General features: G+C 68.0%; 51 protein-coding genes, 2 tRNA genes, 1 pseudogene and 1 riboswitch. Of the genes and pseudogenes, 21 read left to right on the plus strand and 33 right to left on the minus strand.

Annotated features, from left to right (window positions below):
* Positions 1-2,895 precede the first annotated feature (2,895 nt).
* Positions 2,896-4,695, plus strand: coding sequence for an ABC transporter ATP-binding protein (locus tag MWU75_RS00005; protein ID WP_247087215.1), 1,800 nt, complete (start codon positions 2,896-2,898; stop codon positions 4,693-4,695).
* Between the two features lie 2,079 nt (positions 4,696-6,774).
* On the opposite strand, the gene MWU75_RS00010 is transcribed toward MWU75_RS00005, so the two are convergent.
* From MWU75_RS00010 to MWU75_RS00070, 13 genes are all read right to left on the minus strand, one after another.
* Positions 6,775-7,764: a glycosyltransferase gene (locus tag MWU75_RS00010; protein ID WP_247087217.1), complete on the minus strand. Its 990-nt coding sequence runs from the start codon at positions 7,762-7,764 to the stop codon at positions 6,775-6,777.
* 23 nt (positions 7,765-7,787) lie between these two features.
* The gene (locus tag MWU75_RS00015) at positions 7,788-8,783 is read right to left on the minus strand and encodes a glycosyltransferase family 2 protein (RefSeq protein ID WP_247087219.1); all 996 of its coding nucleotides are present in this window, start codon (positions 8,781-8,783) and stop codon (positions 7,788-7,790) included.
* Positions 8,780-9,841: a glycosyltransferase gene (locus MWU75_RS00020; RefSeq protein WP_247087221.1), complete on the minus strand. Its 1,062-nt coding sequence runs from the start codon at positions 9,839-9,841 to the stop codon at positions 8,780-8,782. The genes MWU75_RS00015 and MWU75_RS00020 overlap by 4 nt, the downstream gene beginning before the upstream one ends.
* Positions 9,838-10,671: a glycosyltransferase gene (locus MWU75_RS00025; protein WP_247087223.1), complete on the minus strand. Its 834-nt coding sequence runs from the start codon at positions 10,669-10,671 to the stop codon at positions 9,838-9,840. Before MWU75_RS00025 ends, MWU75_RS00020 begins: the two co-directional genes overlap by 4 nt.
* Positions 10,672-10,985: 314 nt before the next feature.
* Complete coding sequence (locus MWU75_RS00030; protein WP_247087225.1) at positions 10,986-11,987, minus strand: glycosyltransferase family 4 protein; 1,002 nt, start codon at positions 11,985-11,987, stop codon at positions 10,986-10,988.
* The gene (locus MWU75_RS20130) at positions 11,984-13,117 is read right to left on the minus strand and encodes a glycosyltransferase family 4 protein (RefSeq protein WP_348647713.1); all 1,134 of its coding nucleotides are present in this window, start codon (positions 13,115-13,117) and stop codon (positions 11,984-11,986) included. Before MWU75_RS20130 ends, MWU75_RS00030 begins: the two co-directional genes overlap by 4 nt.
* On the minus strand, positions 13,114-14,442 hold the full coding sequence (locus tag MWU75_RS00040) for an O-antigen ligase family protein (protein ID WP_247087229.1): 1,329 nt from the start codon (positions 14,440-14,442) through the stop codon (positions 13,114-13,116). Before MWU75_RS00040 ends, MWU75_RS20130 begins: the two co-directional genes overlap by 4 nt.
* A complete protein-coding gene (locus MWU75_RS00045) occupies positions 14,439-16,427 on the minus strand; it encodes a glycosyltransferase (protein ID WP_247087230.1) in 1,989 nt (662 codons plus the stop codon). The genes MWU75_RS00040 and MWU75_RS00045 overlap by 4 nt, the downstream gene beginning before the upstream one ends.
* Before the next feature lie 60 nt (positions 16,428-16,487).
* Entirely contained in the window at positions 16,488-17,120 is a 633-nt protein-coding gene (locus MWU75_RS00050; RefSeq protein WP_247087232.1) for a TIGR03085 family metal-binding protein, read from the minus strand.
* Between the two features lie 5 nt (positions 17,121-17,125).
* Positions 17,126-17,695 (minus strand): peptide deformylase, encoded by a 570-nt coding sequence (gene def / locus MWU75_RS00055; RefSeq protein WP_247087234.1) that lies wholly within the window; start codon positions 17,693-17,695, stop codon positions 17,126-17,128.
* Between the two features lie 67 nt (positions 17,696-17,762).
* On the minus strand, positions 17,763-18,437 hold the full coding sequence (locus MWU75_RS00060) for a PH domain-containing protein (RefSeq protein WP_247087236.1): 675 nt from the start codon (positions 18,435-18,437) through the stop codon (positions 17,763-17,765).
* A gap of 55 nt (positions 18,438-18,492) precedes the next feature.
* Positions 18,493-18,660 (minus strand): hypothetical protein, encoded by a 168-nt coding sequence (locus tag MWU75_RS00065; RefSeq protein ID WP_247087237.1) that lies wholly within the window; start codon positions 18,658-18,660, stop codon positions 18,493-18,495.
* Between the two features lie 124 nt (positions 18,661-18,784).
* Positions 18,785-20,062 (minus strand): glycosyltransferase family 4 protein, encoded by a 1,278-nt coding sequence (locus MWU75_RS00070; protein ID WP_348647714.1) that lies wholly within the window; start codon positions 20,060-20,062, stop codon positions 18,785-18,787.
* Positions 20,063-20,125: 63 nt separating this feature from the next.
* On the opposite strand from MWU75_RS00070, the gene MWU75_RS00075 reads away from it, so the two are divergent.
* Positions 20,126-21,049: a glycosyltransferase family 1 protein gene (locus MWU75_RS00075; RefSeq protein ID WP_247087241.1), complete on the plus strand. Its 924-nt coding sequence runs from the start codon at positions 20,126-20,128 to the stop codon at positions 21,047-21,049.
* 82 nt (positions 21,050-21,131) lie between these two features.
* Here MWU75_RS00075 and MWU75_RS00080 read toward each other — a convergent pair whose 3' ends face one another.
* The 3 genes from MWU75_RS00080 to MWU75_RS00090 all read right to left on the minus strand — a co-directional run bounded on the left by MWU75_RS00080 (position 21,132) and on the right by MWU75_RS00090 (position 22,904).
* A complete protein-coding gene (locus MWU75_RS00080; RefSeq protein ID WP_247087243.1) occupies positions 21,132-21,458 on the minus strand; it encodes a hypothetical protein in 327 nt (108 codons plus the stop codon).
* A gap of 91 nt (positions 21,459-21,549) precedes the next feature.
* Positions 21,550-21,909, minus strand: coding sequence for a hypothetical protein (locus MWU75_RS00085; RefSeq protein ID WP_247087245.1), 360 nt, complete (start codon positions 21,907-21,909; stop codon positions 21,550-21,552).
* Complete coding sequence (locus tag MWU75_RS00090; protein ID WP_247087247.1) at positions 21,906-22,904, minus strand: hypothetical protein; 999 nt, start codon at positions 22,902-22,904, stop codon at positions 21,906-21,908. The genes MWU75_RS00085 and MWU75_RS00090 overlap by 4 nt, the downstream gene beginning before the upstream one ends.
* Positions 22,905-23,242: 338 nt before the next feature.
* On the opposite strand from MWU75_RS00090, the gene MWU75_RS00095 reads away from it, so the two are divergent.
* From MWU75_RS00095 to MWU75_RS00110, 4 genes are all read left to right on the plus strand, one after another.
* A complete protein-coding gene (locus tag MWU75_RS00095; protein ID WP_247087250.1) occupies positions 23,243-23,914 on the plus strand; it encodes a response regulator transcription factor in 672 nt (223 codons plus the stop codon).
* A gap of 75 nt (positions 23,915-23,989) precedes the next feature.
* A riboswitch (cobalamin riboswitch) is annotated at positions 23,990-24,062 on the plus strand.
* A gap of 136 nt (positions 24,063-24,198) precedes the next feature.
* Positions 24,199-25,374, plus strand: coding sequence for an energy-coupling factor transporter transmembrane component T (locus tag MWU75_RS00100; RefSeq protein WP_247087252.1), 1,176 nt, complete (start codon positions 24,199-24,201; stop codon positions 25,372-25,374).
* Positions 25,371-27,014 (plus strand): ABC transporter ATP-binding protein, encoded by a 1,644-nt coding sequence (locus MWU75_RS00105; RefSeq protein WP_247087254.1) that lies wholly within the window; start codon positions 25,371-25,373, stop codon positions 27,012-27,014. The genes MWU75_RS00100 and MWU75_RS00105 overlap by 4 nt, the downstream gene beginning before the upstream one ends.
* On the plus strand, positions 27,011-28,045 hold the full coding sequence (locus MWU75_RS00110; RefSeq protein WP_247087256.1) for an ECF transporter S component: 1,035 nt from the start codon (positions 27,011-27,013) through the stop codon (positions 28,043-28,045). The genes MWU75_RS00105 and MWU75_RS00110 overlap by 4 nt, the downstream gene beginning before the upstream one ends.
* Before the next feature lie 81 nt (positions 28,046-28,126).
* On the opposite strand, the gene MWU75_RS00115 is transcribed toward MWU75_RS00110, so the two are convergent.
* The 4 genes and pseudogenes from MWU75_RS00115 to MWU75_RS00130 all read right to left on the minus strand — a co-directional run bounded on the left by MWU75_RS00115 (position 28,127) and on the right by MWU75_RS00130 (position 32,202).
* Entirely contained in the window at positions 28,127-28,960 is an 834-nt protein-coding gene (locus MWU75_RS00115; RefSeq protein WP_247087258.1) for an ABC transporter substrate-binding protein, read from the minus strand.
* A gap of 329 nt (positions 28,961-29,289) precedes the next feature.
* Positions 29,290-30,158 (minus strand): annotated as a pseudogene (locus tag MWU75_RS00120) (ABC transporter ATP-binding protein).
* The gene (locus MWU75_RS00125) at positions 30,155-31,255 is read right to left on the minus strand and encodes an iron chelate uptake ABC transporter family permease subunit (protein ID WP_247087260.1); all 1,101 of its coding nucleotides are present in this window, start codon (positions 31,253-31,255) and stop codon (positions 30,155-30,157) included. Before MWU75_RS00125 ends, MWU75_RS00120 begins: the two are co-directional and overlap by 4 nt.
* The gene (locus tag MWU75_RS00130) at positions 31,252-32,202 is read right to left on the minus strand and encodes an iron chelate uptake ABC transporter family permease subunit (protein ID WP_348647725.1); all 951 of its coding nucleotides are present in this window, start codon (positions 32,200-32,202) and stop codon (positions 31,252-31,254) included. The genes MWU75_RS00125 and MWU75_RS00130 overlap by 4 nt, the downstream gene beginning before the upstream one ends.
* Before the next feature lie 482 nt (positions 32,203-32,684).
* Here MWU75_RS00130 and MWU75_RS00135 point away from each other — a divergent pair, with 482 nt between their 5' ends.
* The 3 genes from MWU75_RS00135 to MWU75_RS00145 all read left to right on the plus strand — a co-directional run bounded on the left by MWU75_RS00135 (position 32,685) and on the right by MWU75_RS00145 (position 39,805).
* Positions 32,685-33,575: a formylglycine-generating enzyme family protein gene (locus MWU75_RS00135; RefSeq protein WP_247088102.1), complete on the plus strand. Its 891-nt coding sequence runs from the start codon at positions 32,685-32,687 to the stop codon at positions 33,573-33,575.
* Between the two features lie 120 nt (positions 33,576-33,695).
* A complete protein-coding gene (locus tag MWU75_RS00140) occupies positions 33,696-36,017 on the plus strand; it encodes an arylsulfatase (RefSeq protein ID WP_247087262.1) in 2,322 nt (773 codons plus the stop codon).
* A gap of 194 nt (positions 36,018-36,211) precedes the next feature.
* The gene (locus tag MWU75_RS00145) at positions 36,212-39,805 is read left to right on the plus strand and encodes a tetratricopeptide repeat protein (protein ID WP_247087264.1); all 3,594 of its coding nucleotides are present in this window, start codon (positions 36,212-36,214) and stop codon (positions 39,803-39,805) included.
* 57 nt (positions 39,806-39,862) lie between these two features.
* Here MWU75_RS00145 and MWU75_RS00150 read toward each other — a convergent pair whose 3' ends face one another.
* Positions 39,863-40,738, minus strand: a complete 876-nt coding sequence (locus MWU75_RS00150) for an alpha/beta hydrolase (protein WP_247087266.1) — start codon at positions 40,736-40,738, stop codon at positions 39,863-39,865.
* A gap of 84 nt (positions 40,739-40,822) precedes the next feature.
* On the opposite strand from MWU75_RS00150, the gene MWU75_RS00155 reads away from it, so the two are divergent.
* From MWU75_RS00155 to lhgO, 3 genes are read left to right on the plus strand one after another with little or no spacing between them, the layout of a single operon-like run.
* A complete protein-coding gene (locus MWU75_RS00155; protein ID WP_247087268.1) occupies positions 40,823-41,317 on the plus strand; it encodes a SigE family RNA polymerase sigma factor in 495 nt (164 codons plus the stop codon).
* On the plus strand, positions 41,310-42,356 hold the full coding sequence (locus MWU75_RS00160; protein WP_247087270.1) for a hypothetical protein: 1,047 nt from the start codon (positions 41,310-41,312) through the stop codon (positions 42,354-42,356). Before MWU75_RS00155 ends, MWU75_RS00160 begins: the two co-directional genes overlap by 8 nt.
* A gap of 48 nt (positions 42,357-42,404) precedes the next feature.
* The gene (lhgO, locus tag MWU75_RS00165; protein WP_247087272.1) at positions 42,405-43,601 is read left to right on the plus strand and encodes an L-2-hydroxyglutarate oxidase; all 1,197 of its coding nucleotides are present in this window, start codon (positions 42,405-42,407) and stop codon (positions 43,599-43,601) included.
* A gap of 348 nt (positions 43,602-43,949) precedes the next feature.
* Here the strand turns inward: lhgO and MWU75_RS00170 are convergent, their stop codons facing one another.
* Positions 43,950-45,110, minus strand: coding sequence for a pyridoxal phosphate-dependent aminotransferase (locus MWU75_RS00170; protein ID WP_247087274.1), 1,161 nt, complete (start codon positions 45,108-45,110; stop codon positions 43,950-43,952).
* Between the two features lie 67 nt (positions 45,111-45,177).
* A complete protein-coding gene (upp, locus tag MWU75_RS00175) occupies positions 45,178-45,816 on the minus strand; it encodes a uracil phosphoribosyltransferase (RefSeq protein ID WP_247087276.1) in 639 nt (212 codons plus the stop codon).
* A 155-nt stretch (positions 45,817-45,971) separates the two neighbouring features.
* Here upp and MWU75_RS00180 point away from each other — a divergent pair, with 155 nt between their 5' ends.
* The 4 genes from MWU75_RS00180 to MWU75_RS00195 all read left to right on the plus strand — a co-directional run bounded on the left by MWU75_RS00180 (position 45,972) and on the right by MWU75_RS00195 (position 47,614).
* Positions 45,972-46,829 carry an alpha/beta hydrolase gene (locus MWU75_RS00180; RefSeq protein ID WP_247087278.1) on the plus strand — a complete coding sequence of 286 codons (858 nt, stop codon included), beginning with the start codon at positions 45,972-45,974 and terminating at the stop codon, positions 46,827-46,829.
* Between the two features lie 41 nt (positions 46,830-46,870).
* Positions 46,871-47,308 carry a nucleoside deaminase gene (locus tag MWU75_RS00185; protein ID WP_247088103.1) on the plus strand — a complete coding sequence of 146 codons (438 nt, stop codon included), beginning with the start codon at positions 46,871-46,873 and terminating at the stop codon, positions 47,306-47,308.
* A 10-nt stretch (positions 47,309-47,318) separates the two neighbouring features.
* A tRNA-Ser gene (locus MWU75_RS00190) sits at positions 47,319-47,408 on the plus strand.
* Between the two features lie 116 nt (positions 47,409-47,524).
* A tRNA-Ser gene (locus tag MWU75_RS00195) sits at positions 47,525-47,614 on the plus strand.
* A gap of 40 nt (positions 47,615-47,654) precedes the next feature.
* Here MWU75_RS00195 and MWU75_RS00200 read toward each other — a convergent pair.
* Complete coding sequence (locus tag MWU75_RS00200; protein ID WP_247087280.1) at positions 47,655-48,044, minus strand: hypothetical protein; 390 nt, start codon at positions 48,042-48,044, stop codon at positions 47,655-47,657.
* 139 nt (positions 48,045-48,183) lie between these two features.
* Between MWU75_RS00200 and MWU75_RS00205 the strand changes: the two genes are divergently transcribed.
* Positions 48,184-48,822: a class I SAM-dependent methyltransferase gene (locus MWU75_RS00205; protein WP_247087282.1), complete on the plus strand. Its 639-nt coding sequence runs from the start codon at positions 48,184-48,186 to the stop codon at positions 48,820-48,822.
* Here MWU75_RS00205 and MWU75_RS00210 read toward each other — a convergent pair.
* Together MWU75_RS00210 and MWU75_RS00215 are read right to left on the minus strand one after the other, a co-directional pair.
* Positions 48,819-49,022 carry a CDGSH iron-sulfur domain-containing protein gene (locus MWU75_RS00210; RefSeq protein WP_247087284.1) on the minus strand — a complete coding sequence of 68 codons (204 nt, stop codon included), beginning with the start codon at positions 49,020-49,022 and terminating at the stop codon, positions 48,819-48,821. The genes MWU75_RS00205 and MWU75_RS00210 overlap by 4 nt on opposite strands.
* Positions 49,019-49,999 (minus strand): iron-containing redox enzyme family protein, encoded by a 981-nt coding sequence (locus MWU75_RS00215; protein WP_247087286.1) that lies wholly within the window; start codon positions 49,997-49,999, stop codon positions 49,019-49,021. Before MWU75_RS00215 ends, MWU75_RS00210 begins: the two co-directional genes overlap by 4 nt.
* Before the next feature lie 102 nt (positions 50,000-50,101).
* On the opposite strand from MWU75_RS00215, the gene MWU75_RS00220 reads away from it, so the two are divergent.
* Positions 50,102-50,746 carry an alpha/beta hydrolase gene (locus MWU75_RS00220; protein WP_247087288.1) on the plus strand — a complete coding sequence of 215 codons (645 nt, stop codon included), beginning with the start codon at positions 50,102-50,104 and terminating at the stop codon, positions 50,744-50,746.
* Here the strand turns inward: MWU75_RS00220 and MWU75_RS00225 are convergent.
* Complete coding sequence (locus MWU75_RS00225; RefSeq protein WP_247087290.1) at positions 50,730-51,257, minus strand: YdeI/OmpD-associated family protein; 528 nt, start codon at positions 51,255-51,257, stop codon at positions 50,730-50,732. The two genes, MWU75_RS00220 and MWU75_RS00225, sit on opposite strands and share 17 nt — an antisense overlap.
* Positions 51,258-51,346: 89 nt before the next feature.
* On the opposite strand from MWU75_RS00225, the gene MWU75_RS00230 reads away from it, so the two are divergent.
* A complete protein-coding gene (locus tag MWU75_RS00230) occupies positions 51,347-51,796 on the plus strand; it encodes a VOC family protein (protein ID WP_247087292.1) in 450 nt (149 codons plus the stop codon).
* A complete protein-coding gene (locus MWU75_RS00235; protein ID WP_247088104.1) occupies positions 51,684-52,097 on the plus strand; it encodes a VOC family protein in 414 nt (137 codons plus the stop codon). Before MWU75_RS00230 ends, MWU75_RS00235 begins: the two co-directional genes overlap by 113 nt.
* Here MWU75_RS00235 and MWU75_RS00240 read toward each other — a convergent pair.
* Together MWU75_RS00240 and MWU75_RS00245 are read right to left on the minus strand one after the other, a co-directional pair.
* Positions 52,092-52,562, minus strand: a complete 471-nt coding sequence (locus MWU75_RS00240) for a hemerythrin domain-containing protein (RefSeq protein WP_247087294.1) — start codon at positions 52,560-52,562, stop codon at positions 52,092-52,094. The two genes, MWU75_RS00235 and MWU75_RS00240, sit on opposite strands and share 6 nt — an antisense overlap.
* A 142-nt stretch (positions 52,563-52,704) precedes the next feature.
* A complete protein-coding gene (locus tag MWU75_RS00245) occupies positions 52,705-53,493 on the minus strand; it encodes a class I SAM-dependent methyltransferase (protein WP_247087296.1) in 789 nt (262 codons plus the stop codon).
* 368 nt (positions 53,494-53,861) lie between these two features.
* Here MWU75_RS00245 and MWU75_RS00250 point away from each other — a divergent pair, with 368 nt between their 5' ends.
* On the plus strand, positions 53,862-54,890 hold the full coding sequence (locus tag MWU75_RS00250; protein WP_247087298.1) for a reductase: 1,029 nt from the start codon (positions 53,862-53,864) through the stop codon (positions 54,888-54,890).
* Positions 54,891-54,928: 38 nt separating this feature from the next.
* Here MWU75_RS00250 and MWU75_RS00255 read toward each other — a convergent pair whose 3' ends face one another.
* Genes MWU75_RS00255 through MWU75_RS00270 form a run of 4 tightly spaced genes read right to left on the minus strand, consistent with a single transcriptional unit; the run spans position 54,929 to position 56,838 of the window.
* Positions 54,929-55,678: a methyltransferase domain-containing protein gene (locus tag MWU75_RS00255; protein WP_247087300.1), complete on the minus strand. Its 750-nt coding sequence runs from the start codon at positions 55,676-55,678 to the stop codon at positions 54,929-54,931.
* Positions 55,675-56,097 carry a type II toxin-antitoxin system VapC family toxin gene (locus MWU75_RS00260; protein ID WP_247087302.1) on the minus strand — a complete coding sequence of 141 codons (423 nt, stop codon included), beginning with the start codon at positions 56,095-56,097 and terminating at the stop codon, positions 55,675-55,677. The genes MWU75_RS00255 and MWU75_RS00260 overlap by 4 nt, the downstream gene beginning before the upstream one ends.
* Positions 56,094-56,336, minus strand: coding sequence for an AbrB family transcriptional regulator (locus MWU75_RS00265; protein ID WP_247087304.1), 243 nt, complete (start codon positions 56,334-56,336; stop codon positions 56,094-56,096). The genes MWU75_RS00260 and MWU75_RS00265 overlap by 4 nt, the downstream gene beginning before the upstream one ends.
* Positions 56,317-56,838, minus strand: a complete 522-nt coding sequence (locus tag MWU75_RS00270) for a DinB family protein (protein WP_247087306.1) — start codon at positions 56,836-56,838, stop codon at positions 56,317-56,319. Before MWU75_RS00270 ends, MWU75_RS00265 begins: the two co-directional genes overlap by 20 nt.
* Between the last annotated feature and the right edge of the window lie 16 nt (positions 56,839-56,854).

Here is a 56,854-nt window from a genome sequence, read left to right on the forward strand (position 1 = left end):
GTACGAACGTACCCACCGGCCAAGCCTACCCAGGGTTGTTAGTGACCACCCTGAGCCCCGAAGCTGCAGGTCAACGAGTCACGACACGAAGAATCTTGACCGACCTAGCCAACTCAGGTCCGGCGTCAGGTCGAAGCGGTCCCGTCGCAACCCGAGCGCCTGGTGGTAGTCGGCGAACTTCATGTCTGCGACATGGCGGTCGGTGTCGACCGGGACGGCCCACACCGCGGGGATGCCCTAAGAGTCGGCGGTAATAAGTCCATGCAGCGACGAACTCACAACCAAGTCAGCCGGCGCGATCTGACGGACCGCGCCTGTCACGCCCTGGTCGAAGCGGACCCGGCTCACGCCCGACCGTGCGACCAGGTCGTCGTAGCAGGACGCCCACACGGCGTGGTGGCCATGAGCTACCGCAGCCATGGCCGGTGCGGCGAGGCCGGCGGACAAACTTGGAGACCAGCAGGCCCGGATCTCCCAGCGGCGTGTCATCGGTGAGTCCGAGTAGGTCACGGGTGAGCGGGCCTCTTACTGCGAAGAAGTGTGCCTCAGGCATCGACCGGGGTGTTTCGTGCATCAGACCGGCGCCCCACACCGCTGCAGAGACGCTCTCGGGGGCCATCTCAAGGATGCTGCCCACCCCGATGAGGTCGGCCTCGCTCGCGGGGCGTAGGAGCGGGACCATGCCGTGACGGGCCAGGAGCCAAGGGGTCAGCGCGTCGCCGAAGTTCTTGTGACCGTCCCACCAGAACGCGCGCACGAGCCGCGGGCGTCGGCCGTCGCTGAAGGTTCTAACAGTTCCCGCTACCAATCGCCCGATCTGACGCGAGCGACGCACAGTGACGTGGTTGTGAGCAGGCATCGCAACGGAGCCTATCCGCCTCGCGGCGCCGTCAACCTGGCGGTGGGCCGCGGGGAACTCGCAGTAGCCGGTCCCCGACCCACTGGGGTCCGTCGCGGAGTACCAAACGCGGATGCGGCCAGCTTCTACGCGCAAGTACGGCCGGTACATCTTGTACGACTGCCACGTGTCAGGAATGGTGTGCATGACGGGCCGGTCTGCCACGGCCCAGTCAACACCGTTGATGGGGGCCGCGAGGGCGAAGGTGTCGTCGCCGCCGCCCCAACCCAGTTTCGCCGACGCCAACCAGCATGTGCCAGGTGTCGTCGTGGCAAGTGACCCCGATATGCCAGGGGTCTGCCCCGTTCCATCCCGTGATACGAGGTGAGCGGGACAGGCGTGAACGTCGCGGAGCTGAGGCCCAGGATCGTGGTGCGATACAGGATGACGTGACGCCACCGGGACCGTCCCGCGTCCCATATCTCGCCGTCGCCACGGTGGTTCTCCGAGACCCGTCTTGGGCGCGAGCCGGGCACCCGGTCGAACGGGCCACGCTCGACCCGCAGGACCGGGGGGTCGGTCTGCTGGCCGCTGAGGTCACCAGGGTGTCGCCTTGGATGAGCACCAGCCCATCGAAGCCGCCGTCGCGTAGCCACGGCACGTCGGCGGTAGGCTCCGACCCATGGGATGTGGTTCGACGACCTTCGTGATCGCGGTGCCGGATCAACGAGGCGTCGCCGATTGGGCCAAGGCCGTGCAATTGCTGCGCGAGACCACTGATTCGTGCGTCCGGCAGATCGGGCCACGTCCGATCGTGCTTGTAGCGGCAAGCCGGGGAGCAGCGCTGCCGCCGCTGCCGGGGGTTGAATTAGTAGAGATTGACCGCGAGTACCGCCCGCTGCCACCTATGTGGGATACGCCAAGGCAGGCGGCGATTCGTGCGGACAAGGGGGCCAGAATCGCGGCCGCACTCACCCAGGCTCAACCCTGTGGTCACGTGATGGTCGTTGACTGGGACGACCTTGTCTCTCCTCGAATAGCCAAGCACGTGGCGGAGAATCCGCACGCTAACGGATGGTTCGTAGAGTCTGGCCTCATATTCGATACGGGTCCGCTTGTCCTCACTGTTCCAGAGGGCATGAACAGGTTGTGTGGCACCACGCTAATAATCCGCTCTGACCTCATGAGCATCCCCACCACGCTCGACGCGGCTGACGATCAATGGGTGGCATCGATGTACGGCTCTCACATCCGGGCCCGTCAGATTCTGAGCGACAGCGGGAATCCACTGGAGCCGTTACCCTTTCACGGCGCGGCATATCGAGTGGGCACGGGGGTGAACGGATCATATAGGTCGAGTGTCATTCGGACTGCCCTGGAGATACTTCCCAGACGACGGATATTTCCGAGGCTGCGACCTCGTTTGCGGTTGGGTGAGTTCTCGGCATGACCCTCATGCTTTGTTGCACCTGAGGTGGCGAGGAGTCGGACGACGAGTGCGTCGAGGGTCTCTGGGACACGCCGTGGTCCGCAAGATGACACGCGGCCTTGGTCGAGTAGCGCACCAGCCCGCTGCTGATCTGTACCGTGGAGGGTCGCAGTTGTGTGCGGCGCGCGAGCACGAGACTAGACTGTCGCAGTGCTGCGGGGACGAAGATCTGCAGCGTGGTGGCCGCATGGTGTGGGTCAGCATCGTGCTCCAGCACCTGACCATGGCCTCGGTCTCCGAAAGGACTCGCGGTGAATCTGCCCCCTCGTAGCCTGCGTGGATCGGCCACGTTGACCGGGTGCACAACCACTGCACATCCCGGTCCCAGTGCTGCGGGCCTTTGCGTTGGGTGCTGGCTTGGGGATGGTGGCGCCTCTCTCCCTCCGTGGAAGCTGCGCGATTCCCATGTCGCACAAGAGGGGTCCGACGAGGTTGGCTACCTGGCGGTACGGTCTCGCGGGCGTGGCAAGAGGCTTGCGTACCCTGACAGGATGCTAGCCACAGGACCGTACAAGTGAGTTCTGTGACGCACATCGCACCCACCCACAAGTGAGGCACTTCAACTCCCATGAATCTCGTCGAGACGGTCCGGGCAACGCGACGGATCCTGGATCGGCCGACCCAGCGCGCCCTGGTGTTGGCAACGATTGCGACAGTGATCATCGCACTATTCGACACGGTTGCGATTGCTCTTGTTCTCCCACTGGTTACCATTGCTTCTGGCGCGGAGGACACCTCTGGAGTGGGCTCGTGGGTCGCCAGCATGCTGGGTGACCCAGACCCTCGCACCTTAGTCATCATCATGACTTCGGCTGTGGTGACGCTGTTCATTCTCAAGGACTTTGGCGCCATTGCCTACACCTGGTGGCTCACTAGCTTCAAAGTTCTCAAGCGCGTCGAGCTCTCAACACGCCTACTCCAGCACTTTCTGCGTACGCCCTACACGCAAGTCTCCCGACGTAGTTCCGCGGAACTTCTTCGGACCATGAATGACGCCGTCGTCCAGTTCTATAATACCACCGTCTTCGGGCTAATGACCCTTGTGTCTAACGTAGCAAGCCTCATTGCGATTGCGATCGCTTTGTTAGTGTCGGCGCCACTACCTAGTTTAGCGCTGGGTGCCTATTTCGCGGTTGCGACTTTCTTCTATCTGCATGTGATGAAGCCGCGCTCAATTCAAGCCGGCAAGGTGGCGGTTGAAGCCTCTTCAGCCGCCTACCGCACCGCGTTCGCCGCCTTGGGTGCCATTAAGGAGGCAAAACTTCGAGGGAGTCAGCCCTTCTTTGTCGAACGTTACCGCGAGGCCTCCCTCCGTGGTGCCTACGCCAGTCGCACTGCCGGCTTCATCTCTGCGATCCCCCGCTATCTGCTTGAGATCCTCTTCATCCTGGCTGTCGGTCTGCTCCTTCTGTCGAGCACTCTGCTCGCTGATGGGGCGGGCGAGGGGCTAGGCGTGCTGGCCCTCTTCGTGGCTGCAGGGTTGCGGGCGCTGCCCGCCGTGACGAGCCTGGTTGGCCAGGTCAGTAACGTGCGATTCGGCGCGGGTTTCGTCGACATCGTCTTGACGGAGGTTCAGGCGGAGCAACACCATGTGTTCATAGATGGAGACAACGAGTCGGCTCCAGTCAGCTTCGACAATGCGGTCGTCCTCGAGGGCGTCTCGTTCACCTACCCAGATGCGTCTGTGCCTGCCGTGTCTAGCTTGAATCTTGTCATCCCGCATGGCAGCAGCATCGCAATCGTGGGTAGCAGCGGAGCGGGTAAAACGACACTTGTTGACCTCATCTTGGGGCTGCACCGCCCGTCTGAGGGCCGGATCTCCATTGACGGTCAGGACATCGAGGACAATCTCACGGCCTGGCAGCGTGTGGTCGGCTACGTTCCCCAGGAGGTGTTCCTGCAGGAGGCCACCTTGGCGGAGAATGTGGCCTTTGACCAGACAGCCGATCAGATCGACCCGAGCAAGCTCTATAAAGCGATCGAGCGGGCCCAACTGGAGGACGTTGTCGCGTCTTTTGAAGAGGGACTGTGGGAACCCATTGGTGAGCGGGGCTCTCGACTGTCGGGCGGGCAGCGGCAGCGGATTGGGATTGCCCGCGCGATCTATCAGGAGCCTCACCTACTGGTCCTGGACGAGGCGACGTCCGCTCTTGACAACGAGACCGAGCACCGCGTGAGCGAGGCTATCCGTGAGCTCCATGGCGAACTCACCATGGTGATCGTTGCGCACAGGTTGTCAACGGTCCGTCACGTCGACACGGTTGTTCTAATGCACGAAGGCCAGATCGAGGCGATCGGGACCTTTGAAGAGGTGAGACGCTTGAGCCCACGCTTCGCGCGGATGGTGCAATTTGGCTCGCTCAGCTGAGCTCTATCGGGCAAGTGAGCGCGATTTGCGGCAGCACTCAACTCGACAAGCAAGGGCGGCAACGGATAGGAGAATGTGATGCACTACACGCATCCAATACGTCGGCGGGGACGCGCCATATCGCAGGTTGCGTCGGCCGCGATCGGAACGGACGTGCGCTGGGGGAGTCCGATCGTAGCGACATTCTGGTGGGTTGGACACGCGAACTTTGGCGACGACCTCACGCGGTGGCTGCTTCCCCGCTATGGTGTCCTGCCGCTGCACAGGCCGAGCGCACAGGCGGAGCTCCTGGCCGTTGGAAGTATCTTGGGACTCTGTGACTCGTCATACGAAGGCGCGGTCTGGGGGAGTGGCTTGCTGGTGGACCAGCAACACTCACTTCCGCGCGCGCGCATACTAGCCCTTCGAGGCGCGCTGACACAGGAGCGGGTTGGCGCCCCCGATGATGTCGTGTTGGGCGATCCCGGCCTTCTGGTGGCGCGCCATACACGGCGGCGTAAGAGGCGGTGGGACGTAGGCTTCGTGCCCCACGCGGGACATCGGCTGAACGAGGCCTTTATATCGGTCGCGAAGCGAGGTCGCTCCTTGACGAGGATTATAGATGTTCGTCGGCCAGCCCCAAGGGTGGTGGCCGACATCAGCGCGTGTGGCACGATTGTGACCACCTCGCTTCACGGACTCATTACCGCTGACTCCTTCGGAATTCCTGCTGTTTGGACTAGGCTGTCTCCGGACCTTCACGGCGGTGATTTCAAATTTCGGGACTATGAGTCCGCGGTCACCCCGGGATCGAGTCGATTCGTGGCATTTGACCCGAAAATGACTCCCGAGGACCTAGAGAATCTAGCTGGTACAGTCACTCGCGAGACGGTGCTATCCATTTGCGGAAAACTTGAAAAGTCAATTGGAGAGTGGTCCGATACGCTAGGGGACCTTCCGCAGTTTCCCGGAGGGGTAGTGTCAGCCCTTACTGCCACGCGGCCCGGGCCCAATGTGAGCGGGCCATCATGAACTCTGATATGCCAAGGACGCCTCGTTTCGAGCATGAGCTGCGTGATTTCAACGCTACGGTTTCCGAGCCCCAGAGTGGCGTGGTCGACGTGGTCTTGCCGACAAATCGCGGGGGACCTTACCTCGCTGCTGGCGTGGATTCATTGCGTTCTCAATCCTATTGCGACTGGCATCTGATTCTTGTAGACGATGGTTCCCCAGCCCCATCCGTGCTGCGTGGATTGACCTCCGGCATAGAGAACTGCACTCTGTTGCGCCAGGAAAATAGAGGGGTCTCCTCCGCAAGAAATACTGCCATTCGGGCTGGAAAGGGTGAGTTCGTGGCATTCTTGGACGACGACGACATCTGGCCCTCTAACAGGCTGAGCCTCCTCGTAGACGCTCTCCAAGCGTCCCCAAATGCTTCGGGAGTTTTCGGGAACGGTCGTTACGTTGACTCGAATGGAGTCCCGTTCGGAAGATGGGAAACAGAGGCTGCATCGCAGCAGAAGTTCCTGCGGCGAGAAACTCCGATCCCACGAATCGCTGCCCTTATGGTGCGCAGAACGGCGCTCGTACACGTGGGGCCTTTCAATGAGTGCATGAAGTTATCTGAAGATGACGAGATGATATTGAGATTGTTACGCCACGCGCCGATGATCCACGTGGATGCAGATGTTGTCGACTACCGCCGGCACTCTAGGAATGCCAGCTCGGCCACCTGGTGGGAACGTTACCAAGGTGGCCGGATGTCCGTAATGCTAAATCTTGAGTCAGCACGCCAGCTAGGGCCCAAGGAGCATGAGATATGGCTGCGCGAGTACCTCTCGCGGTTAGATCGCGCCACGGCGGGGGAGTCGCTGGGAAGAATTGTTTCGGATGCGCGCGAAAGGAGGTACCGAAGCGCGCTGTCGGACTTCGTGAGTTCCCTGAAGATAAGTCCGCGTGGCTTTTTAGTAGGCGGCGGGCAGCGAGTCGCCGAAGCCGTGTCCAGGCGATTGGCGCGATCTGACTAAGGCCGATCTCGCCAATCCATGGCGCGTGGTACAGGACGGGCATCGTACTCGATTATTTGGAGCTGAGATGGTCTCAGAGCCATTCGCGAAGACGCCATCGAATTGGTGGAGGGAGTATCAGCGAATACCTTATATACCTTGAAGGTATAATAGTTCGGGTTGCCCGGAACAGCGCGAGTGCGTCGGGCCATCGATGGGCCTTGATCTCTCCCCAGAGCCAGACGTTGGCCTCGCGTGCGTAATAGGTCGAATAGTTCTTGAGAGAATATCCTCGTGGGTGGCCAGCGTGCGACCATGCAAGTTCCCAGGCGCGGACTCGGTGCTGCCACCCAGACGGTCCGAGCTGCTTCGTCGATTGATTGCCGTGAACTCTGTAGAACATCCACCTGCCGGGAACTAGATGCCATTCCGTTTCGGTTGCGAGAAACACGAAGAGAAGCCAATCCTCCGCGGTCCGGAGGTCATCGGGAACCTTCGGGATATGGTCCAGAAGGCGACTGCGGAAGACGGTTGTTGAAGTAACGCCCAGGTTTCTCTTGAGCAATTGTTCAAGACTTTCACCATGGATGTCTAGGTAGTCGAAGTTGTTGAGGGGCCGAGCCATGGTGGCCTGCGCCTCGAGATCCTTCCTCTCCCCACTGGAGAATATCTCTGTTAAGAAGCCGTTCAATTCTGTGGGACCGTTAGGTATTGCGAACTGCCAAGATGCACTTCGCATGGCCTCGCAGTCCGGATTTGTTTCGAGGTATCGCGCGAAGGAGTCTTGTTTCTCGCTATGCCAGACGTCATCGTCATCTAGTAATGCGACCCAATCCGTTCTTACGGCGCGGAGTCCTTTGTTTCTACTTGCGGCTGCGCCGAGCGAGTGGGAATTCTCAATGATGTCCACGGACGGGTAATGCTGCCGTATGAACCGTGCTGTGCCATCCGTATCACCGTCAATAACGACGATAACCTGAGATGGCTGGATGGTTTGCGCATATACACTTTCTAGTGCTACATTTAGATATGTTTTGCGACTTCGCGTGGGGATTATGACGGCGTAGTTGAAATTTTTGGCCATGGATCTATACCTCCTGCAGTCTCTTACTCCTTGGTGGAGGCGGGTGCGTTGCCCGAATTATGAGAAGGACGATCTAGGTCATGAAGTAGCCTGAGTGCGACGGCGTGGCCGACTACTGCACCTGCGAGTGAGACTGCAGCTCGGGACAGGCCGTTGGCGGCACCTCGGTACCTATTGCGACTTCCACCGGGTTTAGAGGCTAGGGACAGGGCCGCATACCCAATATGGCCCGCAACTTTGCGGGCAGCGGCTCGCGGGTTGGCCCGTGCGCGAGGGTCGTGCAGTCCAAGCGTCGTCAGCAACAGAACGGCGTGGTTGCGTGCTGCGTAGTACTCGTAGCGGCGATCGAATCGGTGGCCCTTTGCGTATGTGCCACCTACGTGCCTGACCACGGCGTCTGGCGTATAGGTGAGGCGGTACCCAGCGACCCGAGCCCTCAGTGCGATGTCGGATTCCTCCCTAAGACAGGTTCCTGGGTAAAAGTCCCGGATTCCTCCTAGCTCTTCAATGACATTGCGGCGCATAGACATGTTGGCGCCCAGCAGGTGGTCCACCTCGACGTCTCCGTCCGTCATAGCAGCGAAGTAGCCAGTCAGGGCTCCGTCAGCAAGCAATTTGCCCACTCGATCTCGGCCCTCGAACTCCTCGCCTGGTTGACCGTTTATCGTTCGGCCGCCCACCCCCGCCACCGTAGGGTCCGTGTAGCGGCTTATGAGCTGCTCCAGCCAATCAGGCCTAGGATAGGCGTCATCGTCAAGGAAGGCCACCACATCACCCGAGGTGCGCTCGATGCCAATGGCCCGAGATGTTGCCGTGGTCCCCCTGCCGTGCGGGCTACGGACGTAGGTAACGGTCGGGAATGTCTCGACCAAAAGCGCGGTCTCGGTACCTGGCGACGCATCCACCACCACTACCTCGGCGGACTGCACAGATTGAGTCAAGACGTGCTCAAGGCACGTGCCGAGGTAGTCCGTTCGATTGTAGGTGGGGATGACGACACTCACTGTGGGGGAAGTCATGAACTGGTCCTTCTGACTCCTTGACGATGGCGTTCTCCCACCGCTCTGAGCGCGGAGTCTGTCGCTCGGAGGGCACGCTGGTCGGTGAACTCGGCAGAGCGGGATGTTGCCCAGGAACTGAGCGTGGGTATCTTTGCAAGTGCGGCCGCCAGCGCTGACGCCAAGGCCGCCGGATCTCCTGGCGGGTACAGAAGCTCGGTCGGGGCTCCCCGCAAGATCTCGACCGGGCCGCCATGGCCGGTCGCGACAACTGGCATCCCCGCCGCCAACCCTTGGACGATAACCTGACCGAACGGTTCCGGCGCTGTCGAACAGTGAACTAACACGTCATGCTCCGTCAGCAGGCCCGGCACGTCTTTGATGTGACCAACCATCGTGGCAGCTGGCTCAGCCTCGACAAGGGCGTAGAGGCTCTGGGCGTATCGGTCCTCGCCAAAGTGTGTGCCACCAGCGATGGTTAGGGTTGCCTCTATTCTGTGGCGGCGTACGTGAGTGAGTGCTCGAACAGCGATGTCTGGGGCCTTCCACGGTGAGAGTCGTCCCAGGAACAGGAGTCGTGCCGGAGTGTGCGGGGCTTTTCTTGGAGTGCGACCCAGCATGTCCTCGGTCACGCCGCACATGGAGTGAACCACTTGAATCCGGTCCGGGGCGACGCTTAGAGCCTCTCGCACCGTGCCGGCGGTCCACGCAGAGTTGGCTATATAGTGACTCACCCGACGCGCCGTGACGTGTTTGGTGAGGTGAAGCGCCAGGGGCGACATTGCACTGGTGGTCAGTCCGTCGCGGACCCAGTAGACGAGCCTCGACTTAGGGGGCGCAACGAGGGCAGTCAGGAATGCTGCGCGCATCGAGTTGGAGACGATAACCTCGCCCCCACGCAGCGCAGAGCGGAGTGCGAGGAGGTCCTGGGCGACAGATACCTCAATATCTAGCCCGTCCCAAACGCCCCCGTGCTCCATTGTCACAAGGCGGACTGACTGCGTTGTCGCGTCCAGGTAGCGGCGGAGTGCCAGTTCCGCGCCTCCAGGCTTATTCGTGTGCGACACGAACGTAATCATGTTGGTTGCGATCCGTCACTTTCCCAAAGGCTGGCGATGACGCGGGACATTTGGCCCACCCGTTGCGACCAGGATGGGATGTCGTCGGGAAGATCCCCGGACCAGGGAACCGGGGAGTTAATGGATGCCGCGACTTTCGCGGGAAAGTCCTCGGGATCCGCCGTCGTGACTAGGGGGTCAATCACTCTGATGAAGCCAGGTACAGGCGTTGCGACTACCGGCCGGCGAGCTGCCCGGTACTCATAGGCCTTGATGGGGTCAAGCGATGCCGTGAACTCGGTGAGTACATGCGGCACGATGAGGACATCAGCATGCTGCAGGTACGCTGGGACCGTCTCACTTGGGCGGGGACCCATCGTGACCACGCCAGTGGCATGTAGCGCTTCTACGTCCGAGGGGGGCAGTGGTGTCGGTCCGACCAGCGCCAGCCTTCCGCCAGTTCGCTCTTTGAGCGTGATCGCACTGCTTCGCAGCAAGTCCAGATCGACCCGGTCTCGGTGCGTCGTGCCCACGTAGAGCGCCAGGGGGCCACTCGGCAGGTCTGAAGGCCTTGGTCGCAATGTGCGGTACAGCTCAAGATCAACCCCGTTCGGGATGAGCTGGACCTCGCGCTGCGCAGACTTGGTGCGCGCCATTGTGGGCGAGCAGACGACGACTTCGCCACAGCGCGCCAAGAGGTGTGCCTCTTGACGGCGTAGCCTAGCCAATTCACTGCTTGGGCGGTTTGCGAGAATCCAATCATCGGTGATGTCGTACAGCGCACGCCAGCCCGTCAGAGCGAGATGTTCGGCGCCTCCCGGGTCGTTTACCCACAGGATGGGGTTGGCCATCCCCAGGCGCTGGGCCGCAGTCACAACCCATTGTGCGCGCCGGCGGTCACCTCGTGGGTCTAAGCGTCGAGGTAGGGACTTGCGAGGCCGCAGTGCCCATAACTCACCGTCTGCATCGGGAAGTTTAATGCGTCGAAGGCCTGTCCCAGATAGACGAGGACGACGCTGTCTGCGCACCTCATGGAGCGCATCTACCGGCGGCTCCACGAAGAGCACGCGCCGGACACTACCGTTGCGGAGCAACCCGGAGACGAGGTGTTGATTGCGTCTCCAGACCTCGTCCCACACCTCTAGCGAGATCACGACTAGGTCGGTCATGCCAACACCTGCTGATACACGACCCTAGTTGCCTCGGCCTGCGCATGTGGAGTGAAACTCGTCTGCTGCACCTTGGCCAACTCGTCGCCATACCTGCCGCGGAGTTGGACGTCTCCACAGAGCCTGGCCAGCATTTTCGCTGCCTGCTCCGGTGCACCGGGGTCGAAGAGATGTGCGCTGGGGGCCATGCCAACTGTCTCAGGATGTGCTCCGGCGCGACTAGCTACGACGGGAAGCCCTTGTGCCATGGCCTCTAGGACACTCAGGCCGAGGCCCTCGATCTCGCACGGCGCGAGGAAGACAGATGCCGATTGCATGAGTGCCGGAACGTCGTCGCGGAAGCCGAGAAAGGAAACTCGGTCCTGGACGCCTAACTGCTCCGCCAGGCCTCGCAGCGACGACAGTTCGGGCCCGCGACCCACTACTTCAAGGGTCCACTCCGCCGGAGCGGCCAGTGCAAAGGCTCGTAGGGCGATATCGGTGTTCTTTTCTGGCTGTAGACGCTGGACGACGAGAACAACTGGTCGACGCACTGCTCTTGAACCATCGCTGGCCGGCACTCCGGGGTAGACGACAGTCGCCCTCCTCTCAATTCTCTGCGCGACATACTGGCTGACGGCGATCTGGGCACCTGTTCTCCGTCGAATGAGTATGCCTGCCAGTCGGCCGACTGGCGTTGCTCCACGCGGTCTCGCGAAATGACGCGTGACGACGAGTGGTGCTGTCGTGGAGAGGCACACCGCCAACTCGCCTGCAGTCATGTGGGCGTGGACGATGTCTGGGCGAGTAGCACGACGGATACTCGCCGCGACACCCCGAAGCGAATCCCCACTCAGAACTCCTATGCCATCATCGCCAAGCGCCCGCCTCATTGGGCCCACAGCACCACCTATCACGGTGACTTCGTCTCCGGCGCGTGCCTGTGCCGCGGCCAGAGTTGTGATGTGCCGTTCGACGCCAGAGAAGCCGTCTGACCGGACCACGTGGAGCACCTTCACCGAGAATGCACCTGCCGACTCTCCAGAGACAGGAACAGGTCAAGGTAGGTCTCAGCGACAAGGCCCCAGTTGAAGGCCTCGACGCGTGCTCTGGCAAGAGCCTGCACTTGCGCGCGGGGCAGACTGACGCGAGCGAGCGCGATAAGGCCATCCCGAACGCCACCTGCGGTACGTTCGACGATTCGCGAAACCTCGTCGTTCGCGAGGCTCTGGGGGATCGAGCCAACGGGGGTGGCTACCACCTGAAGTCCACTCGCGAGTGCTTCGAGAACCACCAAGGGGTTTGCCTCGTAGGCGCTCGGAAGCGCCAGAATATCGCCGGCTGCGAGCGCAGATCGAGGGTCGGGGACCCTCCCCGCCCAATGCACCCGTCCACTGAGATCGGAACTGAGGCCTGCGCGGTAAGCGTGAATCTGTCGCGGTGTCCCGCCGACGACTAGGATGTGGTGGTCGGGCAAGTCCTTGACTGCCTGCAGCAAGACGGGAAGTCCTTTGCGGTCGAACTCGTGGCCAATGAAGACCACCACGCGACTACCCCGAGGGATACCCATGGCTTCTCGAGCTCGGTGGTGTTCCTCGTCGCTGACTGGTGCGAAGCGATCCAGGTGGACGCCGTTTGGGATCACGACTGCCTGATGGGCAGGGACCCCATATGTGTCTATGAGCGTTAAGCGATCAGCCTCACACAGGCTAACCACTGCACGGTGCGAACCCGACCGATAGCGGTAGGTATCCCGGGCTGCGGTAAAGAGGTGGAGGGGGTTTCGGGCCATCCGCCAAGCGAAGTGTCCTCGAGCCCGCATGGCGCTTGCGAGCAGACCGTGGTTGACGTAGATGTCCCCCGCTAGTGCATCGTTGTGACAGATCGTCACGGCCTCCAACGGCAATGTGCGGATGGTTCGCCGAGCTCGGGCCGTGCCGATTGTCGAGAACCAGGCGACCCGTGCGGCATGTCGAAACCGCCCGCGGAAACCTGGTGCTTGCTCAGCAAGGAACGCGCATCCCGCGTGCTCGGGGCCGAATCGTCGGACGTCGTGACCACGAGCCAGCCATTGCTCCTCGAGTGCGTGCGCCACTCCACCAACGCCAGTTCCTGGTGTGAACTCAGGGGAGATCTGTAAGATGATCATGCAACTGACCCGATGCTCATCGTGGTCCCCGCGGACTTGTTGGTGGCGATTGGCGAGTTGGTTTCACGATGAGCCAGCGCTCCGATCGCTATACCAGAAACAACCAGCGGAACAGAGACCGTGATAGCGATCCAGAACAGGTCGAACTGGGACTGCACCAAGCGGGCGAGCACCAAGGCAAATGCCACCGTGCCATAGTCAGGATCAAGACGCCACAAGACGACAAGCATCCCTCCGAAGAGCATCACAAATGCCGCAATTCCGACAATCCCGGTGCTAGCGAGTACCTCGAGGAACGCATTTGGCGGCTGGAATCGCTCCTCAGTGCGACCAGTCGTCCAGTATCGCAGTCCGTGGCCCAAAAGTGGGGAGCGCTCCCACAGTGCAATCGTGTCCCCGAACCAGTTCAACCGCTGGAACACCGAGTTGTGGACATTTCCCGAAGCAATCTGATCCCGGATCAGGGTGGCGACGAAATATCCCGTCGGAATGATTGCCAAAATAGCAAGGATGGATCGACGCTTCTCACCTGGCTTGCGGAAGGAGACCACCAGGAGTGCCACCCCCAGGGCGAGGAGTGCCTGGCGTGACTGCGACATGGCGATCCCAACTGCGAACAGCCAAAACGCACTCATCGCCCAACGTCCGGACCAACCCATCCACGTTGGGTGCGCATACGCAAGTATCGCCGCGAAGCACAAGAGAGTCCCGATGAAGTTCTTGTGCATCGACCATGGGTACTTGGGGTAAACCTCCGAGAAGTCGCCAGAAGCCCACTGTAGTGCACCTTCAGCTACGGTTGGGATTGCGAGAGCGACGCACGCCAGAAGGAAGAGCGTAAGGCCAATCTTTCCAAATCCAGCGCGGCCCACCGCCCAGCCGACAATTAGCGCACCGCTGACCAATAGCCAGGCGTGGAACCACTCGACCACGTTCGCAAGGTAGGGGTTGGCGACTACCGTGAGAAGAGTGGCAGCCTGGTAGACGACATTGAGCCACAGCAGGTACCGCAATTCGCGGCTGAAAGGCTTGGGGGACAGGATCAAAGCTGGCCAGAAGACGAGGCCGAGCACGAAGTCGGACACGGTGAGGTCTACCCCGCCACCACCGACCCTAAGCACAACGACAAGCAGCGGCATTGCCGCTACCGGTAGGAGAGCAGGTTGTGCCACTGCGGCCCCGAAGACGAGCACGGCGAAAGCGCCGGCTAGCGCCATGGTCGGACGTTCGGGCACGATGTAGCCGATCCCCATTGCGAAGGTGGCCGCCCCAGCGAAAATGAGTACCAGGAGCACGCGGCGCAGGACTTCGTTCGTGGTGATCATGACGCGCGCCTAGGGAGGAGTCGCGGATCGCCCGCCGAATGCAACAAGTCTTCGACATTGCGCGGCCCCAGCCTCAGAAGCCGCACACGGGCACAGGCATCGGCCTTGCGACGGTCTCGCAGCAATGCGCTACGAATCAGCGATCCGACGAACTGTGCTCCGCGTGCCACCTGCCACCCAGCAGCGCCATGATGCTTACGGAAGTACCGTTCCTGACCAGCATGAAAGTGTGCGCTCCGGCGCTCCGAGTCAATGCTGGTGCCCGCGCCGACGTGAATGGCGGGGACAGCGGCAACGGATGCGTGCCGCCAGCCCATGAGTGATGCCCGTCGCGCCCAGTCTGTCTCCTCCGCGTAGAGGAAGAAGTCCTCGTCGAAGCCGCCGACCTGGGCCAGTGCCTCGGCCCGCAGCATGAGGATCGACCCGATCACGTAGTCCTCGGACTTGTTGAGCCGGCCCAGGCCGATGGCCTCGATCCAGGAACCCAGTGGGGTTGGCCAAGGCCAGGAGACCCGGGCGGTCTTGCCGTCCTCATCGACCTGTGCAGGACCGACGCTCGCCAGGGCTGGAGCAGCCCGCAGAATGGTGTGCAAAGCGCGCGCGCCCTCCACGCTGATCCGTGCGTCGGGATTGAGCAGCAGCACGTCCGAGCCCGGCTGGAGGCGTCGCTCCAGCGCATAGTTGACCCCCGTGCCGAAACCGCCGTTGTGCCCCGGGTCCAGGTAGCGCACGCCGGCGGCCTCGCAAGTTTCCCGAACGTCGGCGCGCGAAGAGTTGTCCACGACTGTCACGGTGAGCCCTGCAACTGATCCAAGCGCCTCGGCGAGGAGGTCGGGGGCACCGTAGGCCACAACGACCACTTCGGGGTCCGTCTGCGTTGCCGATTCCACTGGCTCGTGAGTCACGATGCGGTAGAGCTGGTTGAACTGGTCCGCTACGGCTGGCCAGGCACACTCGCGTGCTCGATCGATCCCTCGTGTCCTTAGCGTGCTGTGCAACTCCTGGTCGGAACCGACCTGCACGAGTGCCGCGGCCATCGCGGCAGGATTCGCCTCGGGGACGAGCACACCCGCCTTGTCTACCAGGTGGGGCAGGGCTCCACTCTCGGAGGCGACCACGGGGACGCCACTCGCCATGGCCTCGACCACCACACGGCCGAACTGCTCCGCCCACCCTGGGGTAGTCAGGGACGGCACCGCGAGCACATCAAACCTGGCATAGACCGCTGGGAGGTCCTCCTGCGAGACACTGCCCAGCCAGGTCACCCGTCCAGCGAGGTCCGGTTCGGCGGCCCGCTGCCGCATCTCGACTTCCTGGGGGCCGCTCCCGGCTACGGTCAGCACCAAGTGCGGCTGACTGGCCACCGCCTCCAGGAGCACACCGACGCCCTTGTGGGAGGCCAGCCGTCCGACATACCCCACCTGCACCGGACTCTCAGGGGCCGGCCGCCGGGTGCTCACGGTGAACTGGTCGAGATCCACGCCCAGCGGGATCACGCGGGGTTGACCAGGGAACCCCTTGCGCTGCGCGATGCGCCCCGCCTCCGTGTTGCACACTTGCAACCCCGCGGCGTGCCGAAGGGTCCACCGCTCGAACCACCGGAAGGGGATCGGGTAGCGCTTCTGGAGGTTCTGGGCGGAGTAGATGACGTAGGGTGCGCGGTTCTGTCGGAGCTTGCGGATCGCAAGGATCTCGGCGGTGGCTAGGGCGAAGGGTTCTTCATGGATGTCGATGACATCCCACTCCTCGCCCATTGCGCGCCAGATCGGGCGGGGGTCGTAGAGAAACAGCGCGGGGTGGCGACCGAGGGTCCGGACACCTTCGACTTGTTCGCCCGGTCCGGGGTCCAGTTGAACGTCACTGCCGCCCTCGTTCCAGCGCTGGGCGGAGAGAAGGTGCACTTCGTGACCCAGTCTCCGGAGCTCACGCTCCCGCTGGCGCCAAGCGTCCACGACGGCGCTGTGGAACACACGGAGGACCTTCACGCCAACAGGATACGGTCTCTTGACCATTCGACTCCGCTCGCAAGGCGCTTTCGCCGCTGGTCAGAGGATCGTGCGCGTCAGTTCCACGGCAGACTCGGCGCCACCGAGCCCAACGTGCGCCACTCGGAGGCGTCCGGAGACCGCCAGGGTCAACTCACCTGGCGAGCCCATCAGGACGACTGCGCCCGCAACCGTCGGACGCTTCACGGCCTTGCGGCCATGGCCCCGTGCGACCAGCACCACGCCGCAGTCGAGCCTGGCCAGCATCAGCCGCGCATTCGTAGTCAACTGCCTCCACAACGTCGACTCAAGTTCCTGAGAGATGTCCCGCTGTGGCCCGACCCGTCCGTCGCCTCGCAGAACGTCCTCGTGATGGATGAAGAACTCGGTGAGATTGACGAGGTGGTCGAGGGCAGGGATGCGAGCAGGGGACCAGGCCGGCGGCCCGTTCCGCACGAGGTGCACCAGTTCGTCCCACGGCCGGGTCGCATACTCGGCCATCCCGGCGTCAAGCTTGCCCTTCAGCGGGGGGATGATGCCGGCCATCGCGAGATCCGGGCGGGTATCTCGGATCACCAGATGTGCGGCGAGCTCCGCGGACAACCAAGGGTCGCACAGGGTCGGGGCGGAGGGACCGACCCGCTCCAGGGTGTCGCAGAGCGCCTGGCGCTCCAAGCCGGCGAGGTGGGTCATCGCGCTCAGACGTCCTCGGCCTTGATGGCGCTCGGGTCCCACTTGGTGACGCCGCGATCCGCCCACCCGCGGTCCTTCGCGGCCTCGCGCGCCTCACGCTTGACCGGGCCGATGAGCCGGTCGACGTAGAGCATCCCGTCAAGGTGGTCCGTCTCGTGCTGCAGACATCGGGCCAGGAGTCCCTTACCCTCAACGACGACCGCGTTCCCGTCCAGGTCGATGCCAGTGACGCGGGCTCGCGGATGGCGGGCGAGCGGGAAGTACTCTCCCGGCACGGACAGGCAACCCTCGCCATCCTCCTCCTCGTCCAGGGGGGCGGGCGAACCCAGCCGCTCGAGCACCGGGTTGATCACGACACCCTTCACGTTCTCCTCACCGGGCACCGGACAGTCATAGACGAAGATCCGCAGGCGCACCCCGACCTGGTTGGCTGCCAGGCCCACCCCGTCCGCAGCCTCCATCGTGTCGAACATGTCGGCCACGAGCTCTCGGACCTCGTCGGTCACCTCGCGGACCTTCTTAGTCGGCTGGTGCAGGGCGCGGTGGCCGATGACGGTGATGTCTCGGACGGTCACGGGGTGGGCTCCTCGGGCGCAGGACGGCTGGTGTCGCTAGATCCTAAGCCGTCCAGCCGGGCGGGCCTCAGTCGTAGTAGGGGCGCGGAATGGGACCGGTGTCGTCCGGGTCGTGCCACAGGCCCACCGGGGCGTAGGTCGACTCGTCCTCGTGCGAGACCTCCCAGGCGGGCTCGTCCTGGTCCGCGTCGCTCTCGTCGTGGTCGTGCCGCTCCTCCTGGACGGGGAGATGCAGGTAGTCGTCCGGGTCGTGCCCCTCGGGGCCGAAGATCGTGTCGCAGATGAGGCGGTAGGTCTCGTCAGGCTCCGGGACCCAGTTGATCTCGCGCATGGCCTGGTCCTGGCCGGCCGACTCCATGATGAACTGGCCGTAGCCGAGCAACCGCCCCAGCGGGGAACGGGCGTAGTTCATGTCTGTCACCTTGCGCAGCGGCATCATCGCCACCTTGTGGGTGATCAGGCCGTAGGTCATGAGCAGCCGCTTGTCCGTGGCCACGAACCACTCGTTGCGCCACTCCAGCGCCTTCCACACCAGCCGCAGCACGAGCGCGAACAGCACCCACCACAGGAACAGGGGGAGTGCGGAGGCGTTGGGCGGGGAGTTGCTGGAGAACCACAGCGCCGCTGTGAGAGCAAGCAACGTCGTGCCGACCGGTTCGATCATGCGCCCCCAGTGGTGCCGGATCGCCACGATGACGCGCTCCTCGCGGAGGACGTAGCGGTCGAGGATGCGACTGTGCACGCGTGCGCGGCCCACCGGTCTCACCGGTTCCCGGGGGCGCTGGGAGTGCCCATGGTCACTCGATGAGGGATGAGAAGAAGCGACCGATGTTGCGGAAACCGGTGGCGATGATGTCCCAGACGGCCTGCACGATGTCCGCCGCCCGCTCGGGGCTGGTGATGATCGCGTAGATGATGAACCCGAACAGCAGCCAACTCAGGATCTGCTTGATGTTCCTGGGCATCTCGGACTCCTCGGGATGGGCATGCAGCGGCCACACGACCCCAGCATCATGACAGGCGGACTCGTCAGGTCGAGGGTGCCACGCCCGACGGTGCCGAATCGCATGTCGGCCGATCCACCTGCTGCTATGGCCGGTCGACGGAGCGGTAGATGGCCTCGTAGTCGTCGACGACCCGGTCCCAGGTGAAGCGCTTCACGCTCTCCAACCCGTTTGTGCTCAGTCGTGCGGCCAGGGAGGGCGAGCTGAGCACCTGGTCCATGGCGTTCGCCAGGGCACGGGCGTCCTGCGGGTCGACAAGAATGCCGTCCACCCCATCGGTCACGAATCCCGCGGGACCGCCCAGCGACGTCGCGATCAGCGGTGTGCCGCTCGCCCAGGCCTCTAGCGCCACAATCCCGAACGCCTCCCTGCGGCTGGGCATGACCACGAGGGCGGCGTTGGCCATGGCCTGCTGCGCATCTTCGGGCGACCGGGGGCCTAGAAGAGCGACGCGGTCCTGCAGGTCGAGTCGCCGCACCAGACGCTGCAATGCCTCTCTCTCGGGGCCGTCACCGACGACGTGGAGGCTTCTGACCTCCCTGGAGCGAGCAACGGCGTCGATGAGCAGGTCGAACCCTTTCACCTCAACGAGGCGGCCCACTGCGACCACCTGCTTCAGCGTCGCGTCTGCCGGGCTTGTAATCGTTGTGTGCGTCGCGACCCGCACGCCATTAGGCACGACGCTGACGTCGCGCGCACCGTATGCTCCGCGGAGATCATCGGCGACTGCCTCAGAGCAGCCTGTGACGGCGTCGGCGTCACTGCAACCACGTCGGAGTTGCGCGCGCATCAGCGCAGACCGTCCGAACAGGTCGTTGGCATCCATGAAGGTCTCGCCATGAGCCGAGAGCACCCAGGGTGTGCGGGTGAGTGAGGCGACCACACGCGCATACGGCCCGTTGGGGCCGAAGCAGTGGACATGGATCACATCAGGCCTGAGTTGGCGAGCTGCTCTCAACCACCGCGCCAGCGCCAAGGGAGCGGTGAGAGCGAAACGCGCGAGATTGCTGGTCTTCCGTGCCGGCAGCGGGGTAGGGAGGTAGCGGACTCGGACCCCATCAACCCACTGCGCGCCTAGACGCTCACCACGGTCCACGGTCCAGACCTCGACGGTGTGCCCTCGGGAGGTGAGCTCGGCGGCCACCTGGCGGACGTGCTCTTCCACACCTCCGAGGTGTGGGTGATAGGAGCTGGACACGAGCGCTACTCGTCGCTGTTCTTCGCCTTCTGACATGCTCGCTCTCGATAGTTGCCGGTCGGAGATCCGTTGCGGAGCCTCCTGGGAGGAGTGCGCGTGGTGCCTGCATTGTCCATTGCCACGACCGCGGTCGAGACTCCTATGGGTGCGCAAGCCTACGAGCATGCCATCCGTTCCCGGGCACGCGCCGCACTCGAAAGCGCTCCGGAGCCGTGGGAGGTGCACGACGTGGTCGTACGCTCGCTGCGCTCGCCGCTGGCGGGGAACCGGCGGCTGCCCATGGGGTGGCTCTTCGGTGCCAGTCCGGCGGCCCGGCGGGCACTAGGGCGGCTGGTCTATCCGCGGGGCTCGGTCGTGCACCGAATGGACCTGCTCCTTCCGCCCCCGCCCGGCCCGGACGTCGTCACCCTGCACGACGTGGTGGCCTGGGAGTTCGACGACGAGTCGGACCCCGTGCGCGCCGCGCCGGAGGAGCTGCGCCGGGCCGACGCTGTCGTGTGCGTGTCAGCGTTCACTGCCCGGCGGGCGCAGGAGTTCCTGGGCGTGGTCGACCCGGTGGTCGTGCCAAACGGGGTGAGCCCGGACTACTTCGCCGCCGCCCCGCTCAGCCCGGAGGTGCTCGAGGGGCTGGGACTGCGATCGCCCTACCTGCTGTATGCCGGCGGGTCGGCGCGGCGGAAGAATCTCCCCGCGCTGGCGGAGGCCTGGCGGCACGTCGCCGACCGCCGGCCGGAATGGCAGCTCGCCCTGGCCGGACCGACGAACCCCGAGCGGCAGCAGCTCTTCGCCGACGCCCCCCGTGTCGTGCACCTCGGCCGGCTCGCCGACGAACTGATGGCGCCGCTCATGGCCGGAGCGGGTGCTGCCGTCGTGCCCTCGCTGTATGAGGGCTTCGGCCTGCCCGCGCTGGAGGCCATGGCCGCCCGGGTGCCGCTCGTGGCGAGCAACCGGAGCTCGCTGCCGGAGGTGGTCGCCGACGGCGGCACGCTGGTGGATCCGACGCCAGAGGCCCTCGCCGAAGGCCTCGAGTTCATCACTTCGGGAGACTCTGCGCTCGCGGCCATCACGAGTCGCGGTCGGGAGCGGGCCGAGCGGTTCACCTGGGAGCGCAGCGCTGACGGTCATGCGGCCGTTTGGCGGCACTTCGGATAACCGTTCCAGGCCACGAGGCGAGGCTTACTACTTCCCGCGAGCTCGGCATGCCAGGCGTCCACGCCCGGCCACTGACGGCGACTCACGTTGGTGGAGGCGTGTGAGCCTTCACGAGAGCCGCGATGCGCGCATGGGGCCAGCGCTGCCGGCGGGCCAGGTTGGCTCCCAGGCTGCTCGGCGGAACCAGGTGTGTGTGGAGCGCCTTCAGCGCGTCCCTGGTCGTGGCTCGCGCAGGCCAGGCATCAGGATGGAGATCGAGGCTGTGCGCGACTTCGAAGAGCTTCCACAGGTCCAGTGCGTCACCGAGTTTGCGCCGGGCCTCGAAGGCATAGGCCTTCAGGACGATCGCTGGAATCACGTCGGGCACATCGAGGTTTGTGGTGAGCGTCGATCCATCTGTCAGGCGCACGGACAGATCAAGGGACGCAGCCGGAGTGCTCAGCCGAGGCGCAACCCTGGGATTGCGTCGACGACGAGTGCTCCCCAGGCCACGTTGGTTCCTATCTGCCTCCAACGGTCGGCACAAGCACGTCGATCACGCGTGCCTCGTCGCCGGCACCCTTCACGAACCTGTTGCCCTCAGTCTGGACGTAATCCAACTCGCCGAGTCCTTGGACGAGCCCGTCACTCGTCACGATGTGGTGGTCCATCCCCACATCCGCGTCAGCCGTCTGTCTCGGCGGCACGTCACCCGGAGACCCGTGCGCGGCGTGCAACATCGAGACGGCAAGGCCACCGACCAGGCGATAGTCCAGTCCCAGCCCAAGTGCCACGCTGGCGATGTCCGCGGACGTGAGATAGCCAGCATCCTCAGCGAGGCTGCCAGACGCCAGGTGCAGAGCCAGTTCCTTGCCCGTCACACAGTGCTCCGGACCGCGTCGACAACCGCCGACTTCAGGCGCCTAGCGGACTCGTGCGAGTCGATGTCCCCCGACATCGTCAGATCCCAGAGGACCACGAGAGGATCGGCGAGTGGCGTCTCTTGCGGGCCTCGGCTGAGGCGCTTGATGATGGTCGCAGCGCTGCTCGACGGGGGGATCGCCTTGTCCTGGGTGACGACGACTTCAAGGGTCGCCTCGAGGGTCTGGCTGGGGACGAACTCGAGACGGCTGAGGTCTCGACCTGACCGTGTGTACACCAGGGCGCGCTGGGGGACGCTCCAGGGCGCCAGCATGTCGGCCGCAACAGCGCCCGATAGCCACGTGTCTGCGCCGAGGGCCTGGGCGGAGCTCCTCGCCTGGTCGACGATGCCATCCAGCCCGTACCAGTAGGTCGACATCCGCTTGCCCGGCCGGAACACGCCGAGCCAGTGGTCGATGAGATCCCCCGGCTCCGTGACCCGCCAGGTCACGGGCTTGCGTCCGATCGGAGTCAGCCACGGCTCCTCAGCTAGGTCGGACAGGATGCCGGACACTCGAGCCTGACTGATGCCGGTTGCTTTGGTCAGGCCGATCTGCGTCACGCTGCCTTGATAGAGCAGCTCTTGAAGGACGCGTCCGGTCGCAACTCCAGGGCGCCCAGCTCCATGTCGGGCCGTCGGTCGCGGGTTGTCGCTGCCCGCGTCTCGTAGGGTGAGCAGGCCGTCGTCGAATCGGATCTCGCCCCGGATCCCAGACTTCAGCGGGTGACGGCTGGCCCACGAGAAGCCGTGCCTCCGCAACCGGCTCACAGCATTATCGCTGAGCCTGTCCGCGGTGATGAGAAGGGTGCGCCCGTCCGGGGGGAATGTCGCTGCCAGCTGGTCCACGGTGGATGGCCGGAAGACGGTGTAGTGCTTGATCGCGGCACGCGTCGTCTGCACGGTGCCGTCTTGGGTGGTGGCCTGGATCTGTACGTCCGCAGTGCTGGTGTCCAACTGGAGCGTGGTCAAGGTGGCACCGGCCTCGTGCAGGGCATCCCAGAGCCATTGATCCGGCCGCGAGTCCGATATCAATATTTATCGCCCTTCACGAGAATTAGTGATAAGTCTGCCACAAGGCCGGTCGGAGTTGACAGCGCCGCACCGTTGGAGAGCGGCGCCTGAGGAGGGCACCTGGGAGCGTCATGCGCAGGTGTGGCGACGCTTCACCTGACCGCGTCGCCCGCGAGCCTCTTGCGAAAGGTAATGAATAAGTAAGAGGATGGTAAAGACTTGTTCAAGGATCGAGGGATGAATCCGCGACCCCCATCCCTGACAAGCAGTCAGGAGAACCCATGCGCCCGATCGCGGTGCTCCCTGCCACGGCAGGCCACGTGACCGCCCAGGCGGTGTTCGAGGTGCTCGAGCAGGAGCGCCTGGACTACGACGTCGTGCCCACGGAGGAGTTCCTCCGGAGCCTGTCGACGGACCGGCCGTCGATGGTGGTCGCGCTCGTGCGCGGGCTGGACGTGCCCACCATTGAGCTCGTCCGCGCGCTGCACGACGTCCGCGCCCCGGTCTTCCTGGTGGCCGAGGAGCTGGGCGAGTCCGACGAGGTGACGCTGCTCCACTCGGGGGTGTATGACGTGGCGCGGGCGAGCGTGTCCCCGCGCCTGATCGGCGCCAGGCTACAGGCGATGTACCACTACGTCCTCGAGGAGGAGCCGGCCCGCACGTCATACCAGTTCGGCAACGTCACCGTGCGTCCCGACCACCATCAGGTCCACGTCGACGACCGGGCTGTCCCGGTCACCCGCACGGAGTTCCGGCTGCTGATGCTCCTGGTGCAGCAGCCCGACCGCGCCATGACCAAGGACCAGCTCGCCGACGGGCTCAGCGACTCCCGGCGGCTGGCGCCGCGCGCGGTGGGGAACCATGTGAGCCGCCTGCGCAACAAGATCATTGCCGCCGGCGGCCCACGCCTCATCGAGTCGGTCCGCGGCATCGGCTACCGGCTGCTTCCCTGAGCCTCCGGCCCCGGGCCCACGGAAGCGCCGTGGCCCGCCCGCGGTGCTACCCTCGAAGCACTCCCACGACGCTGCAGGGGAAGCCGGTCAAACTCCGGCGCTGACCCGCAACCGTAGGCCACCGACCAGGTGGCGAGCCCGATCATCCCGCGGCCGAGTTGGACTCCACGACACCCGCCGAGGACTGCGGGCCGGAGTCCGGGCGCCGGCAGTTGCGGTGTCCGGCCGATCTGGTCCCGGTCAGAGACCAGGAGCCGCCCGATGCGTCACCGCAGGACGTCGGCGTGAGCGCGCCGGCCGCCTCGCCGCTGGCCGACCGGTGGTACGCCTACTTCCTGCCCCGGCCGCTGCACCCGGGCGCCTGGTGGGTCTGGGCGCTGGGTCTCGCCGTCGCCGCCAGCCGCACCACCAACCCGCTGATCCTCGGGCTCATCCTCGCCGTGGCCTGCATCGTCGTCGTCGCCCGCCGCGGTGACGCGCCGTGGGCAATGGCCTTCCGGCTCTACGTCTACGTCGGCATCTTCATCGTCGTGATGCGCGTGGCCTTCCGGATCGTCTTCGGCGGCGGCGCGGTCGGGCACGTGCTCTTCACCCTCCCCGAGGTCCCGCTGCCCGACTTCGTCACCGGCATCCGGCTGTTCGGCCCGGTCAGCGCCGAGTCTCTGCTCATCGGCTTCTACGACGGCCTGCGCCTGGCCACGATGATCATCTGCATCGGCGCCGCGAATGCGCTCGCCAACCCCAAGCGCCTCCTGAAGTCCGTCCCCAGTGCCCTGTATGACGTGGGGTCGGCCATCGTGGTCGCCCTCTCGGTCTTCCCTCAGCTGGCCGAGTCGGTGCTCCGGGTGCGGCGCGCCCGTCGCCTGCGCGGCGGCACCGGCAAGGGCCTCCGCGCGCTGCACGGGATCGCCGTCCCGGTCCTCGAGGACGCCCTGGACCGCTCGCTGCTGCTCGCCTCGGCGATGGACTCCCGCGGCTACGGGCGGGCCGCGCAGGTCACCCGCGGCGCCCGACTCTTCGCGGGGGCGTGCACCCTGCTGGGGCTGGTCGGCGTCTGCGTCGGCGTCTACGGGATGCTCGACGCCACCACGCCGCCCTACCTCGGGCTGCCGCTGCTCCTGGTGGGGCTGCTCGCCGCCATCGGCGGGTTCGTGCTCACCGGGCGGCAGGTCCGGCGCACCCGCTACCGCCCCGACCCGTGGCTGCTCGCCGAGACCGTCGTCGCCTGCTCCGGCCTGCTCGTCGGCGCGCTGATGTATCTCGCCGCCACCGTCGAGCCCGCCCTCCTCACCCCGTCGTTGAGCCCGCTGCAGTGGCCCCAGATCTCCCTGCCGCTCGTCGTGACGGTGCTCATCGGCGCGCTGCCCGCGGTCCTCGCCCCGCCCACGCCGCTCACCGTCGAGGAGATCCGCTCAGCCGGCTCCCGGCATACTCCCGCCGTCGTGGAGGTGGCCCGATGATCAGGTTCGAGGACGTCTCGGTGACCTACCGCGGCGCCGCGCGGCCCGCGCTGCGCGATGTCGACCTGGTGCTGCCCGAGGGGGAGCTGGTGCTCGTCGTCGGCCGCACCGGCGCCGGCAAGTCGACCCTGCTGCGCGCCATCAACGGGCTCGTGCCGCACTTCACCGGCGGCCACCTCGAGGGCCGCGTCACCGTCAACGGCCTGGACACCCGCGACCACCCGCCCCGCGACCTCGCGCACGTCGTCGGCATGGTCGGACAGGACCCGCTCGCCGGTTTCGTGACCGACACGGTGGAGGAGGAGCTGGCCTACGGCATGGAGCAGCTGGCCGTCCCGCCGCAGGTCATGCGCAAGCGCGTGGAGGAGACCCTCGACCTGCTGGGCATCGCCGAGCTGCGCTCGCGCCCGCTGCGGACCCTGTCCGGCGGCCAGCAGCAGCGCGTCGCGATCGGGTCGGTGCTGACCATGGGCCCGCGCGTGCTCGTGCTCGACGAGCCCACCTCGGCTCTTGACCCGACCGCCGCCGAGGACGCCCTGGCCGCGATCACCCGCCTGGTGCACGATCTGGGGGTCACCGTGGTCGTCGCCGAGCACCGCATGGAGCGGGTCGTGCAGTATGCCGATCGCCTCGTCCTCCTCCCCGGTGACGGCATCGTGGTGTCGGGTGATCCGGCGACGGTGCTCGCTCACTCGCCGGTCGCGCCGCCCGTGGTCGAGCTGGGCCGCGAGGCCGGGTGGTCGCCGCTGCCGCTGTCGGTCCGCGACGCGCGCCGCCGCGCCACTGCCCTGCGCGCCGAGCTGGTGGTGGCCGCGGGTGGGGGACGTGACACTGGTGCACCAGGTGCACCAGTGTCACGTCCCCCCGCAACGGCCCTGACCGCCAGCAAGGTCGTCGTGCGCTACGGGGACGTGGTGGCCGTCCGCGGCGTCGACCTGACCCTGCAGCACGGCTCGGTCACCGCCCTCATGGGCCGCAACGGCTCGGGCAAGTCCTCGCTGCTGTGGGCGCTGCAGGGCGCCGGGGCGCGCCAGTCCGGCTCGGTCACCGTGCAGGGCAAGGACCCGGGCAAGCTCCCCGCGCGCGCGGCCCGCGCCCTCGTCGGCCTGGTGCCGCAGTCGGCCTCGGACCTGCTCTACCTGGAGACGGTCGACGCCGAGTGTGCCGCCGCCGACCTGGAGTCCGGCAGCCCGACGGGTGCGTGCCGCGCGCTGCTGGACCGGATCGCACCCGGCATCGACGGGGACCGGCACCCGCGCGACCTGTCCGAGGGGCAGCGGCTGTCCCTCGTGCTCGCGGTCCAGCTGATCGCAGCGCCCGAGGTACTCATGCTGGACGAGCCGACCCGGGGCCTGGACTACCGCGCCAAGGAGGAGCTGGCGCGGATCGTTGCCGAGCTCGCCGAGGCCGGCAAGGCCGTGGTCATCGCCACCCACGACGTCGAGTTCGTCGCCGGCGCGGCCGGCCGGGTCGCCGTGATGGCCGAGGGTGAGATCGTCGCCGACGGCGACGCCGCCGCGGTGATCGGCGCCTCCCCGATGTTCGCGCCCCAGGTGGCCAAGGTCCTCGGTGCCCCGTGGCTCACCGTCGCCCAGGTGCGGGCGGCGCGTGACGGCATACTGCAGGAGAGCCGGCCGTGAGCGTCCTGGCCCTCAGGGGCCGCGCCCAGCGCTACCACCCGCCGCGCAGCGAGGCCATCCGCCTCAGACGCCGGTCCGGCCTGGCCATCACCCTGGTGTCGCTGGCGGGGCTGGCGATGTTCGTCTGGCCGCTGTGGATCCCCGCCAGCCCCTCGGTCGTGCAGCACACCACCGACGCGCCGTTCCTCTTCATGGCCGTGCTGCCCTGCCTGATCCTGGTCGTCCTCGCCGAGGCCAGCGAGGGTGGCATGGACGCCAAGGCCCTGGCGATCCTCGGCGTCCTCTCCGCGGTCAACGCAGCGCTGCGACCGCTCGGGGCCGGCGTCGGCGGTCTCGAGCTCGTCTTCTTCGTGCTGGTGCTGGCCGGTCGGGTGTTCGGGCCCGGCTTCGGCTTCGTCCTGGGCTGCACCTCGATGTTCGCCTCCGCGCTGCTCACCGCCGGGGTCGGGCCGTGGCTGCCGTTCCAGATGCTGTGCGCGGCGTGGATCGGGCTGGGCGCCGGGCTGCTCCCGCGGCGGGTCACCGGCAGGGCCGAGATCGCGATGCTCGCGGCGTATGGCGTGCTCGTCGCCTATCTCTTCGGCGCCCTGATGAACATGTGGTTCTGGCCGTTCGTCACCGGCGTCTCGGTCCCCGGCGCGGAGGGCTCCCTGGCCTATGTGGCCGGTGCCCCCGTGCTGGAGAACCTGCACCGCTTCCTGGTGTTCACCCTGTTCACCTCGACGCTCGGCTGGGACACCCTGCGGGCCGTCACCAACGCGCTGCTCATCGTGATCCTTGGCCCGGCCCTCCTGGCGACGCTGCGCCGGGCGAGCAGACGGGCGTCGTTCGGGGTGCGCGGGACCTTTGGGAGCCGTGCTGTGCGGGGACGTGACACTGGTGCGCCACACGCACCGGCCGAAACTCTGGAGCGCCAGGTGCACCAGTGTCACGTCCCCCCGCAGGGGCGGGTGGGCAGGCCGGTGTCAGCGGGGGACGGGGTCGAAAGCCCGGCGTCCGCCGCGGACGAGCCACTCGGCTCGGCGACCTAGCAAAGTCCGTCGGCGGCTCCGTGCGGCCGCGGACGACCTCTACTCTCGCCTCGCACCACTCGAGCCCGCCCGTGCCCCGCGTCACCCGACCTTGGCGACCGCCGCGGCCAGCTGCGGCTCGATGCCCTCAACAGCGAGTGCGATGGACTCCGGAGTCCCGGCCGCCAGGGCAACGTTGATCTCGTCGGTCTCCTCAAGGATGATCGCGCGGCCGTCCGAGGTCACGTCCAGGGAGTTGAGTGTCGCATCGCCCGTCAGCTCCTCCAGCGGCATGCCGATCGTGGTCAGCACCGCGACGTCGGCTTCGAAGGCTGTGACCTGCTCGGCCGCGACGGCGGCGAAGAAGCCACCCGGAGTGGCGAGCTCGGCCAGGGCCGGGTTCTGCACGAGGCCCAGCTCACCGAAGACGTCGAAGCGGGCGTCCCCGGCCACGTAGCCTCCGTAGGCGTCGCCGAACTTCACGCCGTACACGAAGGTCGTCCCCTCGAAGTCGGGGTTGGCCTCAGCGGTCTCGCTGAGGACCTGATCGGTCTCGGCGATGGCCGCTGCGGCCTCCTCGTCCTTGCCGATCGCCTGGCCGATGATCTCGGTCTGGGTGCGCCAGTCGACCGCGAAGTCGGGGGCGTCCTCCGGGGCCGTGGCGACCGGGGCGATCTGCGAGAGCCGGTCGAAGACCTTGTCGTCGCTGGCGGCCCGCACGTTGAGGATCAGGTCGGGTTCAAGCAGCTCGATCTGCTCGTAGTTGTAACCCGTCCCCGTGTTCTGGATGACCGTGACCTCGGTGTCCCCCACCGAGTCCGTCGCCCACGGGCCCACCCCGTGGTTCTCCTCACCGTGCCCCTGCCAGTCGTAGATCCCCACCGGCGTCAGGCCCAGCGACGCCGCGATCTCCCCGTCGGACCAGCCGAGGGCCACGACCTTGAAGGTGTCGCCGGCCTGGGTGACGTCCGTGGTGGGGCCGCGGTCGACCGTGCCGATGACGCCGGACCCGGCGTCGCCCCCGTCGGCGGTGGTGCCACCGTCGGCGCTGGTGCCCTCGTCAGCGGGGTTCGGCTCGTCCCCGTCGGACGAACCGCACCCGGTGAGGGGCGAGGCCGACGGTCAGGGCGATGGCGGTGATCAGGTGGCGCTGGGTTCGCATGGCGGCTTCCTTCGGAGTATGTCGGTGGGCTGGTGTGTCAGCGGGCTGGTTTCGGTGAGCAGGCGGTGGGCGGGGATGCACTTCAGCGGGTAGGGGTGTGGTCTCAGGTCGAGGCGCGTGCGGTGGCGGTGTCGCCGGGCCGGTCGACGCCCACGACCGCGTCCCGGGAGAGCGGGATGACCAGCGGGGTCCCGGACTCCGGGTCGTCCACGACACGGGTGCGCACCCCGAAGACCGCGCGGACCGTCTCCTCGGTCACCACCTCGCGCGGCGTGCCCTCGGCGACGATGGACCCGTTGCGCATGGCGATCAGGTGGGTGGCGTAGCGCGCGGCCTGGTTGAGGTCGTGCAGGACGGCGACGAGGGTCCGGCCCTCCCGGTTGAGTCGCGAGCACAGGTCGAGCACCTCGAGCTGGTGCGCCAGGTCGAGGTAGGTCGTGGGCTCGTCGAGCAGCAGGATCGGCGTCTCCTGGGCCAGGGCTGTGGCGATCCACACCCGCTGCCGCTGGCCTCCGGACAGTTCGTCCACGGGCCGGGTGGACAGCTCGACGAGCTGAGTCGCTTCGAGCGCCCGGCGGACCGCGGCCTCGTCCTTGTCGGTCCACTGGGTGAACAACCGCTGGTAGGGGAAGCGGCCCCGGGAGACCAGGTCCACGACCGTGATCCCCTCCGGGGCCAGGGACTGCTGGGGGAGGAGCCCCAGCTCGCGGGCGAACTCCTTGCCCCGGTAGGACTGCACGTCCTTGCCGTCCAGCAGCACGCTGCCGGCCGTCGGCTTGAGCAGGCGCGAGAGGCTGCGCAGCAGGGTCGACTTGCCGCAGGCGTTGGGGCCGACGATCACGGTGAAGGACCCGTCGGGATGGCCACGTCCAGGCCGGAGATCACCCTGCGCGCGTCGTAGCCGACGTCGAGGGACTCTCCGTGCAGCCGTGAGGTGTGCGAACGAGGGGGTGGTGCGTCTGTCGCCGTCACGCGGCCACCTTTCGGGACTGGGCGATGAGCAGACCGAGCAGATAGACGCCACCGAGCGCGGTGGTCACGACGCCGACCGGCAGCTGCACCGGCGCGAGCATCGTGCGGGCGAGGGCGTCGCTGACCACCAGGAGGGTGGCGCCCACCGCGGCCGTGGTGATGAGGGGGATGCCGGGGCTGCGGGTGATCCGCATGGCCACCTGCGGCGCGACGAGGGCGATGAACGCGATCGGCCCGGCCACCGCCGTCGTCACGGCGACCAGCCCGACGCCCACGAGCAGCAGCAGGAACTGGGCCCGCCCGGTGTGCACGCCCCTGCTCTGCGCGGAGTCCTCGCCGAGCTCGAACATCCGCATGCTCGGGGTCAGCAGGGCCAGCGCAGGCAGGAGGACCACCAGGGAGAGGGCGACGGGGACGACATCGGCGAAGCGCAGCTCCCCGAAGATGCCCTGACCCCACGCCGCGGCAGTGGCCGCGTTCTCCACCCGTGCCCGCACCAGGAGGAAGCCGTTGAACGCGATGAGCATCGCGCTGATGCCGATGCCCACGACGATCAGCCGGGTGCCGTTGATCCCGTCCTTCAAGGCCAGGAGGTAGACCGCGATCCCGGTGGCCAGTCCGCCGATGAGCGCGCCGAAGGTGGCGCCTCCGTAGCCGAGGCCAAGGACCAGCATCGCGACGAGCGCGCCGGTGTTGGCGCCGCTGGTGAAGCCGATGATGTCCGGGCTGCCCAGCGGGTTGCGCGTCAGGGTCTGGAAGATCGCGCCGCTGAGCCCGAGCGAGGCGCCGCCGAGGACGGCGACGAGGACCCGCGGCAGCCGTCCCTCCACGACGATGCGCTGGATGGCCTCGGACTCGGTCCCGGCGAAGGCGCCGGCCACCCGGTCCAGCGGGAGGTTCGCGCCCTCGACGGAGCCGACACCCAGGGACCATACGGAGACGGCGACCGTCACAAGGGCCAGCAGCCCGGTGATGACCAGGGTGCGCAGGTCGACCTTCAGCCGGGCGCGGCCACCGCCCAGGGCGACGAACCGGGTCCGCCGCGGCCAGATCGGGCGCTCGACGAGGGTGTCTGGGGCGGCGGTCTCGCTGCTCACAGCTCCTTCACCCCGCGCGTGCGGACCAGCTGGATGAGGACCGGAGCGCCGATGAAGGCGGTGATCATGCCGACCGGCAGCTCGGTCTCCAGCGCGACCCGCCCCACGATGTCGGCACCGAGGAAGAGGATCGGCGCAGCCAGTGCCGATGCCGGGAGGATCCAGCGCTGGTCGGGGCCGACCACGGAGCGGACCGCGTGTGGGATCATCAGGCCCAGGAAGGAGATCGGCCCTATCGCGGCGGTCCCCGCTCCGCAGAGCAGGGTGAGTGCCACGAAGCCGGCGGTGCGCACCGTGGTCACCGGGACACCGAGGGCGCGGGCCCGGTCGTCACCCAGGGCGAGGGCGTTGAGATAGCCGGTGAGCGCGAAGGCGATGAGCAGGCCCACCACGATGTAGGGCGCCGTGGTCAGGAAGAGCTCCATCCCGTGGTCCTTCTGGAGCGACCCGACCGCCCAGCCACGGATCTTGTCGAACGTCTTGGGGTCGATCATCGTGATGCCGAAGGCCACCCCGGTGAACACGCAGCTCACGGCGACGCCGGTGAGCACCCCTTTCGCCGGACCGGCACCGCCCCGCCCGCGGGACCCCACGGCATACACGAGGAGTCCGGCCAGGAACGCCCCGCCCATCGCAAAGACCACGTTGCCGAAGGTCGTGGTGGCACCGAAGGTGGCGAAGCCCACGACCATGGCAAAGTAGGCGCCGGCGTTGACGCCCAGGATCCCGGGGTCGGCGAGCGGGTTGCGGGTGAGCGCCTGCATCAGCGCACCGGCGACCCCCATCGCCGCCCCGACGCTCAGCCCGAGATAGGTCCGGGGCAGCCGGGTGCTGCGGATGATCTGGCTGTTGGTCGACCCGTCGTCGTGCCAGAGCGCGGCCCACGTGTCAGAGAGCGGGATGTCCCCGCTGCCGACGAAGACCGAGAGCAGTGCGATGCCGGCCAGGACCGCGCCATCACCAGGAGCGCGACCGACCGCTGGGCGGTGCGGGACCGCTCGGCGGTGGTGCGTCCAGCGACGACAGCGACCACGGGTAACCTTTCTTGCCGCGCCGGGTGCGCAGCCAAGTTAGGTTACCTAACCAGACCAACCCATTCTTGGGGTAGTTTTGTACGCCTCCCACGTCTTCGTGGGGAAGTTTTGTACGCCTCACGCCCCGTGGATTGTGCGCTCGTGCTGGGGAACCTGCACCGCTTCCTGGTGTTCACCCTGTTCACCTCGACCCCCTCGGCTGGGACATCCTGCGGGCCGACACCGACGCCATCCTGCTCCTCGCCCCCGCGCTCCTGGCGACACTGCGCCGGGCGAGCCGGCGGGCGTTGTTCGGGGTGCGCGCGACGTTCGGCGGACGGTCCGGACGGCGGGGCGTTCGGACCCAAAGGCGTAGCCCACGCCGCGTCACCTACCGTGGCCTCATGGCCGACGACATGGTGCACATCCAGGGCGGGACCCTGCTCATGGGGTCCGATGAGTTCTACCCCGACGAGCGACCCGTCCATGAGCGCACCGTGGCGTCCTTCGAGATCGACCGCTACGAGGTCACCAACGAGGACTACGCACGCTTCGTCGAGGACACGGGATACTTGACTGTCGCCGAGCGGGAGCTGGACCCGGCCGACTTCCCGGGAGCTGACCCGGCGGACCTGGTGCCCGGGGCGATGGTGTTCACGCCCACGCAGGGTCCGGTCGACCTGCGGAACTGGCGCCTGTGGTGGCGCTGGCAACCAGGCGCGTCCTGGTCGCACCCTGCCGGCCCCGCCTCCTCGATCGAGGACCGTCTGCTGCACCCGGTCGTGCACGTCGCCTTCGAGGACGTCATGGCCTATGCCGAATGGGCCGGGAAGCGGCTGCCCACCGAGGAGGAGCACGAGTTTGCCGCGCGCGGGGGCCTCGTCGGTGCACGGTTCGCGTGGGGGCAGGAGATCTATCCCACAGGGAAGGCCGCGGCCAACACCTGGCTCGGGCGCTTCCCCTACGACAACCAGGGCGTCGGCGACGCAGCACCGGTCGGCTCCTACGAGCCCAACGGCTACGGGCTCTATGACATGACCGGCAATGTGTGGGAGTGGACCAGCGACTACTACACGCCCCGGCACCTGCGGCCAGGTGACACACCGGTGGACACTGGCGAGCGGGCCAGCCTGCTGGCTGCAGCCAGTGCCGAGCAAGGTTTCCCGATACCGCGGCGCGTCCTGAAGGGCGGCTCGCACCTGTGCTCCCCGGACTATTGCCTGCGCTTCCGACCGGCCGCGCGCTCGCCCCAGGCCGAGGACACCGGTATGTCGCACATCGGCTTTCGCTGCGCCCGCGACGCCTGAGCTCGACTCTCACCCGTACCGGGTGAATTGGCGGGTAGACTAACTCGGCGAATAGCCATAGGCCTGACGCGGCGATAGCTTCGTGAGGACGCTGTCGGTGACACACGGGAGGCCCGCACCATGAGCAAGGAATTCGCCGGGAAGATCGCGCTGGACGTCCGCGACTCGGTGCCCGACTGGGGGCCGTACGAGCTGCCTCGCGCACCAGAGGGGGCGCCGAACGTGTTGGTCGTCCTCTTCGACGACACCGGGATGGCCGCGTGGTCACCCTACGGCGGGCGGATCAACATGCCCACGCTCGACCGGCTGGCTGAGAACGGCCTGACCTATACCCAGTGGCACACCACCGCGTTGTGCTCGCCCACGCGATCGTGCCTGCTGACCGGTCGCGACCACACCACCAACCGCATCGCCTCGATCATGGAGACGACGAGCGGATTCCCTGGCAACTCCGGCCGGATCCCGGACGAGTGCGCGAGCATGGGCCACATCCTGCAGGACAACGGCTACAGCACCTACTGGATCGGTAAGGACCACAACGTCCCCGAGGAGGACATCGCGGCGGGCGGGAGCCGGTCGCGGTGGCCACTCCAGATGGGCTTCGACCGCTTCTACGGGTTCCTGGGCGGCGAGACGAACAACTGGTATCCAGACCTGGTCGAGGACAACCACTTCATCGAGCAGCCCTACGCGCCCCAGGACGGCTACCACCTGTCCAAGGATCTGGCCGACCAGGCGATCAAGATGTTGCGGGACCAGCAGGCCACCAACCCCTCCAAGCCGTGGTACATGTGGTTCTGCCCAGGCGCCAACCACGCCCCCCACCACAGCCCCAGGGAGTATGCCGAGAAGTACCGTGGCGTCTTTGACGACGGGTACGACGCCTACCGGGGGTGGGTCCTGGAGCGGATGATCGCCAAGGGCATCCTGCCGGAGGGCACCGAGCTGACGCCGTTCAATCCGATCCCGGGGGATCAGCAGAACCCGATTGACCACGTGAAGCCGTGGGAGGAGCTGAACGACGACGAAAAGCGGCTGTTCTCACGCATGGCTGAGGTCTTCGCGGGCTTCTCCGAGTACACGGATGCCCAGATCGGGCGCGTCATCGACTACCTCGAGGAGACGGGGCAGCTTGAGAACACCGTCGTGTTCTACTGCGCCGACAACGGTGCCTCCGGCGAGGGCACGGAGAGTGGCTCGGTCAACGAGAACAAGTACTTCAACAACTATCCGGACGATCTCGCCGAGAACATGACGATGCTCGACAAGCTCGGCACGCCCGACACCTACAACCACTATCCGACCGGGTGGGCCGCCGCCTTCAGCACGCCATACCAGATGTTCAAGCGCTATGCGCAGTATGCCGGCGGCACCTGCGACCCGTTGGTGATCCACTGGCCCAAGGGCATCCGTGCGCGGGGCGAGGTCCGGCACCAGTATCACCACGTGACCGACATCGTGCCGACCATCCTCGACATCATCGGCCTGGAGATGCCCGGTGTGTACCGTGGCGTGGAGCAGGTGCCGCTGCCCGGTGTGTCGATGCGCTACACCTTCGACGAGGCCGACGCACCGACGCAGAAGAAGCGGCAGTACTACACGATCGGTGGCACCCGTGGCATCTGGCAGGACGGGTGGAAGGCCGCCGCCACCCACGCTCCGCTGAATGGCAAGGGCAACTTCGACCAGGACGCCTGGGAGCTGTATCACGTCGATGAGGACCGCTCGGAGTCTCGAGACCTCGCCGCCGAGCACCCCGACAAGGTAAAGGAGTTGGTGGACGCCTGGTTCGAGGAGGCGCACAAGCACCACGGCCTTCCAATGGACGATCGGTCGGTCATGGAGATGTTGACCACGCCGCGACCGCAGGCCGAGCCCGCCCGCGACCGCTACATCTACTATCCGGACAGCAGCCCCGTGCCCGAGGGCGTCGCGGTCAACATCCGGGGCCGGTCCTTCAAGATCGTCGCCGACGTTGAGCTCGAAGAGGGCGCCGAGGGCGTGCTCTTCGCACACGGGTCACGCTTTGGCGGGCACACGCTCTTCATTCAGGACAACAAGCTGCACTATGTCTACAACTTCCTCGGCATCCCGCCGGAGCAGAAGCTCGTCTCAGGAGAGTTGACACCCGGGAAGCACGTGCTCGGGATGGAGTTCATCCGCGAGGGGGCCGGCGAGCACAAGGAGTCGGTCGGGACCTGCAAGCTCTATGTCGATGACGAGCAGGTCGACGAGGGGCCGATGCGCGCCCAGGTCGGGAAATTCACCCTGTGCGGCGACGGGCTGTGTGTCGGCTTCGACAGCGCGGACACGGTGAGCCGCCAATACACCAACCCCTTCCCCTTCACCGGCGGAACGCTGCTCGGCGTTGCTGTTGATGTGAGTCAGGAGCAGTATCTCGACCTGGAGATGGAGGCGCAGGCCGCCCTGGCTCGCGAGTAGTCCACCAGCCTCGGCGTCGTTCGGGGCACGCGGGACGTGTGGACGACGGCCTGTCAAGGGCTTCCCGTCAGTCGCGCGAGGTTCCGTCGACGGCCTGACGTGAGGAGCGCGGCGGCATCCTGGCACCGGCTACGATCCGACGGACAAGCGGGCCATCCTCGGAGCGTCGATGACCCGAGACCGGAGGGTGAGCAGTGCATACTGAGACCAGGTCGCTCGAGCCGGTGTTCGTCGGTGAGCACCGCCAGTTGCTCGTTGAAGGGCTCGTGGCCGCCTTCGATCAGGTCAATGCGAGCAGCCAACCGCTCTGGGTGGCGCTGGAGGCGCCGTCCGGGTGGGGCAAGACCCGGGTCGCCCGAGAGTTCTATGCCCAACTGGCTGCCCGCCGGCAGCACACCCCTCCCTACTGGCCGCCGACCATACTCGGCAGCCGGCCCGACCTCGCCGTCGACGATGTGTCGGCACGGCGCAAGCGGGTCTACCCTCACGTCCGCCACGTGCCCAACAGCCTCCCGGCGTACCTCTGGTGGGGGATTGCGGCGTCCGTGCGCAACGGCATCCCCACCTTCGCGCTGGCCGAGGACATCGGGCAGCTCGAGGCGCACGCGCCCTACCTTGACGACGCGTGGGCGCGGCTGGCGCGGTGGTCCGAGCGGCACGGTGACTGGTGGCGACAGCCGCTGTCCGCCGTCGGTCAGGAGACCGTCAGTGAGCTGTCCGGGCGGATCGTCGAGTCGCTCGCCGGGTTCGCCGTCCCCGGGCTCGGACTCGTCGGGACGGCGTTGGGAGCGTTGAGATCGGCTCGTGCCGATGCGCGGGAGCGGCGCGACCGGCTCAGTGGCGCCGAGGAAATCACGGCGGCCACCTACGACATCGTCGACGAGGCCTGTGACCTGCTGACCCGGCTCGGGCGACCTGGCCTGCCGGTCGTGCTCTTCGTCGAGGACCTGCATGCCGCCGATGACGTGCTGGCCGAGCTGCTGGAGCGCTTGGTGGTTTCCGCCGCCGCGGTGCTCATCGTGACGACGGCCTGGCCAGGTCACGTGGCGGGCCGGCCACGGGTCCTCGCAGCGCTGGCGCGTGATCCCTCGCGCGTCATCCGTGTCGATCACGAGACGACGGCTGCCGCGGCGCCCTTCCCCCCTGGCGCCTCCCTCGGGCCGCTTGGCACGGCGGAGCTCGGGGCGATCATCCGGCACTACTATCCCGCGGCCGAGGCTGCCACGGTGGGCATGCTCGTCGAGCGGTATCGCAACCCACTGGCGATCGAGTTGTTCTGTCTCCTCGACCGCTACCGCACGCGCTTTGCGGCCGGCGACCTACGGCTGCCACGCAGTGAGGTGGACCGACTGCCCGAGACCGTGCGCGACCTCTATCGCCACCTGTGGCGCGAGCTTCCCGAGGCCTCTCGGCGCGGGCTCACCCTGGCCGGCCTGGCGATCCCCACGAACAGGGGTGGCGCACTGCTGGCCGATCCCGTGTGGCACAACCCGCTCGTCCTCGAGGCCGTGGCCGTCCTCGGCACGGGCGCTGCGTCCGAGGAGGTCAGCGCAGCGCTGACGTCGTCACCAGCCACGAGGGCGTGGGCGCGGCCTCTCGGAGCAAGCCTGCGCCAGTTCCACGAGGACGACCAGTGGCGGGTCGCGGTGGCTGACGACGAGTTCTTCTGGGAGTCCGATCGTGACGCCTTCCTCACCGCGCTCGCCGAGGCGCTGACGGCGGCGACCGAGCACGCCCGGTGGGATACACCCGAGGACCGTGCCCATGCCGCCCAGCTCGCAATCGGCCTCCGCGGACGTGGGCTGCTGGCCGACGATGCCCTGGCCAGGGCGGTGCAGGGGGCCGTCGATGACCTCTGGGCGAGCCCACGTGAGCTGCCCTCCATCGTGCGTCTCACGGCTGCGGCTCTGGAGCACCTGGACGCCACCGCCCCGGCGGCGCTGGTCCTCCGTCGTGCCCACGCCTGCGCCCGCGACGACCTCGGTGAGCACCGGGACGCCGCTGATCTGCTCCACACCCTGCTGGCCGACTGTGCGCACGTGCACGGGGAGAGCCACCCGACAACGCTCAACGTGCGCAACCGTCTGGCGAACGCCACCCGGTCCGCTGGGCGGCCCGAGGAGGCGCTGCTCATCTATCAGGGAAACCTGACCGACCAGCTTCGGGTGCTCGGCGAGGACCATCGCGCCGTGCGCACCACCCGGAACAACCTGGCCAACGCCTACCTCGAGGTCGGTCGTGTCGACGACGCCTTGCCATTGCTCGAGGACGCGGTCGAAGCATCGACGCGCGCTGACGGACCACTCGATGTGTACACGCTCCAACTGCGCAACAACCTCGCCGCCGCCTACGGCCGCGCGGGCCGCGACGAGGACGAGCTCACTCTGCTCGAGGCCACCGTCGATGACATGACAGTGGGGCTCGGCGCCAAACACCCCTCCCTGCTCAACGCACGCCTCAACCTCGCGAGCGCGTATGGCGATCGTGATCAGGTCGGCGTCGCGATCCGGCGGCTGGAGGAGCTCGTCCCCGATCTTGAGCAATTTCTCGGTGACCGGCATCCCACCACCTTCAAGGCACGCAACGTGCTCGGCGGGATGTATCGAGCGGACGACCGCGTCGAGGAGGCACTCGATCTGCACTCCCGGTTGTATGACGCCACGGTGGAGACCTTCGGGCTGGAGCACCCGCTGGCGGCGGTCATGCTGAACGACCTCGCGATCACCCAGTTCACCGCCGGTGATCACGACCAGGCTCTCGCACTCTTCGAGCGGTGCCTTGACGATCGGCGTAAACTGCTCGGCACCGATCATCCGGACAGCCTCACCACGGAGTCCAACCTGGCGCGCACGCTGATCGCCATGGGACACACCGAGAGGGCCCTCGGTCTCCTCGAGCCCCTGCTGACCCGCATGGCTGCGGTCCACGGCCCCGACTCCTCGCGGCTGCTGGACCTACGCGAGCACGCCGCACTCGCCTACGACAGCGCCGGACGCGCGGACGACGCACGGCGGCAGGCGGCCGAGCTGGTCAGGGCCCGCGCACGCGTGCAGGGCGCGCTCCATCCCGACACCGTCGTCGCCCTCGACTGGCTGCTAAACCATCTCGTCGCCGGCTCCGATCTCGAGGAGCTCGTGAGCTGGCGCGCCTGGCATGTCGAGCGGGTCGGGGAGGCGTATGGCGTCACAGCCCGGGAGACGATCACCGCGCGCCAGGAGCTTGCCTACGCGCACCAGCTCGCCGGTGCTCAGGAGGAGGCGACAGCCTATGCCGAGCAGACCCTCGCCCTGTGCCTCGACGCACTCGGGGCCGACGACGAGCAGACCCTGGTCAGTCGCAATCTCCTGGCCAACACCCTTTTCGGAGCGCAGCAGTATGCGCGCGCCGGTGCTCTCTACGCCCTCAATCTCGAGGAGTGGCGGCGGGTGGCCGGTGAAGATGCGTCGGGAACGCTCGCAGCCATGCACAACCTGGCGCTCTGCCGTGAGCACGAGGATGACCGGGCTGCCGCACGGCGGGGCTATTCGGCTGCCGCCGAGGGACGAGCCCGGGTGCTCGGCGAGGACGACCCTGACACGCTCGCCTCGCGCGTGGGCGCCGCATCAGTGCTCGCCGATTCGCGGCAGACGGTCGCCGAGCTTGAGCCAGTGCTCGCCCGCGCTGTCGAGATCCTCGGCTCGACGCACGAGACGACCCGCTGGGCGCGCCGTCGCCTGATCGCCGCCTACCGCGACCTCGACGAGGACGAACGCGCGACAGCTCTCGAGACGGCTGATGCCGGGTCGTGAGGGCCGATCAGTCTCGTGCGAGGCGTGGGCGCTGCCAACAACGTCGTCTCGTGAGGGCTACTTAGACTGGTTGGCGAGCACCTCGTGCAGCCGCACCGCGAACGCCTTCGCCTGGCCGGGCCACGGGTCGTTCTCGCCGGCGAAGCCGCCGTGGTGGCTCGGGAACTCCACCGCCTCCTGGCCGAGCAGGGCGGCGACTGACTTGGCTGCACGACCCATCATCACGTCCGCCGACTCCTCGCCGTGCGCCAGCACGATGCGGGTGGGTGCGGCCTGCAGGGCGGCCACGTCGGGGCGGTAGGAGGTGATCGCCTCGGACCGGTCGGACATCAGCGGGTCGTCGCGCGACCCGTCGTCCTCGGTCGGCAGCCCGAACTGTGCCGGGTCGGGCGCGGGCTGGGCGAAGTAGGCATCGGTGAACTCGCCCTGCCACGAGCTCATCGCTATGAAGCCCGCCATGCCGGCGCCCCACCCCCTGTCCCGGTAGGCCTGCTGGAACGCCACCGTCGCGCGCCGGGTGGCCTCCGCGTCGGGCAGGACGTCGACCAGCGGCGGCTCGTGCGCCACGAGGGTCCGCACGTCGTCGGAGTATGCCGTCACGAGCGCGAGCGCTGTCACCGCGCCCCCGCTGCTGGCAAAGAGGTCGACGGGGCCGCCGACGGCCTCGATCACGGCGTGCACGTCGCCGCCCTGGATCTCGGGGTCGTTGCCGACCTGACCGTCGGACCTGGTGCTCCGCCCCATGCCCCGAGGGTCGTAGGTGACGACCGTGCGGTCGGGGAACTCGGCCGCCAGTGCGGCGAAGCCGCTGGCGTCCATCGGCTGGCCGATCATCAGCAGCGGCGGCTGACCGTCCGCGGTCGGGAGCGGGCCGTGCACGTCATACGTGACCTCAGCCCCGTCGGTGGCAATGGTGTGCGTCGTTGTCGTCATGATCTGTCGACCCTACGGACCATCGGAACTCATCGCCCCCAGAATTGGGGGGAACCAGAATCCCGTCAGAAGGGTGTAGTTGACATGGGACTGGACCCGGACGTTGGCCTGGCCGACTACTACCCGCTGGCGTTCCGGCGACTCGTCGGGACGCTGCGGGTGATGGGTGTGCCCGGCGCCGACGCGAGCGAGGTCGCGCAGGAGGCGTTCGTCCGGCTGATCCCGCGATGGGACCAGATCCGCACCTACGACAGCCCGGACGGGTGGCTCCGCACCGTCGCGTGGCGGATCTGGCTCAACCGCCGCCGCAAGGACCGTCGCACGTTGGTCCTTGACGACCTGCCCGAGCCGCCGCACCCGGAGGGCGTGAGCGACACCGAGCGGCTCAGCCTGCTGCAGGCGCTCAAGGACCTGCCGGCGGGTCACCGCGAGGTCGTCGTCCTGCACTACCTGCACGACCTGCCCGTCGCGCGCATCGCCACCGAGCTCGACGTCGCCCAGGGTACGGTCAAGTCCCGCCTCTCCCGCGCCAGGTCCACCCTGGCCGCCGCACTCACCCTGGAGGTCGACGATGTCTGAGCGCGACCACATCCCTGAGCCGGTTCACGAGGCCAGGCTGGCCACGCTCCTGCGGGAGGAGGCCGCCCGGGCGAGCGACGGCATACTGCCTCCGCCGCTGGAGGAACTCCAGAGCCGAGGCATCTCCCGGCGTCGGCGTCCGTGGCTGGTCGGCGCAGCAGCCCTTGCCGCGGCCGCGGTGATCGGTGCCGTCGTCTGGGCGAACCTGCCCTCCACCGACGGGCAGGTCGGTCCGGCCGGCGAGTTCGTGCCACCCGCCGACGGTCCGATCGCCGACACGTTCGAGGTGCCCACCTTCGACTGGGACGAGTCCGGCGGCGACGGGGCGCTGGTCGCCGGAGCCCTCGCGTTCACCGACGCCGGCTGCCCGTTGCTGGTCTTCGGGGAGAGCGCGACCCCGCTGTTCTTCCCGAACGCGACCGGGGTCACGTACGACAACGGGGTGCGGGGGGTCGTCGACGCGCAGGGTCGTGTCTACGCCACCGAGGGGCAGCCGATGGAGTATGCCGGGGGCTGGGCCGAGCCGATGACCGGCGAGCTCGCGCAGGCCTGGGACAGCCTGTGCGCTGACACCCCGGCGCGGGACGCGGTGTACGTCAACGACATCGCCGCGATCGATCCGCTGGCAGAGTCTCCCGAGGTGCCGGGCGACTTGCCCACGGTGCCCACCACCCGGGAGGAGGCCGGCTGGTTCGACGTGCCGACCTACGCCTTCGACCCGGACGGCCCGCGCGAGGACGCGCTGATCGAGGGCACGGTGGAGTTCACCGACGAGGGCTGCCCCGTCGTGGAGACGGACGGGGTGCGGACGGGGCTGATCTTCCCCAACGCCGAGGGCTTCCAGGCGCCCGGCACCGACGACCCACGCCTGGTCTACTCCGTCTTTGGGGACGGCTCCTCGGCGGCCATGGCCCAGGAGGGTGAGCCGGTCTCCTGGGGCGGTGGCGGTGGGCCGGCCGACGACGAGCGCTGGACGTCGGTGTGTCAGGAGTCCCCGGTCGACGCGGTCTTCATCGTCCAGGACACGCCCTTCGACTGACCGCGACCCGCTGGGGGCTGCGACACTCTCCCTGAGAGAGGGGGCGGCATGGAGGACGTCGTCGTCATCGGTGCGGGCATCGTGGGTCTGGCCACCGCCCGGGCGCTGCTGCGCGCCCGCCCCGGCCTGTCCGTGACCGTCCTCGACAAGGCGGACGACGTCGCCACCGCCCAGACCGGTCACAACTCGGGCGTCATCCACGCCGGCATCTACTACGCCCCCGGCTCGCTCAAGGCGAGGCTGTGCCGCGCGGGGGAGGCTGCGACGAAGGCCTTCTGCGACGAGCACGGCATCTCGTATGCCGTGCCCGGCAAGTTGGTCGTCGCCACCGAAGAGCCCGAGGTCGTGCGGCTGCGCGCGCTGGGCGAGCGGGCGGCGCAGAACGGGATCGAGCTCGAGTCGGTCGACGGGGCCAGGCTGCGTGCGCTGGAGCCGAACGTCCGGGGCCTGGAGGCGCTGCTGTCCCCGGCGACCGGGATCGTGGACTTCCGCGAGGTCGCCCGCGCCATGGCTGCCGAACTGGTGGCGTCGGGTGTGCGGGTCGTCACCCGGGCGGCCGTGCGGTCCATCGCCGAGGACGGCACGGGCGTGCACCTGGAGTCCGACACCGGGGAGTTGCGAGCCCGCGCGCTGGTCGCCTGCGCCGGACTGCAGGCCGACCGGGTCGCCCGGATGGGCGGGCTCGACGTGAGGTTCCGGATCGTGCCCTTCCGCGGGGAGTACTACCAGCTGCCCGCCGCCAAGAACGATCTCGTGACGCGGCTCATCTATCCGGTGCCCGACCCGGAGCTGCCCTTCCTCGGGGTGCACCTCTCGCCCACGATCGACGGCCGCGTGACGGTCGGCCCCAACGCGGTCCTCGGCCTGTCCCGGGAGGGCTATCCCAGGGGAGCTGTCCGCCTGCGGGACGTGGCGTCATACTCGCTGTTCCCGGGGATGTGGCGGTTCGGGCGAGGCAACCTGCGGACCGGGCTGTCGGAGGCGCGCGACTCGGTCTTCCGGTCGGGCTACCTGCGGCAGGTGCAGAAGTACGCCCCGTCGCTCACGGTCGAGGACCTGCTGCCCTATCCGGCCGGGATCCGTGCGCAGGCGATCACTCGCACCGGGCGGCCCGTGGAGGACTTCCTGCTGCGGCACACCGCCCGCCAGGTCCACGTGTGCAACGCACCCTCCCCGGCGGCGACTTCGGCGATCCCGATCGGCGAGCGGGTCGGTCGGTCCGTCCTGGGTGTGCTCGACCGGTGAGCGGGCCGGAGGCTCGCGGCGGAGGTGACCCCAGCGGTGGGCGTCAGGCAGGGTCCTCGGAGACGTGACACTGGTGCACGACACGCACCAGTCCAGGGCTGGTGCACGCCACGCGCCAGGCCAAAACCTGGTGCACGCCACGCGCCGGCCCAAGACCTGGTGCACGCCACGCACCAGCCCAAGACCTGGTGCATGACAGACGCCAGCCCGGGGCTGGTGCATCAGGGACACCAATGTCACGTCTCCGAGAGGTGGCCACCCGGGCAGTGCTCACGCACGCAACAACCCGAGGCGGCCATCCGGGCAGTGCTCACGCACGCAATAACGAGACGTCCACCCGGGCAGTGCTTACGTACGCAACAAGCCCGAGGCGTCCAACCGGTCGAGCGCCTCGTCGATCTCCCCGGTGCCGCCGGCGAAGCTGAGCCGCACCCACTGGTGGCCGTGCACGGTGTCGAAGTCGACGCCCGGCGTCAGCGCCACCCCGGTCGCGGCCAGCACGTCCTGGCACCACCGCAGCGAGTCGTCGGTCAGGTGCGAGATGTCGCACCAGGCGTAGAACGCGCCGTCCGGGGGAGCGAACGAGGTGAGCCCCAGCTCGGGCAGACGGCGCAGCAGCAGGTCCCGGTTCTCGGCATACCGCGCGACGTGGCCGTCCAGCTCCCGCTGGGCCTCGGGGGTGAAGGCGGCCAGCGCGGCGTGCTGGGAGATCGCCGGCGGGCAGATGTTGAGGTTCCCGGTCAGCACCTCCATCGGCCGACGCAGCGCCTCGGGCACGATCGCCCAGCCAAGGCGCCAGCCGGTCATCGAGAAGTACTTGCTGACCGAGCCCACCACGACCGACTCGCGGCTGGTCTGCCAGGCGCTCGCGACCGGCCGGCCGTAGGTCACGCCGTGATAGATCTCGTCGCTGATCAGCAGGCAGCCGGCCTCCTCGCACCAGCGGGCGATCGCCGCGAGCTCGTCGGCGTCGATCACCGTGCCGGTCGGGTTGGCCGGGCTGGCCACGATCAATCCCTTCGGCGGCTCCGGCAGGGCTTCCAGCATGGCCACGGTCGGCTGGTAGCGCGTCTCCGGGCCGCAGTCGAGCTCGAGCACCTCGCAGCCGAGGGCGGCCAGCGTGTTCCGGTATGCCGGATAACCCGGCCGTGTCATGGCCACCCGGTCACCAGCCTCGAAGGCCGCCAGGAACAGTGTCGTGAACGCGCCGGAGCTGCCGGTCATGACGATCACGTCAGCGGGGTCGACGTCCACGGCATATGAGTCCCGGTGGTGCTCGGCGATGGCCTGCCGGAGGGGCAGTATGCCGGTCGCCTCGGTGTAGCCGAGCACCTCACCCTGGAGGGCACTCACCGCCGCCTCGCGGACCGCCCGGGGTGCCGGCGTGGACGGCTGCCCCGCGCACAGGAAGATCGCGTCACCGTGCGTGCGCTCCCGCTCGGCCGCGGCCGCGAGCACCTCCATCACGTGGAACGGCTCGACGTTGCTGCGGCTGGACGCGGTCACCATGCAGGCAACCTATCCGGCCGTGCGTGTGGCCCGGGTGGGGGACGGTGGACGCCCCGTGCCCGCCTGCTCAGATCACTCCGTAGAGCCGATCGCCCGCGTCGCCGAGACCGGGCACGATGTAGCCGTGCTCGTTGAGCCGCTCGTCGATGGCGCCGGTGACGAGCGTGACCGGCGGCTCCAGATCCTTCAGCTCCTCCTCCAGCAGCGCGATGCCCTCTGGGGCGCTGAGGAGCGTGATGGCGGTGATGTCGTGGGCGCCCCGCTCGGCCAGGAAGTGGACCGCCGCAGCGAGGGTGCCGCCGGTCGCGAGCATCGGGTCCAGGGCGTAGCACTGCCGGTTCGACAGGTCGTCCGGCAGCCGGTTGGCGTAGGTGTGCGCCTCGAGGGTCTCCTCGTTGCGGACCATGCCCAGGAAGCCGACCTCGGCGGTGGGCAGCATCCGCATCATCCCGTCGAGCATCCCGAGCCCGGCCCGCAGGATCGGCACCACGAGCGGCTTGGGCGTCGACAGGTGGATGCCCGTCGTCGGGGCGACGGGGGTCTCGATCTCGAACGGGCTGACCCGCACCTCGCGCGTCGCCTCGTAGGCCAGGAGTGTGACCAGCTCATCGGCCAGCCGACGGAAGGTCGGGGTGTCGGTCCGCTTGTCGCGCAGGTAGGTGAGTTTGTGGGCGATCAGCGGGTGGTCGGCAACGTGGACGCGCATACTGCGAACCTACCTGCTGGGCCTGGCTGCGACGACCCCCTCGGGCGGGGACCGCTCAGTTTCGTCCGGCGTCCTGGTCGGTCCGGGTGCCGAAAAGAAATCGGCCGGACCGGCAGCCGCCTGGCAGGCTGGACCCGAGGACGTGAGGAGGAACCATGACGACATCAGCGGAAACCACCGGCACAGCACCCATCGAGACTGGCTACGCACCGGTCAACGGGCTGCAGATGTACTACGAGCTGCACGGCCCCGACACCGGCACCCCACTGCTCCTGCTCCACGGCGGCCTGTTCAACATCGACCTGCAGTTCGGGCCGCTGCTGCCCGGCCTGAGCGAGGGCCGGCGCGTCATCGCGACCGACTTCCAGGGTCACGGGCGCACCAACGACGCCGACCGGCTCCTGACGACTGCCGGCCTGACCGCCGACGTGGTCGCCCTGCTGGAGCACCTGGGGGTGGGCGAGGTCGACGTCTTCGGTTACAGCGTCGGCGGTGCCGTCGCGCTGCAGCTGAGCATCGAGCACCCGGAGCTGATCCGGCGGGCCATCATCTCCTCGGTCTCCTTCGACCCCTCCGGCAACCGCGGCTCGGAGAACGCCGAGGCCGTCGCGGAGATGACGGTCGACATGATTGCGGGGACCCCGATGGAGGCCGACTATCTCGCCAAGTCGCCCCACCCCGACAAGTTGCAGACGCTGCTGGACAAGCTCGGCTCCTACGGCGCGGGCGAGGACGGCTGGTCCGAGGACGCGATCCGGGGCATCACTGCGTCGACCCTGTTCACGGTGGGCGACTCCGACATGGTTCGTCTCGAGCACGCGATCCGGTTCCTGCAGCTGCGCGGCGGTGATGTCAACGGCGACTTCGAGGGCGTCCCGTCCTCGCAGCTGGCGGTGCTGCCGGGCACGACCCACTTCGGCGGCCTGGCGAACCCTTCCCTCGTCCTGGAGATCGTGCGCCCCTTCCTCGACGCGGCGGCGTCGCAGGCCTGGGACACGGAGGGCACCGGGTGAGGGAGGTGCCCGTCTGGGGTGCGGGGGAGTATGCCGTGTGGATGCGGGAGGCCCTCGACCTCGCCGCCGGTGCCGAGCAGGGCGGGGACGTGCCGATCGGGGCGCTCGTCATGTCTCCCGACGGCGTGGTCGTCGGTCGCGGGTTCAACGTGCGCGAGGTGCTGCACGACCCGACCGGCCACGCCGAGGTGGTGGCGCTGCGCGAGGCCGGGGCGGCCCTGGGCCGGTGGCGCCTGGAGGACTGCACGCTCGTCGCGACGCTGGAGCCGTGCGCGATGTGCGCCGGTGCCGCGGTGCTCGCGCGGGTGTCCCGGATCGTCTTCGGCGCCTGGGACCCGAAGGCCGGGGCCTGCGGCTCGGTGTGGGATCTGCCGCGCGACCGCAGGGCGCTGCACCGCCCGGAAGTGGTCGGCGGGGTGCTCGAGACCGAGTGCGCCGCGGCCCTCGTCGATTTCTTCGGCCCCCACCGCCTCGGGTAACCTGCCTGGCGGTGGCGTGTCCGAGCGGCCTAAGGAGCACGCCTCGAAAGCGTGTGAGGGCGCAAGTCCTCCGTGGGTTCAAATCCCACCGCCACCGCCAGTTGTCCTGAGTCGCGACACCGTCCACACGGTGTCGCGACTCAGCTGTGTGCGGGGGCGACTGCCGGCNCCTCGTCGATTTCTTCGGCCCCCACCGCCTCGGGTAACCTGCCTGGCGGTGGCGTGTCCGAGCGGCCTAAGGAGCACGCCTCGAAAGCGTGTGAGGGCGCAAGTCCTCCGTGGGTTCAAATCCCACCGCCACCGCCAGTTGTCCTGAGTCGCGACACCGTCCACACGGTGTCGCGACTCAGCTGTGTGCGGGGGCGACTGCCGGCCGGGCCGTTGCGCGGCCGAACAGCCACGCGGCGAGTCCGAACAGGCCGGCGTACATCATCGTGAGCCCCACCAGGTCGAGCACGGACACGTCATCGCGCCCGGGCACCACGGCCACGAGGACGCCCACGGTCACGGCCACCGTGGCGACCGCGGCCGCGACGAGCGTGACCGCCATCCCACGCGCCCGGAACCTGGCCAGGAGCGCACCCAGGACGAGGACCGCGAGGACCGCACCGTAGAGCAGATCGGCACGACCCCCAGACCCGACGATGCCCAGCGCTCCGGCGCCGAGGACGAGGAGGGCGGCGGTCCCCACCGTGACGAGGAGGCCGAGGCGGTATGCGGAGGTGCCGGTGGTCATGACTGCCAGGCTATGACCGGCCTGGGGGCGAAGGTGGGTGGAGCGTGTGAAGGTTGTGTGCAGATGCACAGCGCTCACCGGTCGGCCGCCCTCCGCGCCCCGCCCGCACCGCCTGCGAGCTGCCGTTAGCGTGGACGGGATGACGCCGACGGTGGACTTCTCGGGTCTGCAGATCACCTACGACGAGCGGGTCCTGGAGCCGAGGCGCTGGACCGCCGACCAGTCCCGGTGGGCGGCAGAGCTCATGTCGCTGGCGCCTCCCGGGCCAGTGCTCGAGCTGTGCTGCGGGGCGGGGCACATCGGCCTCCTGGCGACGGCGCTCACCGCCGCTGACACGCGACGGCACCTTGTGGCCGTGGACCTCAACCCCGCCGCGGTCACCCTCTCGACCGCGAACGCCGCTGCCGCCGGACTCGACGACTGGGTCGAGGTCCGTGGCGGAGACATGAGCGAGGTCCTGAGCGACCGCGAGGTCTTCTCGGTGATCATCGCCGACCCGCCGTGGGTGGCGACCGAGCAGACCACCCGTTATCCCGAGGACCCGTTGCTGGCGATCGACGGCGGGCCCGACGGTCTTGCTGTGGCCCGACTCTGCGCGCGGGTCATGCAGGAGCACCTCCACCGCGACGGGGTCGCGGTCCTGCAGCTCGGCGACCTGGACCAGGTCGACGCCCTGGACCTCACGGCATACTGCCTGGAGGTGACAGAGGTGCGGGCAGGTGAGCGCGGGGTGCTCGCCAGCCTGCGGCGACTCGGCCCGGACGCCCGGCCGGCCTAGTCGGGACGCTTGTCCGGGGGCAGCCGCTTGTGGGTGCTGTCGCACCAGGGGAGCCTGCCGGAGAAGCCGCAGCGGCAGACCGCGACGACCGTGCGATCCACTGCGTGCTCGACCCCCTCGCCATCCGTGTAGGTCTGGCACCCGCGCAGGAGCAGGGGCCCTCCCGGGCACACGAGCACCCGCTCGGGCAGGGTCGTCATGCGGCCACGCCCCAGCGACCGAGGATGGCCCGGGCGAAGCGGGCCTCCTGGTCCAGGCAGGTGAAGGCTCCGAAGAAGATGTCCTCGGCCTGGTCCGGCTCGTCGGCGGCCAGCGCGGCACAGATCAGCCGGACGGCGATCTGGTCGTGGACCGAGTCGGCGACGACGTGCTCGGCGTAGTAGTCGATGATCTCCTCGGCCATCCCCAGGCGCTGCAGTCCCTTGACCAGGCGGCCGCTGGGCACCGAACTGGTCACCTCGAACGCGGCCAGGTGACCCATCGAGGCCCCGCGCAGACGCCCGTCGAGCCCGAAGAGCGTCATGACGTTGTTCATCTCGAGCACCTCCAGGGGGCACTCGTCGAGGTAGTCGGCGTAGCGGGTGCTCAGGCCCAGCGCCTCCATCGCCCTCGCGAAGAGGTGTGCGTGCAGGCGGTCGGGGCGGCCCGAGCCGTACTCGTCGTACTGCAGCTCGGCCAGTGCCGCCTTGGGGGCGGTCGTCAGCCGGGGCAGGGTCCAGGTGGAGGGGTCGGACTCCCTCAGGTGATAGATCGAGCGCCACCGCACGAGCTCGAGCACCTGGTCCGCGCTGGCGTGGCTGTGCACGTAGGACGCCACCGACGGCCCGTCGTCGCTCTCGATGAAGGCCATCAGGTCGTCGGCGAAGGTCTCCCGGGACACCTCGTGGCCGGGCCAGCGGGCCCGGAGCCGTGCCTCGAGGTCGCGCTGCAGGTGACGGCGGAGCGCGAGAACGGCCGGCTCCCACTCGGCGTCGGGCGAGACGTCCTCGAAGCCGCGGTAGGACAGCTCGTGCAGCACCCAGAGCGTGAGCGCGGCATCGACCTCGTCGACGTCCTGGGGGTCCCCCGGGTCTGTGGTGAGCCGGCCGGGATCGCTCCGCAGGGTGGTGAGGACGCGCTCGCTCAAGGGCCCTCGCGGGCTCGGCAATGACGCTGCGCGCGTCTCGGCCACGGTCATGCCCTCATTGTTGATCGCGCTCGTCCGCCGCGCCCTCCGTCACGACACCCTCGCTCGCGCCGCCGCCGATGAGTTCCTGCCTCCGGTCGGGTCAGTCCTGCCATGCGCTATCTCCTCGTCCCCGGGGCCGGTGGACAGGCGTGGTACTGGCACCGGCTCGTCCCGCTGCTGCCAGATGCCGTCGCTGTCGAGCTCCCCGCGGCTGATCCGCACGCCGGCCTTGTGGAGTATGCCGACACGATCGTTGCCGCGGCAGGTCCGGATCCCGGGCCGGTCACCGTGGTCGCCCAGTCGATGGGCGGGCTGTCGGCGCCACTGGTCTGCGACGGGCTGGACGTCCGGGAGCTCGTGCTGGTCAACGCGATGATCCCCCGGCCCGGCGAGTCCGGTCATGAGTGGTGGGCCGCGACGGGCCACGCGCTGAGCGAGCCGATGGAGGTGATGCACCACTTCTTCCACGATGTGCCCGAGGACGTCACGGCGGAGGCGATGGCCATGGGTGAGCCACAGCAGACCGAACGGCCGTTCGACGACCCGTGGCCACTGCCGGCGTGGCCCGACGTGCCCACCCGGGTGCTCACGGGCAGCCACGACCGGTTCTTCCCGCCGGACTTCCAGCGTCGAGTGGCGCAGGAACGGCTGGGCCTGCCGGTGGAGCTGGTGCCCGGCGGTCACCTGGCGGCGCTCAGCCGGCCGGAGGGGTTAGCCGCCGCGTTGCTCGGGGTGTCGGTCAGCCCGCGTCGATGAGCTTGCCGCTCCGGGAGAGCTCGGGGTCGGTGCAGGAGGAGAGGTCGAAGCAGCAGGGTCGGCGCTTGCCGTCGCGCAGCTTGGAGACGCTGACCTCGACCCGGCGCTCGCGGGTCGACGGGCTCCTCGTCGACTGGACCCACCGCACCCACTCCCAGCGCGCCATCGGCGTGAGGCTGACCCAGGTGTCGGCCAGGTCGGGAGCGTCGTCGAGCGCCGACCCGAGGTCCTCGGGAATCTCGGGCTCCGGCCACGTCTCGGTCGGCGTGACCTCACAGGTGAGGGTGTCCCCGTCCTCGAGCGCGAGCGTCTCCCGCAACCCGTCGTCGACCGCGACCCAGTGGCCCTTGCGGCCGTCCGGCTCCAGGACGGTGGCGAAGGAGTGCCCGTTGGCCTCCCCCTCGACCGCGACCTGGCCGCGGGAGGGGAGCGCCCCGCTGGCGTCCGCTGGGAGTGGCACGATGAGCCGGTCGCCGATCTGCCGCACGCGTCCTTCGAATGTGATGCTCATGGGCACGACTGTAGTGACGCCCGCAGCCGGTGACTTCTCCATCTGTGATCGATGCATGGGCCGTTGCCGGTGACTCTCCACCTGTATCGATGCATATCCCGTTGCCGGCGCCGATCGGGGCGGCCTACCGTGAGGGGGTGAGGGCCTTGACCCTGCAGATCGACGCATTCGAGCCCGCGGGGCTCGGGCGGTTCTGGGCGGACCTCCTCGGGCTGCCGTTGGAGAGCGATCCGCGCGGACCGCTGATCGCCGGTGACGACCGGCGGCCGGGGCTGAGGTTCACTCTCACCCGCACGGAGCCCACGGTGCCCAACCCGATCCATCTGCCCCTGACCAACGCCGTGCTCACTGACCAGGACCGGACGGTGGAGCGTGCGGTCGCCCTGGGCGGTCGCCCTGGGCGGTCGCCCCGTGCGCGTCGGTCCGTTGCCGGAGGACCCCCACGTGCTGGCCGACACGGAGGGCAACGAGTTCTGCGTCATCGAGGCGGGGAACGCCTACCTGGAGGGTTGCGGCTTCCTCGGCGAGTTCGCCTGTGACGGGACGCGGGCGGTGGGGCTCTTCTGGCGGGATGTCCTTGGGTGGCCGCTGGTGTGGGACCGGGACGAGGAGACCGCCATCCAGTCGCCCGCAGGTGGCACCATGGTGGCCTGGGGCGGTCCACCCCTGAGGCCCAGAGACGGCCGGCCACGACAGCGGTTCGAGCTTCACGTCGCCGACCCTGCGGCCGAGGCCGACCGGCTGCGGGCCCTCGGCGCCACCCGGCTGCAGGACGCCGGTGATGCTGTCCTCATGACCGATCCCGACGGCAACGAGTTCACCGTGTGGGGATCGTTATAACGGTCCCAGCACCTCGGCGGGGTCCGCCCGCAGCTTGAGCGTCTCCAGCACGCTGAGCAGCTGCCGCTCCTCGTAGGCGAAGTGTGACTCCATGATGGCTCCGAGCCCGTCGAGATGTCGCTCGAGCTCGTCCGGGGGTGCGTTGGCCCCGAGGGCCTTCTGCAGCCCGCCGATCAGATGGTTCATCGTCGAGTGGTCCTGCTCCAGGTAGCGCAGCGTGTCCGCGAGCTCCGGGTGGGCCGCGGCGATCGCCGGGAACAACCGACGGTCCTCGCCCTCGTGGTGACCGGTCAGCGCGGTGCAGAACCCGTGACAGAAAAGCAGCAGGTCCCGGCTCACTTCTCCTGCGGGTGCCCCCGCGGCCAGCGCCTCACGGGTGACGTGCAGTGCCTCGCGCAGCCGCTCGTGGACGGCGCGCAACTCGCGGCTCCAGGCGATCAGCCTGGTCTTCTCGCCCTCAGTCACGCTGAGGGCGAAGGGTCGACGTCGTCATCGTCTCTCCTTCGTATCCGGCGCCTCCATGCCTGGCACTGACTGCCACCGGCACGCGACGCTGGCCCCAGTGTAGGCGAATGGCGCCCTCAGCCTGCGCTCAGCGGTGTCCGGATCAACGTGTGCCGTGGCCCTGCACCAGCCGGTAGACGGACACGTGCGAGCCCGAGTGTGCGGTGAAGTCATTGCCTGACCAGTCGGCGTGCCGGGACTCCAGCTCCATCCCGGCCAGCCGCGCCATCAGGTCCAGCTCCGAGGGCCAGATATAGCGGTGCGGGGTGCGGCCGACGGTCGCGCGTCGCCGGTCCGCTGGGTCCTGGTCGAAGCGGAAGTGGTGCGAGACGACGCGCTGGTCGACAGTGTCGATAACGTCCAGGCCGACGTAGCCATCCGCGACGGTGAACACCTGGGCCGCGGCGGTCCGCGACGCGCCGCGCAGGTCGGGCACCCAGAGCTCGACGACGAAGCGGCCGCCGGGCCGCAGGTGGGCCGCAGCGTTGCGGAAGCACTCGACCTGCTCGTCCTGGGTCAGCAGGTTGGCGATCGTGTTGAAGACCAGGAACACCAGCGAGAACTCACCGTCGACGCGGGTCGTGGCCATATCGCCCTGCACCACGGGCAGCTTCTGCGCGTCGACCTTCTCCCGCAGCCGCGCGATCATCGGTGCCGAGAACTCGATCCCGGTGACCGGCACCCCGCGCTCCACGAGCGGGATCGCCACCCGCCCGGTCCCGACGGCGAACTCCAGCGCCGCGCCGCCGGACGCCAGCTCGACCAGCCGCTCGACGGTCGGCTCCAGCACCTCGGGCGCGAACATGTCGGTGCCCGGCGTGTCGTAGGCCGCTGCGGCCCGGGCGTCCCACAGCTCGTCCTGGGACAGGTGGTCCAACGAGGTCAGGTCCATGCGTCCATCCTTGCCCCGACCGAGCGCGCGGCGCAGGGGTTTTCCGATGCCGTCCCACGAGCACGGCGTGAAGTCTCGACGCCTTCCCACGAGCGCACGGTGCCCCCACATGGTGTCCACCCCCTCCATACGCCGAGAGTGGCCGGGGCCCGCGTGTGGACTTTGTTCCAGTGTGTGGGATTTGACCCCCGATTTGGGGTCGGATCCCACACACTGGCACATTTGCCACACGCTGGTACGGCTCCGGGCACGTGGCAGGATCAGACGCGGTCCACGGCGTGGGGCCATCAGCCAACCGGACCGCCGCGTCAGTCACTCTCAGCCAACACGGACCGCCCGTCACTCACGCCCAGCCACTGAAGGACAACATGCCCGACACCGCGCTCCTGCTCGGCGGCACCGGCACCCTGCGCCGCACCGCCGAGCTGCTCGCCGCCCACGGGTGGCAGGTGACCGTCACCGGGCGCGACGCCTCGGTGGCGCCGGAGGACTGGGCGAGGCACGGCATACGGACCGTTGTTGCGGACCGCGCCGACGAGCAGGCGACGGGTGCGCTGGTCGGGTCAGGGGTCGGCCTGTTGGTCGACGGGCAGTGCTACACACCGGACCGGGCGCGGGAGCTGGCCAGGTGGTCCCGCGCGTGCGGCTCCACCGTGATGCTGTCGGCCAAGGCGGTGTATGTCGACGGGCTGGGCCGCCACCTCAACTCACCGGAGAAGCCGGTCTGGGACGGACCGGTCACCGAGGAGCGACCGACGATGGCGTTCGCGGGGGAGGAGCACCAGTCGGCGGAGGGCTACGGCGCGAACAAGGCTGAGGCCGAACGGGTGCTGCGGGCCGAGGGGGAGCGGATCTCGCTGCTGCGGCCGAGCAAGATCCATGGGGCCGGCACACGGCAGCCGCGACTGTGGGGTGTGCTCGCGCGGGTGCTCGCCGGGCGCACGAGGATCGCGGTGCGCCACGGTGACGTCGTGGAGTCGACGACCTCGACGGAGGCGCTGGCCCGCACGATCCTGGCCTGCGCGCAGACCCCCGCAGCGAGGGTGCTCAACGTCGCCGACGGCGACCCGCGCCCGGCGCGGGAGCTGCTCGGTGAGGCGGTCGCGCTGGCCGGCGGGGCCATGGAGCTCATCGACGTCGACGGGGACGGCTGTCCGGAGGGGATCGGCCGGCTGCCGTGGACCCTCGACATGGAGCTCGACACGTCGGCCGACGTGGCACTCGGAGTGGAGCCGACCGTCTTCGCCGACGGCGCGGCGGCCGAGCTCGACTGGCTGCGTTCCCAGGCGCGTCGGGAGCCGGGCGGCACGTGGCGGCTGCCCGAGCGCCTCGGTGCCGCCTGGCCCGACCTGGCGGCCGAGGACGCCTGCCTCGCGTTGGGCGCCGCGGCCCCCTGACGGAGTCCGCCAGCGCCGCGGCCCGCTGAACGAGCAGGTCAGCGCCGCGCCTCAATGCGGTGTCGCGTTGAGTGCGCGACGACAGGGCGGCCCGCCCGCAGCTGCGCGTCGAGCGCGAGCAGCTCGTCGCGGTAACGGGCGACCGTGAAATCCGGCACCCACCACACGCACTTGCGGAGCGTCCAGACGACAGCACCGATGTCGTGGAACTCCATCCGGCAAAGCGCCGTCCGCAGATCCACCACCGTCAGCCCGGCCGTTTCGGCGGCTGCGGCCTCGCGCTCCGGGTCCCGACCCTCCGGGCCGTCGGGCCAGGAGCCGACGAAGTGGGTGATCAGCTCCGCCGCCGACCTGGGCCCGACGTGCTGTGCCAGATAGGTCCCGCCCTCGACCAGCACCCGGTGGATCTCCGGCCAGTCGGGCGCCACCGGGTGCCGCGAGGTGACTAGCTCGAACGAGCGGTCCGGGAACGGCAGGCCCTCTTTCCGGGAGGTGTCGACGACCTCCACACCCCGCGGCCCCAGGCGCTCGCGAGCCCGCACCAGGTTCGGCGGCCACGCCTCGGTCGCCGCCATCCGCGGCGGGAGCGCTGCCGCCTCGCCCAGCACCTCGCCGCCACCGGTGTCCAGGTCGAGCGCGGAGTCGACGGTGGCCAGCCGCTCGGCCAGCAGCACGGCATACTGCCACGGCGGTCGCTCCTCGGTGGCCCGCCCGTCGAGCCAGCCGAACCCCCACCCGGTGACGTCGGCCGCCTCGGCCTCGGCGACCAGATCCTCGAACGACCTCATCCGGGGCATATGCCGTGGGTCGCCTCGTCGGTCAGCAGGTGCCAGCCGAGTGAGCCGGCGGCCCGCCGATCGAAGGTGACGATGTCGGTGATGCCGAAGGGCTCCATGGCCCCGGCGATGAGGGCGTCGGCGAAGTCGGCACCTTCCTGTGCCAGGGTCAGGGCTCGGACGACTCCCTCCGCGTCGTCGAACTCCAGGCTCGTCGACGACACCAGCTGGGAGATGACCGTGAGCACGGTGTCGCGTGAGTAGCCATAGCTGCGGGTCAGCACCCAGTAGAACTCGACCAGCGTGACCTGCGTAATGAACCCAGGTCGTGCCGGAGCAAGGTCCGCCAGGACGGCGGCTGCCCGCTCGAACTGGTCCTCGTCGTCCCGCACGACGTAGCGCACCAGGACGTTGGTGTCGATGCCGATCATGCACCGGGCTCGTTGCGTGCTCCGGCCGTCGCGGCTGCATCGGCGATCCCCTCCTGCATCTCCTCGACCGTCCGTGGCGCCTGGCCAGGCCGCTGCAGGACGCCGGCGAGATCACGCAACGAACCAGTCCGCGCGAGCAGTCGGTAGTGCCCCTCGCCGACCTTGACGAACAGCACCCGCGAGCCGGCCAGCCCGAGGTCCTCCCGCACGCGGCGGGGGTCACTCGCCGGTGGCGCCATCGATCCGCTCACGCAAGAGGTCCGCGTGACCGTTGTGACGCGCATACTCCTCGATCATGTGCACGTAGATCCACCGCAGCGAGATGTCGGCGCCGGACCGGCTGCGGGACAGGACCGTGTCGAGGTCGGTGATGCCCGCGGCGAAGGCACGGGACCGCTCGACCGTGCCTCGGTAGGTCGCGAGATCGTCGGCCACCACGGCGTCGGCGAGGTTGTCGAAGTCGCCGTCGGGGTCCTGCTCGCTCCAGTAGATCCCCGGGATCTGCCCGTCAGCCAGGTCGTCGTTGAACCAGGCCTCAACCTCCGCGAGGTGGCGCAAGAGACCCAGCAGGGTGAGGGTCGACGGCTCGCACGAGCGGGTCTTGAGCTGCTCGTCGGTCAACCCCTCGCACTTGCGCAGCAGCGTGTCGCGGTGGAAGTCCAGGAAGCCCTCGAGGATCGCCCGCTCGCTCCCGGAGTGGGGCGGGTCCTGCCGGTCGGAGGCGAAGAGGTTCTGCGTCATGGGCGCCCACCCTAGG

The sequence above is a fragment of the Ornithinimicrobium sp. F0845 genome (assembly GCF_023015765.1).
GTDB lineage: Bacteria > Actinomycetota > Actinomycetes > Actinomycetales > Dermatophilaceae > Ornithinicoccus.

Bases quoted from the DNA above. Each gene is read 5' to 3' on its own strand.
- MWU75_RS00005 (WP_247087215.1), top strand. From the start codon at position 2,896: ATGAATCTCGTCGAGACGGTCCGGGCAACGCGACGGATCCTGGATCGG.
- MWU75_RS00185 (WP_247088103.1), top strand. From the start codon at position 46,871: ATGCGGGAGGCCCTCGACCTCGCCGCCGGTGCCGAGCAGGGCGGGGAC.
- MWU75_RS00020 (WP_247087221.1), bottom strand. From the start codon at position 9,841: ATGATTACGTTCGTGTCGCACACGAATAAGCCTGGAGGCGCGGAACTG.
- MWU75_RS00215 (WP_247087286.1), bottom strand. From the start codon at position 49,999: ATGACCGTGGCCGAGACGCGCGCAGCGTCATTGCCGAGCCCGCGAGGG.
- MWU75_RS00245 (WP_247087296.1), bottom strand. From the start codon at position 53,493: ATGGACCTGACCTCGTTGGACCACCTGTCCCAGGACGAGCTGTGGGAC.
- MWU75_RS00220 (WP_247087288.1), top strand. From the start codon at position 50,102: ATGCGCTATCTCCTCGTCCCCGGGGCCGGTGGACAGGCGTGGTACTGG.
- MWU75_RS00170 (WP_247087274.1), bottom strand. From the start codon at position 45,110: ATGGTGACCGCGTCCAGCCGCAGCAACGTCGAGCCGTTCCACGTGATG.
- MWU75_RS00180 (WP_247087278.1), top strand. From the start codon at position 45,972: ATGACGACATCAGCGGAAACCACCGGCACAGCACCCATCGAGACTGGC.
- MWU75_RS00155 (WP_247087268.1), top strand. From the start codon at position 40,823: ATGGGACTGGACCCGGACGTTGGCCTGGCCGACTACTACCCGCTGGCG.
- MWU75_RS00260 (WP_247087302.1), bottom strand. From the start codon at position 56,097: ATGATCGGCATCGACACCAACGTCCTGGTGCGCTACGTCGTGCGGGAC.
- MWU75_RS00225 (WP_247087290.1), bottom strand. From the start codon at position 51,257: ATGAGCATCACATTCGAAGGACGCGTGCGGCAGATCGGCGACCGGCTC.
- lhgO (WP_247087272.1), top strand. From the start codon at position 42,405: ATGGAGGACGTCGTCGTCATCGGTGCGGGCATCGTGGGTCTGGCCACC.
- MWU75_RS00135 (WP_247088102.1), top strand. From the start codon at position 32,685: ATGGTGCACATCCAGGGCGGGACCCTGCTCATGGGGTCCGATGAGTTC.
- MWU75_RS00025 (WP_247087223.1), bottom strand. From the start codon at position 10,671: ATGGCCAACCCCATCCTGTGGGTAAACGACCCGGGAGGCGCCGAACAT.
- MWU75_RS00050 (WP_247087232.1), bottom strand. From the start codon at position 17,120: ATGACCCACCTCGCCGGCTTGGAGCGCCAGGCGCTCTGCGACACCCTG.
- MWU75_RS00015 (WP_247087219.1), bottom strand. From the start codon at position 8,783: ATGACTTCCCCCACAGTGAGTGTCGTCATCCCCACCTACAATCGAACG.
- MWU75_RS00265 (WP_247087304.1), bottom strand. From the start codon at position 56,336: ATGGCGCCACCGGCGAGTGACCCCCGCCGCGTGCGGGAGGACCTCGGG.
- MWU75_RS00040 (WP_247087229.1), bottom strand. From the start codon at position 14,442: ATGATCACCACGAACGAAGTCCTGCGCCGCGTGCTCCTGGTACTCATT.
- MWU75_RS00210 (WP_247087284.1), bottom strand. From the start codon at position 49,022: ATGACGACCCTGCCCGAGCGGGTGCTCGTGTGCCCGGGAGGGCCCCTG.
- MWU75_RS00105 (WP_247087254.1), top strand. From the start codon at position 25,371: ATGATCAGGTTCGAGGACGTCTCGGTGACCTACCGCGGCGCCGCGCGG.
- MWU75_RS00095 (WP_247087250.1), top strand. From the start codon at position 23,243: ATGCGCCCGATCGCGGTGCTCCCTGCCACGGCAGGCCACGTGACCGCC.
- MWU75_RS00205 (WP_247087282.1), top strand. From the start codon at position 48,184: ATGACGCCGACGGTGGACTTCTCGGGTCTGCAGATCACCTACGACGAG.
- MWU75_RS00070 (WP_348647714.1), bottom strand. From the start codon at position 20,062: ATGCTCGTAGGCTTGCGCACCCATAGGAGTCTCGACCGCGGTCGTGGC.
- MWU75_RS00065 (WP_247087237.1), bottom strand. From the start codon at position 18,660: ATGCCCAGGAACATCAAGCAGATCCTGAGTTGGCTGCTGTTCGGGTTC.
- MWU75_RS00250 (WP_247087298.1), top strand. From the start codon at position 53,862: ATGCCCGACACCGCGCTCCTGCTCGGCGGCACCGGCACCCTGCGCCGC.
- MWU75_RS00200 (WP_247087280.1), bottom strand. From the start codon at position 48,044: ATGACCACCGGCACCTCCGCATACCGCCTCGGCCTCCTCGTCACGGTG.
- MWU75_RS00255 (WP_247087300.1), bottom strand. From the start codon at position 55,678: ATGAGGTCGTTCGAGGATCTGGTCGCCGAGGCCGAGGCGGCCGACGTC.
- upp (WP_247087276.1), bottom strand. From the start codon at position 45,816: ATGCGCGTCCACGTTGCCGACCACCCGCTGATCGCCCACAAACTCACC.
- MWU75_RS00010 (WP_247087217.1), bottom strand. From the start codon at position 7,764: ATGGCCAAAAATTTCAACTACGCCGTCATAATCCCCACGCGAAGTCGC.
- MWU75_RS00150 (WP_247087266.1), bottom strand. From the start codon at position 40,738: ATGACGACAACGACGCACACCATTGCCACCGACGGGGCTGAGGTCACG.
- MWU75_RS00230 (WP_247087292.1), top strand. From the start codon at position 51,347: ATGCATATCCCGTTGCCGGCGCCGATCGGGGCGGCCTACCGTGAGGGG.
- MWU75_RS00140 (WP_247087262.1), top strand. From the start codon at position 33,696: ATGAGCAAGGAATTCGCCGGGAAGATCGCGCTGGACGTCCGCGACTCG.
- MWU75_RS00270 (WP_247087306.1), bottom strand. From the start codon at position 56,838: ATGACGCAGAACCTCTTCGCCTCCGACCGGCAGGACCCGCCCCACTCC.
- MWU75_RS00160 (WP_247087270.1), top strand. From the start codon at position 41,310: ATGTCTGAGCGCGACCACATCCCTGAGCCGGTTCACGAGGCCAGGCTG.
- MWU75_RS20130 (WP_348647713.1), bottom strand. From the start codon at position 13,117: ATGATCATCTTACAGATCTCCCCTGAGTTCACACCAGGAACTGGCGTT.